Source organism: Caulobacter sp. GW821-FHT12A07 (assembly GCF_058807655.1).
The window spans coordinates 1-54,654 of the sequence record NZ_JBXAQX010000015.1; the positions used below are offsets into that span (position 1 = coordinate 1).

At 69.2% G+C, this 54,654-nt stretch carries 57 protein-coding genes and 1 other RNA gene (1 of these 58 only partly in view); 23 read left to right on the top strand and 35 right to left on the bottom strand.

The genetic code is table 11. The features are described from left to right. On the top strand, window positions 1-552 hold a 552-nt coding region (locus AC1RRS_RS22650), incomplete at its 5' end, for a carboxyl transferase domain-containing protein (protein WP_492857143.1). Between the two features lie 241 nt (window positions 553-793). Here AC1RRS_RS22650 and AC1RRS_RS22655 read toward each other — a convergent pair. The 3 genes from AC1RRS_RS22655 to amaB form a co-directional block, all read right to left on the bottom strand. Further along, window positions 794-2,425 (bottom strand): Na+/H+ antiporter, encoded by a 1,632-nt coding sequence (locus AC1RRS_RS22655; RefSeq protein WP_492857144.1) that lies wholly within the window; start codon window positions 2,423-2,425, stop codon window positions 794-796. 118 nt (window positions 2,426-2,543) lie between these two features. Then, on the bottom strand, window positions 2,544-3,470 hold the full coding sequence (locus tag AC1RRS_RS22660; protein ID WP_492857145.1) for a hypothetical protein: 927 nt from the start codon (window positions 3,468-3,470) through the stop codon (window positions 2,544-2,546). Between the two features lie 104 nt (window positions 3,471-3,574). Next, entirely contained in the window at window positions 3,575-5,098 is a 1,524-nt protein-coding gene (amaB, locus tag AC1RRS_RS22665; RefSeq protein ID WP_492857146.1) for an L-piperidine-6-carboxylate dehydrogenase, read from the bottom strand. 151 nt (window positions 5,099-5,249) lie between these two features. Between amaB and AC1RRS_RS22670 the strand changes: the two genes are divergently transcribed. The 5 genes from AC1RRS_RS22670 to AC1RRS_RS22690 all read left to right on the top strand — a co-directional run bounded on the left by AC1RRS_RS22670 (window position 5,250) and on the right by AC1RRS_RS22690 (window position 9,171). After that, entirely contained in the window at window positions 5,250-6,146 is an 897-nt protein-coding gene (locus tag AC1RRS_RS22670) for a polyprenyl synthetase family protein (RefSeq protein ID WP_492857147.1), read from the top strand. Next, window positions 6,143-7,081 (top strand): ABC transporter ATP-binding protein, encoded by a 939-nt coding sequence (locus AC1RRS_RS22675; RefSeq protein WP_492857149.1) that lies wholly within the window; start codon window positions 6,143-6,145, stop codon window positions 7,079-7,081. Before AC1RRS_RS22670 ends, AC1RRS_RS22675 begins: the two co-directional genes overlap by 4 nt. Next, window positions 7,078-8,280: an ABC transporter permease gene (locus AC1RRS_RS22680; RefSeq protein ID WP_492857150.1), complete on the top strand. Its 1,203-nt coding sequence runs from the start codon at window positions 7,078-7,080 to the stop codon at window positions 8,278-8,280. The genes AC1RRS_RS22675 and AC1RRS_RS22680 overlap by 4 nt, the downstream gene beginning before the upstream one ends. Before the next feature lie 73 nt (window positions 8,281-8,353). Then, the gene (locus AC1RRS_RS22685; protein WP_487289648.1) at window positions 8,354-8,830 is read left to right on the top strand and encodes a sterol desaturase family protein; all 477 of its coding nucleotides are present in this window, start codon (window positions 8,354-8,356) and stop codon (window positions 8,828-8,830) included. After that, complete coding sequence (locus tag AC1RRS_RS22690) at window positions 8,830-9,171, top strand: GlpM family protein (protein WP_487289650.1); 342 nt, start codon at window positions 8,830-8,832, stop codon at window positions 9,169-9,171. Before AC1RRS_RS22685 ends, AC1RRS_RS22690 begins: the two co-directional genes overlap by 1 nt. A gap of 63 nt (window positions 9,172-9,234) precedes the next feature. Here AC1RRS_RS22690 and AC1RRS_RS22695 read toward each other — a convergent pair whose 3' ends face one another. After that, window positions 9,235-10,665, bottom strand: coding sequence for an amidohydrolase (locus AC1RRS_RS22695; RefSeq protein ID WP_110122126.1), 1,431 nt, complete (start codon window positions 10,663-10,665; stop codon window positions 9,235-9,237). A gap of 534 nt (window positions 10,666-11,199) precedes the next feature. Here AC1RRS_RS22695 and AC1RRS_RS22700 point away from each other — a divergent pair. Next, window positions 11,200-13,998: a TonB-dependent receptor gene (locus AC1RRS_RS22700; RefSeq protein ID WP_492857151.1), complete on the top strand. Its 2,799-nt coding sequence runs from the start codon at window positions 11,200-11,202 to the stop codon at window positions 13,996-13,998. A gap of 100 nt (window positions 13,999-14,098) precedes the next feature. On the opposite strand, the gene AC1RRS_RS22705 is transcribed toward AC1RRS_RS22700, so the two are convergent. Further along, window positions 14,099-15,127 (bottom strand): FecR family protein, encoded by a 1,029-nt coding sequence (locus tag AC1RRS_RS22705; protein WP_492857152.1) that lies wholly within the window; start codon window positions 15,125-15,127, stop codon window positions 14,099-14,101. Further along, window positions 15,090-15,653, bottom strand: coding sequence for an RNA polymerase sigma factor (locus AC1RRS_RS22710; protein ID WP_487289654.1), 564 nt, complete (start codon window positions 15,651-15,653; stop codon window positions 15,090-15,092). The genes AC1RRS_RS22705 and AC1RRS_RS22710 overlap by 38 nt, the downstream gene beginning before the upstream one ends. Before the next feature lie 263 nt (window positions 15,654-15,916). Here AC1RRS_RS22710 and AC1RRS_RS22715 point away from each other — a divergent pair, with 263 nt between their 5' ends. The 5 genes from AC1RRS_RS22715 to AC1RRS_RS22735 all read left to right on the top strand — a co-directional run bounded on the left by AC1RRS_RS22715 (window position 15,917) and on the right by AC1RRS_RS22735 (window position 21,202). Next, entirely contained in the window at window positions 15,917-18,442 is a 2,526-nt protein-coding gene (locus tag AC1RRS_RS22715) for a TonB-dependent receptor (protein ID WP_492857153.1), read from the top strand. 86 nt (window positions 18,443-18,528) lie between these two features. Continuing rightward, entirely contained in the window at window positions 18,529-18,711 is a 183-nt protein-coding gene (locus AC1RRS_RS22720) for a hypothetical protein (protein ID WP_492857154.1), read from the top strand. A 105-nt stretch (window positions 18,712-18,816) separates the two neighbouring features. Beyond that, complete coding sequence (locus AC1RRS_RS22725; protein ID WP_492857155.1) at window positions 18,817-20,268, top strand: NCS1 family nucleobase:cation symporter-1; 1,452 nt, start codon at window positions 18,817-18,819, stop codon at window positions 20,266-20,268. A 53-nt stretch (window positions 20,269-20,321) separates the two neighbouring features. Beyond that, a complete protein-coding gene (locus AC1RRS_RS22730; RefSeq protein WP_492857156.1) occupies window positions 20,322-20,660 on the top strand; it encodes a GIY-YIG nuclease family protein in 339 nt (112 codons plus the stop codon). Further along, on the top strand, window positions 20,657-21,202 hold the full coding sequence (locus AC1RRS_RS22735; protein WP_492857157.1) for a DUF2239 family protein: 546 nt from the start codon (window positions 20,657-20,659) through the stop codon (window positions 21,200-21,202). Before AC1RRS_RS22730 ends, AC1RRS_RS22735 begins: the two co-directional genes overlap by 4 nt. Window positions 21,203-21,231: 29 nt before the next feature. On the opposite strand, the gene AC1RRS_RS22740 is transcribed toward AC1RRS_RS22735, so the two are convergent. The 3 genes from AC1RRS_RS22740 to AC1RRS_RS22750 form a co-directional block, all read right to left on the bottom strand. After that, window positions 21,232-21,624 (bottom strand): VOC family protein, encoded by a 393-nt coding sequence (locus tag AC1RRS_RS22740; RefSeq protein WP_492857159.1) that lies wholly within the window; start codon window positions 21,622-21,624, stop codon window positions 21,232-21,234. Window positions 21,625-21,711: 87 nt separating this feature from the next. After that, complete coding sequence (locus tag AC1RRS_RS22745) at window positions 21,712-22,542, bottom strand: flagellin (RefSeq protein ID WP_492857160.1); 831 nt, start codon at window positions 22,540-22,542, stop codon at window positions 21,712-21,714. A 1,243-nt stretch (window positions 22,543-23,785) separates the two neighbouring features. Beyond that, a complete protein-coding gene (locus tag AC1RRS_RS22750) occupies window positions 23,786-24,541 on the bottom strand; it encodes a tRNA1(Val) (adenine(37)-N6)-methyltransferase (RefSeq protein ID WP_492857162.1) in 756 nt (251 codons plus the stop codon). A gap of 104 nt (window positions 24,542-24,645) precedes the next feature. On the opposite strand from AC1RRS_RS22750, the gene AC1RRS_RS22755 reads away from it, so the two are divergent. The 3 genes from AC1RRS_RS22755 to AC1RRS_RS22765 all read left to right on the top strand — a co-directional run bounded on the left by AC1RRS_RS22755 (window position 24,646) and on the right by AC1RRS_RS22765 (window position 26,659). After that, window positions 24,646-25,656, top strand: coding sequence for a polyprenyl synthetase family protein (locus tag AC1RRS_RS22755; protein ID WP_199228555.1), 1,011 nt, complete (start codon window positions 24,646-24,648; stop codon window positions 25,654-25,656). Continuing rightward, complete coding sequence (locus AC1RRS_RS22760; RefSeq protein ID WP_492857164.1) at window positions 25,656-26,180, top strand: hypothetical protein; 525 nt, start codon at window positions 25,656-25,658, stop codon at window positions 26,178-26,180. Before AC1RRS_RS22755 ends, AC1RRS_RS22760 begins: the two co-directional genes overlap by 1 nt. An 80-nt stretch (window positions 26,181-26,260) precedes the next feature. Next, window positions 26,261-26,659: a YccF domain-containing protein gene (locus AC1RRS_RS22765; RefSeq protein ID WP_492857165.1), complete on the top strand. Its 399-nt coding sequence runs from the start codon at window positions 26,261-26,263 to the stop codon at window positions 26,657-26,659. Window positions 26,660-26,711: 52 nt separating this feature from the next. Here the strand turns inward: AC1RRS_RS22765 and AC1RRS_RS22770 are convergent, their stop codons facing one another. The 4 genes from AC1RRS_RS22770 to fumC form a co-directional block, all read right to left on the bottom strand. Then, a complete protein-coding gene (locus AC1RRS_RS22770; protein WP_492857167.1) occupies window positions 26,712-27,029 on the bottom strand; it encodes a CcdB family protein in 318 nt (105 codons plus the stop codon). Continuing rightward, window positions 27,023-27,274: a type II toxin-antitoxin system CcdA family antitoxin gene (locus tag AC1RRS_RS22775; RefSeq protein WP_492857168.1), complete on the bottom strand. Its 252-nt coding sequence runs from the start codon at window positions 27,272-27,274 to the stop codon at window positions 27,023-27,025. The genes AC1RRS_RS22770 and AC1RRS_RS22775 overlap by 7 nt, the downstream gene beginning before the upstream one ends. Window positions 27,275-27,286: 12 nt before the next feature. After that, window positions 27,287-28,027 (bottom strand): AAA family ATPase, encoded by a 741-nt coding sequence (locus AC1RRS_RS22780; protein WP_492857169.1) that lies wholly within the window; start codon window positions 28,025-28,027, stop codon window positions 27,287-27,289. Between the two features lie 107 nt (window positions 28,028-28,134). Next, the gene (fumC, locus tag AC1RRS_RS22785; protein WP_492857170.1) at window positions 28,135-29,526 is read right to left on the bottom strand and encodes a class II fumarate hydratase; all 1,392 of its coding nucleotides are present in this window, start codon (window positions 29,524-29,526) and stop codon (window positions 28,135-28,137) included. Window positions 29,527-29,639: 113 nt separating this feature from the next. Between fumC and AC1RRS_RS22790 the strand changes: the two genes are divergently transcribed. Beyond that, window positions 29,640-29,960 (top strand): YbjQ family protein, encoded by a 321-nt coding sequence (locus AC1RRS_RS22790; RefSeq protein ID WP_110132722.1) that lies wholly within the window; start codon window positions 29,640-29,642, stop codon window positions 29,958-29,960. Between the two features lie 2 nt (window positions 29,961-29,962). Beyond that, complete coding sequence (locus AC1RRS_RS22795) at window positions 29,963-30,361, top strand: RusA family crossover junction endodeoxyribonuclease (RefSeq protein WP_492857171.1); 399 nt, start codon at window positions 29,963-29,965, stop codon at window positions 30,359-30,361. Here the strand turns inward: AC1RRS_RS22795 and AC1RRS_RS22800 are convergent. The 16 genes from AC1RRS_RS22800 to miaA form a co-directional block, all read right to left on the bottom strand. After that, window positions 30,323-30,715 (bottom strand): hypothetical protein, encoded by a 393-nt coding sequence (locus tag AC1RRS_RS22800; RefSeq protein ID WP_487289681.1) that lies wholly within the window; start codon window positions 30,713-30,715, stop codon window positions 30,323-30,325. The two genes, AC1RRS_RS22795 and AC1RRS_RS22800, sit on opposite strands and share 39 nt — an antisense overlap. Before the next feature lie 55 nt (window positions 30,716-30,770). After that, window positions 30,771-32,873, bottom strand: coding sequence for a serine hydrolase domain-containing protein (locus AC1RRS_RS22805; RefSeq protein ID WP_492857172.1), 2,103 nt, complete (start codon window positions 32,871-32,873; stop codon window positions 30,771-30,773). Between the two features lie 108 nt (window positions 32,874-32,981). Beyond that, window positions 32,982-33,782 (bottom strand): C13 family peptidase, encoded by an 801-nt coding sequence (locus AC1RRS_RS22810; RefSeq protein ID WP_492857173.1) that lies wholly within the window; start codon window positions 33,780-33,782, stop codon window positions 32,982-32,984. Between the two features lie 13 nt (window positions 33,783-33,795). Next, window positions 33,796-34,266 (bottom strand): PaaI family thioesterase, encoded by a 471-nt coding sequence (locus AC1RRS_RS22815; protein WP_492857174.1) that lies wholly within the window; start codon window positions 34,264-34,266, stop codon window positions 33,796-33,798. Window positions 34,267-34,269: 3 nt separating this feature from the next. Further along, window positions 34,270-34,749, bottom strand: a complete 480-nt coding sequence (locus AC1RRS_RS22820) for an SspB family protein (RefSeq protein ID WP_110121058.1) — start codon at window positions 34,747-34,749, stop codon at window positions 34,270-34,272. 311 nt (window positions 34,750-35,060) lie between these two features. Next, window positions 35,061-35,426, bottom strand: a transfer-messenger RNA (tmRNA) gene (ssrA, locus tag AC1RRS_RS22825). A gap of 5 nt (window positions 35,427-35,431) precedes the next feature. After that, window positions 35,432-35,656, bottom strand: a complete 225-nt coding sequence (locus AC1RRS_RS22830) for an Atu4866 domain-containing protein (RefSeq protein ID WP_492857175.1) — start codon at window positions 35,654-35,656, stop codon at window positions 35,432-35,434. Beyond that, on the bottom strand, window positions 35,656-35,790 hold the full coding sequence (locus tag AC1RRS_RS22835) for a hypothetical protein (protein ID WP_492857176.1): 135 nt from the start codon (window positions 35,788-35,790) through the stop codon (window positions 35,656-35,658). Before AC1RRS_RS22835 ends, AC1RRS_RS22830 begins: the two co-directional genes overlap by 1 nt. A 133-nt stretch (window positions 35,791-35,923) precedes the next feature. Continuing rightward, window positions 35,924-36,787, bottom strand: coding sequence for a hypothetical protein (locus AC1RRS_RS22840; RefSeq protein ID WP_492857177.1), 864 nt, complete (start codon window positions 36,785-36,787; stop codon window positions 35,924-35,926). A gap of 45 nt (window positions 36,788-36,832) precedes the next feature. Continuing rightward, window positions 36,833-37,390, bottom strand: a complete 558-nt coding sequence (gene ilvN / locus AC1RRS_RS22845; RefSeq protein WP_492857178.1) for an acetolactate synthase small subunit — start codon at window positions 37,388-37,390, stop codon at window positions 36,833-36,835. Next, window positions 37,390-37,677: a BrnA antitoxin family protein gene (locus AC1RRS_RS22850; RefSeq protein ID WP_492857179.1), complete on the bottom strand. Its 288-nt coding sequence runs from the start codon at window positions 37,675-37,677 to the stop codon at window positions 37,390-37,392. The genes ilvN and AC1RRS_RS22850 overlap by 1 nt, the downstream gene beginning before the upstream one ends. Beyond that, on the bottom strand, window positions 37,658-37,948 hold the full coding sequence (locus AC1RRS_RS22855; RefSeq protein WP_110121061.1) for a BrnT family toxin: 291 nt from the start codon (window positions 37,946-37,948) through the stop codon (window positions 37,658-37,660). Before AC1RRS_RS22855 ends, AC1RRS_RS22850 begins: the two co-directional genes overlap by 20 nt. A 39-nt stretch (window positions 37,949-37,987) precedes the next feature. Next, window positions 37,988-39,793 (bottom strand): acetolactate synthase 3 large subunit, encoded by a 1,806-nt coding sequence (locus AC1RRS_RS22860; protein WP_492857180.1) that lies wholly within the window; start codon window positions 39,791-39,793, stop codon window positions 37,988-37,990. A gap of 111 nt (window positions 39,794-39,904) precedes the next feature. Continuing rightward, complete coding sequence (locus AC1RRS_RS22865) at window positions 39,905-39,952, bottom strand: hypothetical protein (RefSeq protein WP_370444040.1); 48 nt, start codon at window positions 39,950-39,952, stop codon at window positions 39,905-39,907. A 117-nt stretch (window positions 39,953-40,069) separates the two neighbouring features. After that, on the bottom strand, window positions 40,070-40,552 hold the full coding sequence (locus AC1RRS_RS22870) for a CinA family protein (RefSeq protein ID WP_492857181.1): 483 nt from the start codon (window positions 40,550-40,552) through the stop codon (window positions 40,070-40,072). A 32-nt stretch (window positions 40,553-40,584) separates the two neighbouring features. Next, window positions 40,585-41,475: a tRNA (adenosine(37)-N6)-dimethylallyltransferase MiaA gene (gene miaA / locus AC1RRS_RS22875; protein ID WP_492857275.1), complete on the bottom strand. Its 891-nt coding sequence runs from the start codon at window positions 41,473-41,475 to the stop codon at window positions 40,585-40,587. Window positions 41,476-41,551: 76 nt separating this feature from the next. Here miaA and AC1RRS_RS22880 point away from each other — a divergent pair, with 76 nt between their 5' ends. The 3 genes from AC1RRS_RS22880 to AC1RRS_RS22890 are packed head-to-tail and all read left to right on the top strand — an operon-like array spanning window position 41,552 to window position 43,577. After that, entirely contained in the window at window positions 41,552-42,007 is a 456-nt protein-coding gene (locus AC1RRS_RS22880) for a hypothetical protein (protein ID WP_492857182.1), read from the top strand. A gap of 59 nt (window positions 42,008-42,066) precedes the next feature. After that, window positions 42,067-42,915 (top strand): phosphoserine phosphatase SerB, encoded by an 849-nt coding sequence (gene serB / locus AC1RRS_RS22885; RefSeq protein WP_492857184.1) that lies wholly within the window; start codon window positions 42,067-42,069, stop codon window positions 42,913-42,915. Then, window positions 42,912-43,577, top strand: a complete 666-nt coding sequence (locus AC1RRS_RS22890; RefSeq protein ID WP_487289697.1) for an HAD family hydrolase — start codon at window positions 42,912-42,914, stop codon at window positions 43,575-43,577. Before serB ends, AC1RRS_RS22890 begins: the two co-directional genes overlap by 4 nt. Window positions 43,578-43,581: 4 nt before the next feature. On the opposite strand, the gene AC1RRS_RS22895 is transcribed toward AC1RRS_RS22890, so the two are convergent. Continuing rightward, window positions 43,582-45,924 (bottom strand): putative bifunctional diguanylate cyclase/phosphodiesterase, encoded by a 2,343-nt coding sequence (locus AC1RRS_RS22895; protein ID WP_492857185.1) that lies wholly within the window; start codon window positions 45,922-45,924, stop codon window positions 43,582-43,584. Window positions 45,925-45,933: 9 nt separating this feature from the next. Further along, window positions 45,934-46,578 (bottom strand): cupredoxin domain-containing protein, encoded by a 645-nt coding sequence (locus AC1RRS_RS22900; protein ID WP_492857187.1) that lies wholly within the window; start codon window positions 46,576-46,578, stop codon window positions 45,934-45,936. Between the two features lie 126 nt (window positions 46,579-46,704). On the opposite strand from AC1RRS_RS22900, the gene AC1RRS_RS22905 reads away from it, so the two are divergent. Then, a complete protein-coding gene (locus AC1RRS_RS22905) occupies window positions 46,705-47,601 on the top strand; it encodes a DUF3034 family protein (RefSeq protein WP_492857189.1) in 897 nt (298 codons plus the stop codon). A 12-nt stretch (window positions 47,602-47,613) separates the two neighbouring features. Then, on the top strand, window positions 47,614-48,132 hold the full coding sequence (locus AC1RRS_RS22910) for a group I truncated hemoglobin (RefSeq protein WP_492857190.1): 519 nt from the start codon (window positions 47,614-47,616) through the stop codon (window positions 48,130-48,132). An 852-nt stretch (window positions 48,133-48,984) separates the two neighbouring features. Here the strand turns inward: AC1RRS_RS22910 and hflC are convergent. Both hflC and hflK read right to left on the bottom strand, forming a co-directional pair. Further along, the gene (gene hflC / locus AC1RRS_RS22915; protein WP_492857191.1) at window positions 48,985-49,839 is read right to left on the bottom strand and encodes a protease modulator HflC; all 855 of its coding nucleotides are present in this window, start codon (window positions 49,837-49,839) and stop codon (window positions 48,985-48,987) included. Further along, entirely contained in the window at window positions 49,836-50,927 is a 1,092-nt protein-coding gene (gene hflK, locus AC1RRS_RS22920; protein WP_487289704.1) for an FtsH protease activity modulator HflK, read from the bottom strand. The genes hflC and hflK overlap by 4 nt, the downstream gene beginning before the upstream one ends. 177 nt (window positions 50,928-51,104) lie before the next feature. On the opposite strand from hflK, the gene AC1RRS_RS22925 reads away from it, so the two are divergent. After that, on the top strand, window positions 51,105-52,217 hold the full coding sequence (locus AC1RRS_RS22925) for an Mrp/NBP35 family ATP-binding protein (RefSeq protein WP_492857192.1): 1,113 nt from the start codon (window positions 51,105-51,107) through the stop codon (window positions 52,215-52,217). 174 nt (window positions 52,218-52,391) lie between these two features. Here the strand turns inward: AC1RRS_RS22925 and AC1RRS_RS22930 are convergent, their stop codons facing one another. Both AC1RRS_RS22930 and AC1RRS_RS22935 read right to left on the bottom strand, forming a co-directional pair. Continuing rightward, entirely contained in the window at window positions 52,392-53,693 is a 1,302-nt protein-coding gene (locus tag AC1RRS_RS22930) for an outer membrane protein transport protein (protein WP_110120618.1), read from the bottom strand. 337 nt (window positions 53,694-54,030) lie between these two features. Further along, on the bottom strand, window positions 54,031-54,654 hold the 3' portion of the coding sequence (locus tag AC1RRS_RS22935) for an SDR family NAD(P)-dependent oxidoreductase (protein WP_487289707.1). 285 nt of this gene lie beyond the right edge of the window; only the last 624 of its 909 coding nucleotides appear in the window; its start codon lies beyond the right edge, outside the window; the stop codon is at window positions 54,031-54,033.

The following is a 54,654-nucleotide window of genomic DNA, read 5'->3' on the forward strand; positions in this document are numbered from 1 at the left end:
GTGCTGGCCGGCGTGCTCGACATCGACAGCTCCCGCAAGGCCGCCCGCTTCGTGCGGTTCTGCGACGCCTTCGAGATCCCGATCGTCACCCTGGTCGACGTGCCGGGCTTCATGCCGGGCACCAAGCAGGAGTACGGCGGCCTGATCAAGCACGGCGCCAAGCTGCTCTTCGCCTACGCCGAGGCCACCGTGCCCAAGGTCACCCTGATCACCCGCAAGGCCTATGGCGGGGCCTATGACGTGATGAGCTCCAAGCACCTGCGCGGCGACGTCAACTACGCCTGGCCGACGGCCGAGATCGCGGTGATGGGGGCCAAGGGGGCGGTCGAGATCATCTTCCGCCAGGAGGCCAAGGATTCCGAGGCGCTGGCCGCCCGCGAGGCCGAATACAAGGACCGCTTCGCCAACCCGTTCGTGGCCGCCTCACGCGGCTATGTCGACGACGTCATCATGCCTCACGGCACCCGCAAGCGCATCGTCCGGGCGCTGCACTCGCTCAAGGGCAAGGTGCTGACTAATCCGGCCAAGAAGCACGACAACATTCCGCTGTAGCGCGGCGCGAGATGCTCCCCCTCTGGGGGAGCTGTCGCGGAGCGACTGAGGGGGAAGTGAGCCTGCCTTCCTCTCAAATCCGCAAAATCCCCGCGAAAGCGGGGACCCAGGTGTTTTATCGTCGAGCGCGGCGGGTTGCAGAAAAAGCCTGGGTCCCCGCTTTCGCGGGGATTTTACGGGAGGAGGGGACTTCCCCCTTCGGCCATCCGGGCTGCCTCCCCCTTCAGGGGGAGGATCCAGGTCAAACCCTCAGCCTCGCCTCCGCCAGATCGATCTCCCGCGTCAGCCGGGCCTGCGCTTCCCCATCCAGCGTGCGTTGTCGGATCAGTCCGTGCAGCGCCTGCCGCTCGGCCTGCAGGGCCACCAGCCGCACCTCCTTCTCGAAACCGCGTCCGCGACGAGCGGCGACGGCGGCCTCTCCGGTCTGGGCCAGGCCGTCCAGGCGGTCGCGATAGATGTCGACCACCCGGGCCGAGGCCGTCTGGAAGTCGGCGTCGGCGGCATGCGGCGAGGCGGCCTGCATCTGTTCCACGGCCTGGACGGCGGCGATGGCCAGGGCCTCGCGGGCGCGTTCGGCCTGCTCGTGGCTGGCGGTGTCGGGCGGCAGCTGCAGGTTCTTCATCAGCAGGGGCAGGGCGGTCGCCGAGATCAACAGCGACAGCACGATGACGCCGGCCGCCAGGAAGATGGCCAGGTCCCGAGCGGGGAAGGCCTCGCCCGAGGCGGTGACCAGCGGCAGGGTCAGCACGCCGGCCAGGGTGATGGCCCCGCGCGCCCCGGCGCAGGCGGTGGCGGCGATGATCTTCCAGTCCGGGCTGGACCGCTCGTCGCCGCGACGCTTGGCGCGCAGCAGGGTCAGCTTCAGCGAGCCCCACACCCAGGCGAAACGCAGGGCGCCAAGGCTCAGGGTGATGGCGACCACATAGACGGCCAGCCACCACGGCTCGTGGTGTCCCGTGGTCTGCACGGTCTCGACCGCCCCGGCCAGGATCGACGGCAGCTGCTCGCCCAGCAGCACGAAGATCACGCCGTTGGCGGTGAACTGCAGGGTGTCCCACACCATGTTGCGGCGGACGCGGGTGGCGGCCACCGTCTGGCGGGCGACTTCCGAGAAGCTCATCGCCACCCCGGCGGCGACGGCGGCCAGGATGCCCGAGGCGTGCACCCGCTCGGCCAGCAGATAGGCGGCGAACGGGATCAGCAGGCTGATCAGGGTCTGCGGGCCGGCGTCCTCGGCGCCCGAGCGGGTCAGCCAGGCGTTCAGGGTGGTCACGACCAGTGTGGTGGCCACGCCGACGACGACGCCGGCCAGGGCCACCCAGGCGAAGTTCAGCACCGCCTCGTGCAGCACGAAGCTGCCGGTCAGGGCCGCGGCGATGGCGAAGCGCAGGCAAACGAGGCCCGAGGCGTCGTTCAGCAGCGACTCGCCCTCCAGGATGTGCATCAGCCGCTTGGGGATCGGCACCCGCTGGGCGATGGCCGACACCGCGATCGGATCTGTCGGCGAGATCACCGCGGCCAGGGCGAAGGCCACGGCCAGCGGCATGGCCGGGATCATCCAGTGGATCAAGAACCCGGCCCCGACCACGGTCAGCACGACCAGGCCCAGGGCCAGCTCCAGGATCACCGGCAAGTCCTTGAAGAACTCGTCCTTGGGGATCCGCCAGCCGTCGAGGAACAGCAGCGGCGGCAGGAACAGCAGGAAGAAGAGATGCGGATCGAGCGAGACCGGCGTCTTGGTGACCAGGGCGATCAGCGCGCCCAGGCCGATCTGCACCAGGGGCGCGGGAACGGCGAGGGGCAGGAACCGGGCGGCGGCGCCGCTCAGGACGACGGCGGCCAGCAGGGCCAGAACGATCTCGACAGTCTCCACGCGTTACCTCGTCTCCGTTGGGGGCGAGGTTACCCTAGGGTGATGCGTCCGGCGGCGCGACCCACAAACCTCGCCTCCCGGGCGAACCCGAGAGGCGAGGGTCTTCAGGGCCTGGGCGTCAGGCGTCCACCGGCTCGCGCGCGGTCGCCGTCGCGCCGAGGCCGGCGGTGATCGCCTGGGCGTAGTCGGCCGGGGTCGGTTCACCGCCGCCGCCGGCTTCGGTCGACCAGATGCCGCCGCTGTTCCACAGGAAGCCGCCAGTGACGCCGGTTCCCGCCGACTGGGCGAAGGCCTGCTCGATATAGCTGGGATCGCCGCCGTCGGCGCCTTCCACCGCATAGCCCGGCACGATGAACGCGCCGGGGTTGGTCACGCCCGTGTTCGGCGTTGCCTGCACGGCCGCGATCCAGTCGCTCGGCGTGTTGCTGGCGCCGCCCGCATAGCACTGCAGGTTCATCCACTTGACGATCTGGGACTGGCCGTTCTGGACGTAGACCGCGCTGAGCGCGCCGGTCCAGAAGTCGGTCGCGGTGTAGGGGCAGTAGGTGGCGTAGAGGCCCAGCGACCCGACGTCGAGCGTCAGGGTGACGATCATGGTCTGCTCGTCGTTGGTGTAGCCGGTCTGGGACTCGTAATCGAAGTCGACGCCGCTGACCCCGAAGGCCGACTTCAGCGCCGCCAGGTTGGTCTTCACCGCGTCGCGCGAGCCCAGCCAGGCGGTGAAGTCGCTGGTGGTGCCCCAGGCCCCGACCGAGACGATCAGGTCGCGCACGCTGCCGCCGGTCATCAGCGCCTTGATCAGCTCGGGGAAGTCCGGATTGACCCCGCTCTTGCCGTCGGTGGCGTACTGGATCTTGCCGTCCTGCACGAACAGCGTGTCGTTCAGATAGAGGTCGCCGCCGTCGTGAATGTGGATCGACCACAGGATCACGGTGGTGATGCCCTGGTTCAGCTGCGCCGCCTGCTCGGCATAGGGCACGGGCGGGGTGGGATAGCCGTCCTGGAACAGGCCGTTGCCGTAGATGGCGATGGGATAGGCCGACATGACGTTGCCTCCGGCTCGGAATGAGCGGGCGCACGCTAGTTCGCGCAACAACCTGGGAGTGTGAATTTTCTCACCTTCTCCAAGAGTTGATATGGCCAAGCTCCCTACAGGTCGAACCGCACCCCCTGGGCCAGGGGCAGGGCGCCGGAATAGTTCACCGTGGCGGTCTGGCGGCGCATGTACTGCTTCCAGCTGTCGGAGCCGCTCTCGCGCCCGCCGCCGGTCTCCTTCTCACCGCCGAACGCCCCGCCGATCTCGGCGCCAGACGGGCCGATATTGACGTTGGCGATGCCGCAGTCGCTGCCCCAGGGGCTGAGGAACCCCTCGGCCTCGCGCACGTCGTTGGTCATCACGCAGGACGACAGGCCCTGGGGCGCGTCGTTCTGGATCGCCACCGCCTCGTCGAAGTCCGAATAGGGCACGATGTAGAGCAGCGGCGCGAAGGTCTCGCGGGCCATGCCGGCCGTCGGCGCGGGCAGGCGGGCCACGGCCGGGCGGACGTAGAAGGCTTCCGGCGCTTCGGCCTCGCGCAGCCGTTCGCCGCCGGCCACATCGGCGCCGTCGGCCCGGGCCTGGTCGAGGGCGTGGACGAAGGCCTCGTAGGCCCCCTTGTCGATCAACGGACCCAGCAGCACCCCGTCCTTGCGCGGATCGCCGGCCGGCAGGCGCTCGAAGGCGGCGGCGACGGCGTCGCTCACCTTGTCGACCAGGCTCTCGTGCACGATCAGCCGACGCAGGGACGTGCAGCGCTGGCCCGCCGTGCCGGCGGCCGAGAACACGATTGCGCGCAAAGCGAGGGAGAGGTCGGCGCTGGGCGTCACGATCATGGCGTTGTTGCCGCCCAGCTCCAGGATCGAGCGGCCGAAGCGCTCGGCCACCAGCGGGGCGACGGCCTTGCCCATGCGGGTCGAGCCGGTCGCCGAGACGAGAGGGATGCGCGGATCGCGAGCCAGGCGCTCGCCGGCGTCGCGGCCGCCCAGCACTACGCTCGACAGGCCCGCCGGCGCTTCGTCGCCGAAGCGGGCCAACGCCCGTTCCAGCAGGGCCTGGGTGGCCAGCGCCGTCAGCGGCGTCTTCTCCGACGGCTTCCAGACCACCGGATCGCCGCAGACCAGGGCCAGGCAGGCATTCCAGGCCCACACCGCGACCGGGAAGTTGAAGGCGCTGATCACCGCGACAGGACCCAGCGGGTGCCAGGTCTCGCGCATGGCGTGGCCGGGACGCTCCGAGGCGATGGTCAGGCCGTGCAGCTGTCGCGACAGGCCGACGGCGAAGTCGCAGATGTCGATCATCTCCTGCACCTCGCCGGCGCCTTCGGAGGCGATCTTGCCGGCCTCCAGCGTCACCAGAGCGGCGAGGTCGGCCTTGGCGGCCCGCAGCTCCTCGCCGAACAGCCGCACCAGTTCGCCCCGGCGCGGGGCCGGAACGCAGCGCCAGGTCCGGAAGGCCCGCGCCGCGCCGGCGACCTTGGCCTCGATGGCCTTGGCGTCGTCGAAGGCGACATGGGCCAGGACCTGGCCGTCGATCGGCGAGCGCACCGGGCTGCCGCCGTCGGCGGACAGGTCGACGCCCAGGCGGGCCAGGATCTCGCGGGCGTGGGCGGCGGGAGCGGGGAGGGGCTTGGACATGCCGCCATGGACGCGCCCCTCGGGCGTCGGGTCAAGACCCGCATACCGCAACCCGCTTGGGTTGACGCAGCGGCGGGGCGCCTTCAAATGAATCGCCCGCGACGGGGTGGCTACGTACGGCGCGACTCGCGAGATGGACGACCAGGGCACGTTGCAACAAATCCAACAGGGACTCCCGACGCGGGTCGAGGCCCTGCGCGCTCGCGTCGATCGTCGCCTGGCCGAGCTGGCGCCCGCGCCGGGCACCGCGCCCGACCGTCTGGTCGAGGCGGTGCGCTACTCGCTGCTGGCCCCGGGCAAGCGTTTCCGTCCGATGCTGGTGCTGCTGGCCGCCGAGGCCTTCGGCGCCAATGAAGGCGCCGCGCTGGACGCGGCCTGCGCCTTCGAGATGATCCACGCCGCTTCGCTGGTGCTCGACGACCTGCCGGCCATGGACGACGCGGGCCTGCGTCGCGGCCTGCCGACCATCCACCGTGCCTTCGACGAGGCCACCGCCATCCTCGCGGGCGTCGGTCTGCTGAACCAGGCCTATGCCGTCATCGCCGCTGACAAGGCGCTGCCTGGCGAGCTGCGGGCCGAGATCGTGGCGCGCGCCGCCGAGGCCGTCGGCTTCATGGGCCTGGTGGCCGGCCAGGCCCGCGACCTGCTCGACCGCGACCAGCTGCGCGACATGGCCGCCATCGACCGCCTGAACCACGAGAAGACCGGCGTGCTGATCATCGCCGCCGCCCAGGTCGGGGCCCTGATCGGCGGGGCCGACGCGGCCGCCGTCGAACAGGTCGGCGAGTTCGCCCGCCGGGTGGGCCTGGCCTTCCAGATCCGCGACGACATCATCGACGCCGAGGGCTCGGTCGAGGCCGCCGGCAAGGATGTCGGCAAGGACGCCGCCATGACCACGGCCGTCTCGCGTCTGGGCCTGGCCGGCGCCCGCGCGGCCATGGAAGAGCACCTCTCCGCGGCCGAGGCCGCCCTGGCGTGCGCCGGCGGCGGCGGGCTGCTGGGTCCCTACGCCGGCCGGCTGTTCGCCGCGCGCAAGGCGGCGGCGTGATCCCAGACCCCATTCTGGTCGCTGCAGGCGTGGTTCGGTCGTACGGTCAGCGCCGGGTGCTGAAGGGCGTCGATCTGACCCTGCATCCGGGCGAGATCTACGCCCTGCTGGGCCACAACGGCGCCGGCAAGACCACCCTGGTGCGCGCCATCTGTGGTCGTTTGAAGCCCGACGCCGGCAGCGTGCGCCTCAACGGCGCCGACCCGGCCCGCACCCCCGCCGCGCGCGCAGGGCTTGGCCTCGTGCCGCAGGAGATCGCCCTCTACGCCAACCTGTCGGTGCGCGAGAACATCGAGACCTTCGCCGTCCTGGCCGGCGTGCCGCGCGCCGCCATCCCCGCCGCCGTGCGCCGGGCCATGGAGCTGACCCGCACGCTGGAGCGGGCCGACGCCCCGGTCCGCACCCTGTCGGGCGGCTTCCAGCGCCGCGCCAACATCGCCGCCGCCATCGTCCACCAGCCCACCTTGCTGATCCTCGACGAGCCGACGGTCGGGGTCGACATCGACGCCCGCGAGGCCGTCGACGCAGTGATCCGCGACCTGCGCGACCTGGGCGTCGCCGTGTTGATCGTCACCCACGACCTGGACCAGGCCGGCGCCCTGGCCGACCGCGTCGGTTTCCTGCGCGACGGGAGCATGGTGCTGGAGGGCGAGCCGCGCGCCCTGGTCGCCGAGGCCTATGGCGACCAGATGGAGATCCTGGTCCATCTGTCGGAAGGCCTCGACACCGCCGGCGAGATCCGCCTGGCCGCCGAGGGGCTGGAGCCGACCCGCCGTCCGGGCGTCTGGACCCGCCTCGACGCCGGCGGCTACGCGGCGGCCGGGCGCCTGGACGCCCGTCTGCGCAAGCTCGGTTTGGCCCCGCGCGAGATCCGCGTGCGTGAGCCGTCCCTGGCCAACCTCTTCACCCTCGTCGCCGACCGGAAGGCCGCATGAAGACCCGGGCCTTGATGGCGCTGGCCATGATGCGGGTCATGGCGCTTGAGCTGTGGCGTGACCGCGCGGCCCTGGTCATGACCTTCCTGCTGCCGCCGCTGGTGTTCCTGATCTTCTCGTCGGTGTTCGCCGGAACCTCGGGCGACAATCTCCAGCCCAAGCTGGCCGTGACCGATCTCGCCAAGACCGACGCCTCTCGCCGGGTCGCCGCCGCCCTGCTCAAGAGCCCCGACGTCCGCGCCGAGACCGCGCCCGATCCCGCCGCCGTACGGGCCAGGGTCAAGTCCGGACAGGTCGATGTCGGCCTCGTCATCCGCGCCGACCCCGCCGCGCCGGGCAAGCCGTTCCTGATCGTCGCCGACCCGTCCCGTGCCGTGGCCGCGCCCCTGGCCCAGGCCCGCACCCAGCAGGCCCTGGCCGCCGCCGCCCCCGACGCGGCCCTGCGTCGCTCGGTCGAGGCCCTGACGCCGGCTCTGGGCGAGCTCTCGCCCGTCCAGTCCGCCCGCATCGCCGCCGCCGCCGCTCAGCTGCGCGCCAAGCCGCCGGCGCTGAAGGAAGACCTCTTCGACCGCGAGCAGATCGCCGGCGCCCGCAAGGGCGGGGCGGTGATCGCCTATTACGCCGGGGCGGTGATGATCCTGTTCGCCCTGTTCTCGGCCATGCAGGGGGCGCTGTCGCTGATGGAGGAGCGCCGCGCCGGCGTCGCCGACCGCCTGCTGGCGGGCGTGGCCGGCATGGGGCCGGTGGTCACCGGCAAGTTCCTGTTCCTGACCGCCCAGGCCATTGTGCAGGCGGTGATGATCTTCGTGGTCGCCCAAGCCGTCTACGGCGTCGAGGCGCTCCAGCACTTCGCCCTGTGGCTGCCCACCACCCTGGCGGCCGGCGTCTGCTCGGCGGGCCTGGCGCTCGGCCTCGTCTCGCTGTGCCGCACGCGCGACCAGGCCCAGATGCTGTCGACCTTCGTGATCCTGGTGCTGGCGGCGATCGGCGGCAGCATGGCGCCGCGCTTCCTCATGCCCGCCTGGCTGCAGAGCCTGGGCTGGCTGACGCCCCACGCCTGGGTCATCGACGCCTATCAGGCCGTGCTCTGGCGCGACGGCGGGATCGCGTCGGTGTATAAGGCCTGGATCGTGCTGGCCGCCGTCGGCGCGACGGGTCTCGGCGTCGCCCAGGCCCTGTCGCGCGATCCGCAGCGCTAGATTTGAGCCAGGGCAAGGATGAGTCCGCAAAAGCCTGATCCGATCAGGCGGCGGTCTCCAGAGTAGGAAAGCGATGGTCACCTTCGGACTTCAGGTCGCCCTGTTCCTGGCCGCCTTCGCCTTCATGGAAGGCTTCGCCTGGTTCACCCACAAGTACGTCATGCACGGCTTCCTGTGGGTCTGGCACCGCTCGCACCACGAGCCCCGCCACGGCGCCTTCGAGCTGAACGACCTGTTCGCGGTGGTCTTCGCCGCGCCCGCCATCGTCGCCATCTGGTTCGGGACCAACGGCGGCCTGCCGTGGCTGCTGCCTGTCGGCCTGGGGATCACCGCCTATGGCGCGGTCTATTTCATCTTCCACGACGGCATGGTGCACCAGCGCTTCAAGGTCCCGCTGGGCAAGTCGGCCTACTGGAAGCGCCTGATCCAGGCTCACCGCATCCACCACGCCGTCCACACCAAGGAGGGCGCGGTGTCGTTCGGCTTCCTGCTGGCCCGTCCGATCCGCGAACTGAAGGCCAAGCTGCGGGCGCGGGGCGTCCAGGCCTGATGCCGATTTTGCTGGAGGTTCTGTGGAAGGGGCTGCTTGGCGGTCTCGTCACCGCCCTGATCGTGCTGGCCTCGAAGAAGGGCAACGTCCTGCCCGGCATCCTGCCGCTGGCGCCGACCTTCGCCATCATCGCCCTGCTGGCGGTCGGTTCGAAGGGCGAGCCGGGCGGGTTCAGGACCGCGTGCCTGGCCGGCGCCAAGACCATCCCGGCCTATCTCGTCTTCCTCGGCGTCGCCTGGCTGCTGAGCGAGCGGGTCGACTACCGCCTGGCCATCCTCGGCGCCCTGGCCGCCTGGCTGGTCGCGGCCCTGGCGATCTTCCTGGGCCCGAAGCTGCTCTGAGCGGGCAAAGAGAAGGGCGGCAAGCAAGCCTGCCGCCCCATCGTCTTCACGCGGTCGAAGCGCTTATTCAGCCCCGCCGGCCTTGCGGTAGTCCAGCGGCGGCTTGCGGTCGCCAACCATGGCCTTGTACTGGAAGCCGTCGCCGCGGCGGCTGTTCAGCTCGGCCTTGGCGTCGGCGATCAGCTTGGGGTTCATGAACAGCTCGGCGCCGGTGATCGACAGGGTCTTGGCCGCCACGGCCGCGCCCTTGAGGCCGATCGAGTTGCCCGCCGCCGCCACGTTCTGCCAGCTGTGGCCGGCCGAACCGGGGACGAAGGTCGCCGTCGACAGGCCCACCGTCGGGGTCACCCACGAGATGTCCGAGACGTCGGTCGAGCCGCCCACGCCGCCCTTCATGTCGGCCGGGGCGTAGGGTTCGATCTTGCCGACCGAGGCCAGGTCGCCGCCGCCGTTGGTCAGGCTCTTGGCGAGCGTCTTGGCGAACGCGGTCTCTTCCGGCGTCCAGGTGATCCCGCCGACGCTGACCAGGCTGTCGTTCATCACTTTGCCCAGCACGTCGTTGGGCAGCAGGTTGTAGACGCCGCCGGTCTGCTCGAACTCCACCGTCGTCTCGGTGGCCATGGCCGCGCCCTCGGCCGCCTTCTTGACGCGGTCCATGACGCTGACCACGACCTTCGGGTCGCTGTTGCGGACGTAGTAGTAGACCTCGGCGAAGTCGGGCACGACGTTGGGGGCCTTGCCGCCGTTGGTGATCACGTAGTGGATCCGCGTGCCGTCGGGGATGTGCTCGCGCATGAAGTTGGCGGCGGTGTCGAGAATCTCCACGCCGTCCAGCGCCGAGCGCCCGGCCCACGGCGCGCCCGAGGCGTGCGAGGACTTGCCGCGGAAGCGGAACTTGCCGCTGATATTGGCCATCGAGGTGCCCTGGCGGGCCGAGTTCTCGTTACCCGGGTGCCAGTGCAGGGTCACGTCGACGTCGTCGAACAGACCCTCGCGCACCATGTAGACCTTGCCCGAACCGCCTTCCTCGGCCGGCGTGCCGTAGACGCGGATCTCGCCCTGCACCTTGTTCTGGATCATCCACTGCTTGAGGGCGACCGCGCCGGCCACCGAGGCCGCGCCGAACAGGTTGTGGCCGCAGCCGTGGCCGTTGTCGGTGCCTTCACGCGGGGTCTTGGTCGGCACGGCGGCCTGCGACAGGCCCGGCAGGGCGTCGAACTCGGCCAGCACCGCGATCACCGGACCCTTGCCCTGCTTGAAGCTGGCGACGAAGGCGGTCGGCTCGTCGGCCACGCCCGCCTTCACCTCGAAGCCTGCGGCCTTCAGCTGGTCCTGCAGCACGACCGTGCTCTTGGCCTCCAGGTAGCCGAGCTCGGCGTAATCCCAGATCTTCAGGGCCGCCTCGTTCATCTGCGGCGTATAGGCGTCGACGTTCGCCTTCAGCTGGGTCTTCTGGGCGGCGCTCAGCGGCGCGGCCATGGCGCTCGAGGCCATCAGCGCGCAAACCAAGCCTGCGGCGGCGGTCTTGAAGATCGAAGTCACGAAAAGCCTCCCTGAACGCGACGCGAACGGCGCCGCTGTCTACTTCCATGACGCAGGGGGGAGGCCGTTCCTCAACCGGGGAGGGGAGAAAGTGGGCGGGCGCGCTCCGTCTCCGGTCGTCGCCGCCCCGGAGCCGGGGACCTCCGCCCCCGTCGCGGCGCGTGCCGCAAGGTCAAGCGGAGCCCGGTGAAAACTCCATTTTGTCAGAGTATAGCTTGCTGCCGCTCGCCTTTGTCGAACCGACGCTCCGCATCGACATCTGAAACGAGCGCCCATCCGAAAAAGCCAAGCTTCCCTTCCTTGTATGGGGTTATGCGCGTCCGCATCCCTGAACACGATTTCGAAATCTGCTGAAATGTGAAATCCACATTTCAATTTTCGCATTGATCATATCAATTGGATTGACCGGAAATGATTGCTCTGCACATTTAGTCGGACAAATGAAGCGACGAGGAAAATACCTCGCGCTCGACATGGGAGGGATTGATGAAGCGTATTGCCTTCATGCTGTCGGTCGCGCCGATGGCGCTTTTGGGCATGCCCGCGGTCGCGCAAACGACGGCCGCGGCTACGGACACAGCCACCGATACGACGGAGACCTCGGCCGTGACCGAGGTCGTCGTGACCGGCCTTCGCCAGAGCATGCGCTCGGCGCAGACCATCAAGCGCACCTCGGACGCGATCCTCGACGCGGTCGTCGCCGAAGACATCGGCAAGCTTCCCGACAACACGGCCGCCGAGACCCTGGCGCGCATCTCCGGCGTGCAGGTCGAACGTTTCAGCGACGAGGCCAATCGCGTCCTGATCCGAGGCCTGCCCGACGTCGCCACCACCTACAACGGCCGCGAGATCTTCACCGCCGAACTGCGTCGCGTGCAGCTGCAGGACTTCCCGGCCCAGGCCCTGGCGGGGATCGAGATCTACAAGTCCGGCACCGCCGACATCGTCGAGCCGGGTCTGGCCGGCCTGATCAACGTCCGCACGCGTCGACCGCTCGATTTCAAGGGCCGGTTCATCGGCGGCGGCGTGCGCCTCACCTACAACGACCAGACCGAGAAGTTCGACCCGAACGGCAACATCCTGTTCTCGGACCGCTGGGACACGTCGATCGGCGAGATCGGCGTCCTGGCCAACGCCACCTACGCCCAGTCGCAGTACCGCAACGGCGTGCGGTACAACAATCAGTGGATTCGCCAGGTCAGCCCCGCCTCGAGCGTCTCGCCGGCCAGCGCCGGCAACAGCTTCTACTATCCCCACTCCGTGGGTCTCTATAACGACGGCGGCAAGCGCTACCGGCCTTCGGCGAACGTCGCCCTCCAGTGGAAGCCGAACGACAAGCTCGAGATCTATTTCGATGGGATCTACCAGGGCTACCGCGGCCGACAGGCGACCGACAACCTGGACGTCAATCTTCGCGACTGGGACTCCACGGTCCTGCAGGACCCCACCCTGACGAACGTCACGCTGGTTCCGGGGACCACCGACCAGGCCGCCGGCTTCACCAAGACCGGCGGCGTCGCGCCCCAGGCCTATCGCTCGACCGGCGCCGATCACACCAACACCTACCAGGGCGCGGTCGGCGCCGTCTGGCGCGGTGATCGCCTGACCCTGTCGACCGACCTCGCCTACGAGGACAGCGAGTACGAGGCCCGCAACTGGAGCCTGGACAGCGCCTTCACCACCGCGCCGACCGTGGTCGTCAAGTTCAACGAGAAGGACGGCGCGGCCTTCGACCTCACCGGTTTCGACGCCGCCAACCCGGCCAACTACTATTGGCGCGGCTATTACGAGCGCCACTACATCGCCAAGGGCAGCGGGGTCCAATGGCGCGGCGACGCGGTGTTCGACACCCGCCTGTCGTTCCTGCCCGAGATCAAGTTCGGGCTGCGCTACACCGATCGTGACGCCTCGTTGATCCAGGGCTCGCGCTACGCCTGGGTGCTGCCGTTGAAGATCGCGCTGTCCAGTCTGCCGGTGGGCCAACTGGAGATGATCGAGGATCCGTTCCGCGGCTCCTCGCAAGGCTTCACCCAGTATCTGATGCCGACCCGCGAGGGGATCGCGGCGAACGCCGCCGCCCTGCGGCAACGCTCGATCGAGGCCCTGCAGCAGCTGATCGCGCTCTATCCCAACGACCAGGGCTACAAGGACACCCTGACGGCCTTCAGCAGCCCGGACGTGCCCCTCGACCAGGGCGGCGCCTTCAGCGCCACCGAACAGAGCTACGCAGGGTACGTCCAGGCCAAGTACGCCTTCGACGTGGGTTCGATCGCGTTCGACGGCGTGGCCGGCGTCCGGGTGGTTCAGACGGTCGGCGAATACTCCGGCGTCTCGCGCGTCTCGGTCAACGGCGCCACGAGCCTGATCCCCAGGACGATCGAGCAGAACTACACGGACGTGCTGCCGAACATCAGCCTGCGGATCCGGCCGCTCGACAAGGTGCAACTGCGCCTGGGCTATACCGAGACCCGCACCCGCGTCGATTTCGGCGCGCTCAACCCGGCCCTCAACGTCACGCAGGTCGTTCGCGACCCCAACGAACCGGTCGATCCCAACGCGCCGGTGCAACCCAACGCCTACGGCTCGGGCGGAAATCCCGACCTCGTGCCGCTCACGTCCAAGAACTACGACATCAGCGCCGAGTACTATTTCTCCAGCACGGGCAGCATCACCGTCGCCGGCTTCTATCGCGACCTCTTCGGGTTCACGAGCAACTACACCAGCCGGGTCCAGGATCCGGTCTATGGCCTGATCGAAATCAGCCGTCCGGAAAACTCCGGGGCGGGCAAGATCAAGGGTTTCGAGGTCAACGCCCAGACCTTCCTGGACTTCCTGCCCGAGGCCTTCAAGGGCTTCGGCGTCCAGGGCAACGTCACCTACATCGACGGCAAGAACCAGTTCCCCCAGACGCTCGGCGCCGATGCGTCCTACGTCAAGATCACGGGCCTTTCCAAGTGGACCTACAACGCCGCGCTGTTCTACGAGCGCAACGGCGTGACGGGGCGCATCTCCTACAATCGACGCTCGCCCTGGGTCAGCTACTACCGTCAGGCGACCGACGGCTCGCAGTACACCGGCGTAGGGGTGCGGGCGACGTCCCGTCTCGACGCCTCCTTGAGCTACGACATTTCCAAGCAACTGACCGTCAGCCTCGACGTCAGCAACCTGCTGGCCAAGCCGTTCGAGAACTACAACAACTACTCGCCCGACCGGACCTATCCGGTCGATGTCCGTTACGAGGGCCGCTACTACGGCCTGGGCCTGCGCTTCCGCTTCGGCGAGTGACAACGGCGTGGGCCGGCGGCCGAGAGGCTGCTGGCCCGACGCGCCCTCGTCGGGTTGATCCGCGGCTGAAGAGTTCGATCCGAAGGGACGTGGATCGCCGCTACGGCGAAACCAGGACGATCTCGCCGCCTTCGCCCTGGCGCACCTTGGCCGCGCCGTAGGCCGACAGGGCGTCGACGAAGCCGCCGACGTCGCCGGTCTTGAAGCGGCCGCTCATCGGGGTGGCGGCGACGCGCGGCGAGGCGATGCGGATCTTGCGGTCCGAATAGCGGTTCAGCTCGCCGACGATTTCCGACAGCGGCTGGTTGTCGAAGGTCAGGCTGCCCTGGCGCCAGCTGGTCAGGGCCGAGACGTCGGCCGCGGCCACCGCCCAGGTCGCGCCGGCGCGCTGTTCCAGGCGCGAGCCGGGCAGCAGGTCGACGCTGTTGTGGGCGATCGGATCGGCGACGCGGATCTTGCCTTCCAGCAGGCTGACCGACCAGACGCCCGGATCGATGCGCACATTGAACGCCGTGCCCAGCGCCGTGACCGTGCGGCCCTGCGCCGTCACCACGAACGGGCGCTGCGGGTTCTTGGCCACCTGGAAGAAGGCCTCGCCGCGATCGAGCGTCAGGCCGCGGCGCTGGCCCCATTCGGTGACGCGCAGCACGGTGTCGGTCGACAGGGTGGCGACCGAGCCGTCGGCCAGGGTGATGCTCTTCTGCTCGCCCACATTGGTGCGATAGACGACCTGGGCCGTCTGGGCCGGGGCGAGCGCGGGGGCGGAATGATCGGAAGGGGCCGTGGCCAGCCACAGGGCCGTGCCGAAGCCGCCGGCCATGACCATGCCGGCGATCGCCGCGGCCCAGCGCATCTGCGGGCGGGCGCGGCGGCGGCGGACATCGGCCGCCAGTTCGGCCCTCAGCGAGGCGCGGGCGGCCAGAATCTCGGGTTCGTCCGACAGCGCGCCGATGCGCGACCAGGCGTCGGCGGCGGAGTCGAAAGCGTCCTTGTGGGTCGGATCGGCCTTCAGCCAGGAATCGAAGTCACGCCGCAAGCCCAGGTCGTTCGGCCGGTTGTGCAGGCGCGCGACCCATTCCGCGGCGTCCGGTTCACCGGAAGAAGCCAGGTTTGGGGCGGTGTGGCGCATCGTGTTCCTGCAGACGGCTCGTCAGGTGTTTGAGAGCCTTGGCGACGTGTTTCTCGACCGCGCTGACTGAGAGTCCCAGTTGAGCGGCCGCCGCCTTGTAACTCATGCCTTCAAAACGCACGAGCATGAATGCAGCGCGTGTCCTTAAAGGAAGATCACCAAGGGCCGCGGCGGCGACGGCGGCCGCCTGCTTGGCCTGAAGGATCCGATCGGGCGACAGCTCGTCGAGCGGGTGGTGGATCTCCTCCAGCTCGCAGTGGGCCTGGCGCTTGCGAACGGTGTCGCGGCGACGGCGGTCGAGCAGGACGTTGGTGGCGGTCTGGAAGATGAAGCTGCCGAGGTTCGACACTTCGCCGCCGTCTCGGCGGTTATGCAGTCGGAGAAGAACCTCCTGGACGAGGTCATCGACCTCGCCGCCTTCCACCCTGCGGCGGAAGAAAGCTCTCAGGGCCTGCTGGTAGGGCAGGGAAGCTTGGGCCAGGCCCTCGCTCCCTCGCGCTCCAGCGGCCAGATTCGCCAGCGCCATACGTCGTCCCCGACACAACGAGTCTTTTTTGTTGCGATCATTCGTCAGCAGCGTGACGAGCGGGTCAACCCACGTTCTCGCACTTGCCGTCGGGGCGCCCGGCCTGCCAGATTAACAGGCAGAGTCTCCGGAATGTCCGCCAGGCGGGGGTCCAGGTGGGGGCGAGGGGACGGGATCGCCGGCCAACGGCGACGAGGGGACTGGCCTTGGGAAACGCAGCGGTGAAGGAAGGGGCGCTGCCGAGTACTGGAGCCCCGGGGGTCTTGCACACACGTCATTGTCGATCCGCCCTGGCGGGCTGGCTCGCGCTCGCCGCCATGGCGACGCCGGCCGCCGCCGTCGCGGCCGCGCCGCGCCGGGTCGACATTCCGGCGGGCACGCCGATGGCGCGGGCCCTGACGTCCTTCTCCGCCCAGACCGACACCGAGATCCTGTTCAACCCGGCCCTGGTGGTGGGTCTGTCCTCGCCCCGCGTTCGCGGCCAGCTGGAGCCTGACGAGGCCCTGCGGCGGCTGCTGGCCGGTTCGGGCCTGGTCGCCCGCCGGCATGGCGGCCGGCTGTTGATCGAGCGGGCCGCGCCGCCGCGCGCCATCGCCGCCGCGTCGTCCGCCGCCGCGCCTCCCGCCACCGCCGAGGTCGATGCGGTGATGGTCACCGCCCTGCGCCGCTCCATGCCCGAGCAGAGCACGCCGCTGTCGATGCGCGTGATCGGCGGCGAGGCCCTGAACGCCACCGGTGCGGTGACCTTCGAGCGCGTCGCCCAGCGCCTGCCGGGCCTGACCCTGACCAGCACGGGCGTAGGCCGCATGCGCATGACCCTGCGCGGCGTCTACGGCTCGGGCGAGGCGACGACGGCCCTCTATTACAACGACGTGCCGGTCTCGGGACCCAGCGGCACCACCGCCGATCCCGGCGGCTCGTTCCCCGACCTGCTGCTGGTCGATGTCGACCGGCTGGAGGTGCTGCGCGGGCCCCAGGGCACGCTCTACGGCTCCAGCGCCATGGGCGGGGCGGTGAAGGTGGCCTTCAACCGCGCCGACCTGTCGCGCGACCAGGCGGGCCTGGAACTGGAAGGCGGCGTCGTCGGCGGCCGGGCCGGCGGGGCGGCGACCGCCGTGGCCAACAAGACCTTCGCCGACGACCGCGCCGCCGTGCGCCTGACGGCCTACCGCCGCGACGAGGCCGCCTTCGCCGACAACGCGCGCCTGGGCCTGACCGGCGTCAACGCCGGCCGCACCATCGGCGCGCGCCTGGCCGCCGCCTGGCGGCCTCGCGACGAGATGCGGATCGACCTGCTGCTGGCCGCCCAGGACTCCAAGCTGCGCGACACCGGGGCCGGCGCGCCGGGCGAGCCCTCGCACGTCTCGCGCAACTTCGTCCGCACTCCGTTCGACAGCCAGGTGTGGTTCGGCGCCCTGTCGTTCGAGAGCCGCCTGCCGGGCGTGCGCTTCTCGGCCTCCCTGGCCCGCTACGAATGGCGCAACATCCGCCAGATCGACTACACCGGCACCCTGCAGTCCGAGCGCGGCAGCGCCGCCGGCTGCGCCCGCTGGCTGGCGCTCGGCTCCAGCCTCGCCTGCGACGCGGGCCAGATGGGCGCCTACGCCTCCTACGTCGACAGCCGCACGCCGGGCCTGCTGTACCAGCCCATCGACCTCGTCGCCGACGTGCGCGAGGCGCGCCTGACCTCCGACTACGAGGGGGCGCTGCAATGGACTGTCGGCCTGTTCTCCGAGACCCGCCGCGACAGCATCGACAGCCAGGTCCGCGTCGCCGACCCGGTCACCGGCCTGCCGGTCGATGCCGCCGGCTACACCGGCCGCCGCATCGTCGACACCCGCCTCGACCAGGTCGCGGCCTATGGCGAGGCGACCCTGGCGGTGGACGACCGGACCGACGTCACCCTCGGCGCCCGCCGCTTCGCCTACGACAAGAAGACCGTCGGCCGGGTGCTGGTGGTCAACGTCATCTCCGACACATCGGGGGGGAATTTCCGCAACCGGGTCGAGGAGGACGGCTGGAGCATGAAGGCCGTGGCCTCGCGCCGCTTCACGCCCCGGCTGATGGGCTACGCTCAGATCTCGCAGGGCTTCCGCCCCGGCGGCGTCAACACCGCCCCTGGCCTGCCGGCCGAGCTTCAGGCCTACGGGTCCGACATGCTGTGGAACCGCGAGCTCGGCCTCAAGTCGCGCTGGGCCGGCGGGCGGCTGTCGGCGAACCTCGCGCTCTACAGCATCGACTGGCGCGACATGCAGTATTCGGCGACGAGCGCCAACGGCGCCTTCGCCTTCGTCACCAACCTGGGCCGCGCCCGCATCGACGGCGCGGAGTTCGACATGGTCTGGAGCCGCGGCGTCTCGAAGCTCGGCTTCAACCTCGCCGCCACCGAGGCCGTGCTGACCCAGGATCAGACCACCGGCGCCATGGCCGGGCTCGGCCACGAGGGCGACCACCTGCCGGCCGTGCCGCGCGAGGCCTTCACCGTCTGGGGCGAGACCCGCCGCGAGCTGCCGGGCGGGGCGGCCCTGATCCTCAACGGCTCGGCCGCCTATGTCGGCCAGTCGCGCTCGACCTTCGAGTCCGTCAGCCCTGGCTCGGGCCGCGACCTGGGCGGCGTCACCCTGCTGGACGGCCGGGTGGCCATCGAGCAGGGGCGGGGATCCGTCGGCCTGTTCGTCGAGAACCTGCTCGACTCCGACGCCCCGCTGTTCATCACCACGGGCCGCCTGCCGCAGTCGTTCTCGCCCCAGCCGCGCCGCGTGGGTCTGAGCCTGCGTTTCGCCTACTGATTGATGTTTTCGCCTGCTGAGCGAGTTCGTGTTAACCTTCCCGCACGCGCCCGTCAGAGGCGTGGCAATCGTTAGGGAGGTTCAACATGGCCCACGCCATGCGTGTTTCCGTGCGTCCCGTGTTCTTCAAGACCTGTGACGTCAACAAGCCGGAGTCGCCCGAGCTCCGGCACGCCGGCCCCTGCATCCAGTGGGACAGGGTCGGCATCATCGCCATGGTGCTGATGTTCGGCGCCGGCCTGGCGACCTGGGCCTACGCAGCGCTCTGATACTCGCCGCCGATCACCGATTTCCCAGGTGACGGCGGTGGTCTCGTCGCGCCATGCTCTCTCCTTTCGACGCTCGTTGTTCTGGGCGGGGGCTTGGGGGAGCGCATGGCGGACGAGACGAGCAATCTCTGGAACGACGACCTGGCGCCGACCACGGCCGCCCAGCGAACTTGGCGCGCCCGTCACTTCGCGGCCCTGTGGCTGGGCATGGTCATCGCCGTGCCCGCCTACATGCTGGCCGCAGGCCTGGTGGAGCAGGGGATGTCGGCGGTCCAGGCCGTCTGGGCGGTGCTGCTGGGCAACCTGATCGTCCTGGTCCCCATGCTGCTGATCGGCCACGCCGGCGCCAAGCACGGCGTGCCCTACGCGGTGCTGGCTCGGGCCTCGTTCGGCTGGAGGGGAGCCCGTTTGCCCGCGCTGGCCCGCGCCATCGTCGCCTGCGGCTGGTACGGCATCCAGACCTGGATCGGCGGCGGCGCGCTCCTGACCCTGCTCGGCGTCATGGTCGGGGCCAAGCTGGACGGTCCGATGATCCCGCTGCTGGGCATCGGCGTCGGCCAACTGCTGGCGTTCCTGGCCTTCTGGCTGATCCAGCTGGCCTTCGTCACCAAGGGCCTGGAGACCGTCCGCAAGCTCGAGACCTGGACCGCGCCGGTCAAGGTGATCGTCTGCGTCGCCCTGGTCTGGTGGGCGCTGTCGAAAGCCGGCGGTCTGGGACCCATCCTGCACGAGCCCTCGGCCTATGACGCCGGCGGCGCCAAGGCCGGCCGCTTCTGGGCCGACTTCGGCCCGGCCGTCACCGCCATGACCGGCTACTGGGCCACGCTCGCCCTCAACATCCCCGACTTCACCCGCTTCGCCCGCACCCAGAAGGACCAGATCGTCGGCCAGGCCCTGGGCCTTCCCGGTCCCATGGCCCTGCTGGCGGCGATGAGCGTCGTCGTCACCTCGGCCACGGTGCTGATCTTCGGCAAGGCGATCTGGGACCCGGTGGCCCTGTCGGGCGACATCGGCGGCATCGCGGTGCTGGTTGGCCTGGTGGTGATCAGCCTCGACACCGTCTCGTGCAACATCGCCGCCAACCTGGTCGGCCCGGCCTATGACTTCGCCGCCCTCTGGCCCAAGCGGATCACCTACCGCATCGGCGGCTACATCACCGCCGTCATCGGCGTGCTGATCATGCCCTGGAAGCTCCTGGAGAGCACGGCGGGCTACATCTTCGTCTGGCTCACCGGCTACGGCGCGCTGCTGGGCCCCATCGCCGGCATACTGATCGTCGACTACTGGCTGCTGCGCCGCACGGTGCTGGACGCGCCCGGCCTCTATGACCGCACCGGACCCTACACCTACCGCAACGGCTGGAATCCGGCGGCCCTGGTCGCCTTCGCCGTCGGTGTCGCGCCCAATCTGCCGGGCTTCCTGCACGCGGCCGCCCCGCACGCCTTCGCGGGCGTCGGCGCGCCTTGGACGACCCTCTACCAGTATGCCTGGTTCGTCGGGGCGGGCCTGGCCGGCGCGCTCTACTGGGGCCTGATGGCGAGAAAAACACCCGGGTAATATTGACTCCATAATTTGCCCGGGTAAAAAGCCGTCAACTCAAGGAGACGGCGATGAACTCGCGCAAGGCGCTGCTGCGCGCCTACAAGGAAGAAAAGCCCCGGCCCGGCGTCTACGCCGTGCGCTGCGGGCGCACCGGCCAGGCCTTTGTCGGCGGCACCGAGAACCTGGCGACCCGCCAGAACGGCGTCTGGTTCTCCTTGCGCCTGGGCTCGCATCCCAACGCCCGCCTGCAAGGCGCCTGGAATGCTCATGGCGAAACGGCTTTCGCCTTCGAAGTGCTGGAAACGATCGACGCCGAGGGCCTGGAGCCCAAGGGCAGGGCGCTGCGCCTGGCCGACCGCCGCAAGCACTGGTGCCAAGCCCTGAACGCGGTAGACCTCGTCCGATGACCTACGCCCTGTTCGAGACTGGCCGTCGCCTCGCCGCCGGCGACCAGCTGACCGTCGCCCTGGCCGCCCAGGCGGTGTTCGCAAGGCGTCCCGACGCCCCGCTGCTGATCTTCGATCCCGACGGCCGGCAGGTGGACTTCGACCTGCGCGGCGGCCCCGAGGATCTCGCCGCCCGCCTAGCGCCGGCCGAGGCCGAACCGGAAACGCCGCGCGGCCGCGGCCGGCCCAAGCTCGGCGTCGTCGCGCGTGAAGTGACGCTGTTGCCGCGCCACTGGGACTGGCTGGCCGCCCAGCCCGGCGGCGCCTCGGTGGCCCTACGCAAGCTGGTCGAGGCCGCCCGCCGCGAGGCCGAGGCCCCCGACCGCCAGCGCCGCGCCCGCGACGCCGCCTACCGCTTCGCCAGCGCCGCAGCCGGCGACGCCCCCGGCTTCGAGGCGGCCATGCGGGCGCTCTACGCCGGCGACCGGGAAGGGTTCGAGGCCGGCCTCGCGCAATGGCCCGCCGACGTTGCCGAGCACGCTAGGACGCTAGCCGACCTCTAGATCCTTCTCCCGCAATGGGAGAGGGGCTTCTACTTGCCGCGCGGCTGCAACAGGTCCCAGCGGTTGCCGTAGAGGTCCTCGAACACCGCCACGCTGCCATACGCCTCGTGCCGGGGCTCCTCGAGGAAGGTCACGCCTGCAGCGGAGAGCCGGGCGTGGTCGCCGTCGAAGTCGTCGGTGTGCAGGAAAAGCCAGACCCGGCCGCCGCCCTGGCCGCCGACCATCGCCGCTTGGCGCTCGTCGGCCGCCTTGGCCAGCAGGAACCGCGACCCACCCGGGCCGGGGGAGACGACGACCCAGCGCTTGCCCGCGCCCAGCTCGCTGTCCTCCACCAGGTCGAAGCCCATCTTGCCGACATAGAAGCCCAGGGCCTCGTCATAGTCGCGCACGAGCAGGGACAGGAGGGCGAGGTGCTGGGCCATGGCGACTCACGCGGGGGAAGGGGAGGGAGAGCGCGGACTTTGGGGCCAATTCCCCATCCGTAAAATCCCTGCTTTCGGTGGAGAGCCTCAGCCCCCGAACAGCTTCAAGAGATAGCTCGGCGCGGCGTTGGCGATCGACAGCGACTTGATCGCCAGCTGCTGCTTGATCTGGAGCGCCTGGAGACGCGTCGCCTCCTGGGCCATGTCGGCGTCGACCAGCCGGCCGACTGAGGCCTCCAGCGTGTCCTGCAGCTTGTCGATGAAGGTCAGGTGGGTGTCGAGCGCGTTGGCCTGGGTGCCCAGGGTCGACAGGGCGGCGGTGACCTTCTGCATCACGCCGTCCATGGCCTTGATCTCGACGTTTGTCGGCCGGGTCAGCAGGTCGGCGGGCATGCCCGACATCGTCGCGCCCGAGGTCGACAGGTCCACGTGGTCGACGTCGATGGTCGAGTCGGCCTTGGCGTTGGCCAGGGCCTTGATGGAGCCGTTCGAGCCCGACGAGATCAGGTTCACGCCGTTGAAGCTGGCGTTCTCGACCGCCCGGTCGATCTGCTTGCGCAGCGAGACGTAGTCGTCGCTCAGCGCCTTGCGGCTGGCGGTGGTCAGGCTGGCGTCGGAAGCCGCCAGCATCTTCTGCTTCATCTGGTCGAGCAGGTCGGTGACGGTGTCGCCGGCCGCCAGGGCGACGTCCGTCGTCGATTGGCCGCGTTGCAGCGAGGCGCGCACGGCGTCCAGCGATTTGGCCTCGGCCGACTGCATCTTGGCGGTCGCCCAGACGGCGGGATTGTCCTTGGGGCTCGAGATCTTCAGGCCGGTCGCGATGCGGCGCAGCGTGGTCGCCAGTTCGCCATTGATGGCGTTCAGCGACTGCAGGGCGATCATCGCCCCCACATTGGTGTTGATGCTGTTCAGCGGCATCGACCCGTTTCCCGGCGCGGCCATTCTGGCCAAGGACGCGTTTTGCATCCAAGGCGCAGTTCTGCACGCGTTGCGTTAGCGGATCGTTAGGATGCGCGGAAAAGTTATCGACCTCTATTCCCTCTCCCCTCGCGGGAGAGGGCAGCCCTGCGAAGCAGGGTCGGGTGAGGGGTCTCTCAGAACTCTCAGCGCCACTCCTCCCCCGCTTGCGGGGGAGGGGGACCGCGAAGCGGTGGAGGGGGACCGCGAAGCGGTGGAGGGGGCGAGACCGGGCGGGGCCTGTCCGCTCTCTCCCCCGTAAAATCCCCGCGAAAGCGGGGACCCAGGCTTTTTCTGCAATCCGCCGCGTTTGATCCCTCTCCCCTTGCGGGAGAGGGTGGCCCTGCGGAGCAGGGTCGGGTGAGGGGTCTCTCAAATCTCGAAGCCGTGTGCAGCGGTCAGGCCGGGCGGAAGCGTCTCCCATTTGAGAGACCCCTCATCCGACGGCCTTCGGCCGCCACCTTCTCCCGCAAGGGGAGAAGGATCGGGGGATACGCACGCTGCTCGCACGGCGTACTCGTAAAAGAGTTGAGCGAACTCAACGCCCTACAACTTTATAACCCGAACTTATCCCCACCTGCTCAACCCGCCCCATAATCATCCCCATCCCAGCCATGGGGAGGGCTCTTGGTACCGGCCCGAGTTAGCGGCTGAGATCGCATCGAGCGGGGCCGCTTGAAGCGTCATGGGAAGGGCGGGTTTGCAGGATCGCTCAGAAGGCGTGATTGGGCCGCCAAGCCGTTCCGTGACGAGACAAGCGGGTCGACAGGGCCGGGATCGTTTCAAACCGGCCTAACAGGATCAGCCGAGGCGCCGCCGGATCACCGCGGGGCTATTGGTCCTGCCCGTCCGAGGGGCAACCGGGTCCAGGGTTGAAAGAGGCCCGCGCCCCCGGTCCTTCGAGCCTACGATGCGGCGGAGCGGTCAGACGAAGCCGAAACGCTAAACCACATCACGGTCTCCGGGCTCCGCCCGGCCGCTCCGCGCCTCCCCGACCTAACGCGCCTTCGCGCGGGAGATCGCAAACCCGTGTCCCTCTCCCCCTGCGGGAGAGGGTGGCCTCCCGGAGGGAGGTCGGGTGAGGGGTCTCTCAGAACTGAAAGCGTGTGCAGCGGTCAGGCCGGGTGGAGGCGTCCCATGTCTGAGAAACCCCTCATCCGTCGGCTTCGCCGCCACCTTCTCCCGCAAGGGGAGAAGGATTTCCTCACCATCCCAGCGCCGCTTCCCCTCGCAGTATCGCTTCCGCCGCCGCCGAATGCTTGCCGCCCTCCCGGTCGTGCATGACCAGCGCCGGCAGCAGCACCAGCGGCGCCTTGCCGGTCTTCACCGCCCGCACCAGCACGCGCTTGGCCGGCGTATCCGAAAACGGCTGCACCGGGCGGATGCGGAACGAGCCGGCCTTGGGGGCCAGCAAGGCCAGCATGTCGGCCAGGCGGTCGGCGCGGTGGATCAGGGTGATGGTCCCGCCCTCGCGCACCGCCTTCAGGGCGAAGGCGGTCCAGGCCGAAAGGCCCGCGTCGGCCATCCAGGCGCCGGACTTTTCGGGGGAGGGCGCGCGTAGGGCCTTGGGGTCGTCGAAGAACGGCGGGTTGCTGATCATCGCGTCGAACACCGGCAAGCCCAGCGCCCGGAAGCCGGCGGCCACGTCGCCCTCGAATATTTCCACCCGATCGGCCAGCTGGTTGAGATCCGCGTTCTCTCGCGCCAGGGCGGCGGCGGCCGGATCGCGCTCCAGTCCGACGAATCGCGCGCCGGATCGACGGGTCGCGGCGGCCAGCAGGGCCCCGCCGACCCCGCAGCCGGCCTCGATCACGCGATCGCCGTCGCTCGCGTCGCAGGCGGCCGCCAGCAGGGCCGCGTCGAGCCCGGCCCGGTATCCCGCCGCCGATTGGCGAAGCTTGACGCGGCCGTCCAGCACGCGATCTTCGGTGACGGAGGGAACTGAGGAGGGGTCTGACAACGTTTCGGGCCTTGTGCTCGCCTTGACCCTGACCTATCCCGCCACCATTGTCGCTCGCAACGGTCCTGGCGCCGCGCGTGGCGTCGCCTGAGGAGTACATGGTCTTGGACGCAGCTGCAGCGACCCTCGCCCGACAACCGGGATCGGTGGATCGTCTCGTGCGCCTGGCCTCCGCCGACATGGCGGGCGTCGACAGCCTGATCACCGATCGCATGCAGAGCGACGTGCCGGTGATCCCGGCCCTGGCCGAGCACCTGATCGCCGCCGGCGGCAAGCGCCTGCGCCCGCTGCTGACCGTGGCCGCCGCGCGCCTGGCCGGTTCCGATAACGACCACTGCCTGAAGCTGGCCGCGGCCGTCGAGTTCATCCACACCGCCACCCTGCTGCATGACGACGTGGTCGACGGCAGCCAGCTGCGCCGCGGCAAGGTCGCCGCTCACCTTATCTGGGGCGCGGCCCAAAGCGTGCTGGTCGGCGACTTCCTGTTCGCCCGCGCCTTCGAGCTGATGGTCGAGACCGACTCGATGCGCGCCCTTCAGATCCTGGCCCAGGCCAGCCGCGTCATCGCCGAGGGCGAGGTGATGCAGCTGATGCGCAGCCACGACCTCAACCTGTCTCAGGCGCTCTATCTCGAGATCATCGCGGCCAAGACCGCCGAGCTGTTCGCCGCCGCCGCCGAGGCGGGTGCGGTGTCGGCCGGCGTCGACGCCGAAAAGTCCAAGGCCTTGCGCGACTACGGCATGAGCCTGGGTCTGGCCTTCCAGCTGGCCGACGACGCCCTCGACTACGGCGGCGCCACCGAGACCCTGGGCAAGAACGCCGGCGACGACTTCCGCGAAGGCAAGGCCACCCTGCCGCTGCTGCTGGCCATCGCCCGCTCCGGCCCGCGCGAGGCCGAGTTCTGGGAACGCGCCATCGGCCGTCGCGAACAGACCGAAGCCGACTTCCGCCGCGCCCGCGAGCTGATCATCGGCACCGGCGCCCTGGACGCCACCCTCGATCTGGCCGCCGAGCACGCCGACAAGGCCAAGGCGGCCCTGGCGGTCTTCCCGCAGAACGATTGGCGCGAGAGCCTCGAAAGCCTCGCCGACTTCGCGGTCAGCCGCCGGGCCTGATGGCGCAGGGCTACAACCCCTCCGGCGACCCCCACGGTCACGACCGTCACCACGGCGCCCACGCGGCCGGCGAGGCGGCGGGCAAGGTGATCGGCGGCGGCGTCGGGGTGCTGGTCGGCTTCGCCCTGATCCTGCTGTTCTTCGGCCCGCTGCTGTGGGCCCCGGTCTTCGCCGGTCTCGGCGCGGCGCGCTTCACGCCCGGCGCCTGGCAGCCCTGGCTGGCCGGGCTCGCGGCCGCCGGCGCGGCGCTGTTCGTCCAGTTCCTGCTGCTCGTCCAGAAGAGCCCCGTGCTGCGCTACCCCGTCGTTGCGCTGTTCTCGGTCGCCTGGGTCGGCGGCCTGTGGCTGGAGCTGACCGCCCCGCCGCACGACTGGCTGACCACGGCGCCGACCTGGCATGCGCCCGGCCCCTGGAGCTGGGTCCTGATCGGCCTGGGCGTCGTCGTCTATGCCGGCCTCTACCTCCTGGCCCTGTCGCGCTTCGGCAAGGGCCGGTGGGCCAAGCGCTGGCAACTGCTGCGGTGAATTCGCCGTAAGGTCGCGTCCGCAAGCTCGACAACGGCGCGACGACGTCCCAAATCTCGGGCGGAGACGAAAGGACCGCGATGATCCGCTTCATCCTCAACCTGCTCTGGTTCTTCCTCGGCGGCTGGCTGTCGGGCCTGCTGTGGCTGCTGGGCGGCCTGCTGCTGGCCATCACCATCGTCGGTCTGCCCTATGCGGGCGCGGCGTGGCGCATCGCCGGCTTCGCCTTCTGGCCGTTCGGCAAGGAGGTCGTCAGCCGCGACCTCGTCACGGGGCGCGGCGACCTGGGCACCGGCCCGCTGGGCTTCGTGCTGAACGTGATCTGGTTCGTGCTGGGCGGCTGGTACATCGCGCTGAGCCACCTGCTGATCGCCGTGGCCGAAGCCATCAGCATCATCGGCATCCCGTTCGCCATCAAGGACCTGCAACTGGCCTGGATCGCCCTGGCTCCGATCGGCCGCACGGTGGTCAAGCGCTAGAGCATTTTCCGACGAAGTGGATACCGGTTCGTCGTGAGAAAATGCGCCGAGCTCAGAAGCCGGTGAATAGCCGGTCGAGGGCGCGCCGGATGGCGTCTTCGTGGGCGGCGAGGGAGGCGACGCGCTGGCGGAGCAGTATAGTCGAAACGCCGACCAGTTCGGGAATGAAGGCTAGAAGCGTCTGGCCCTGGATCTCGACCTCGGCCGACAGTTCGCTGAGCGGCAGGGCGCTTTCCGGCAAATACAGCGGAGCCACGACGACCGTGGGAAGATCCCCGGCATGGTGCGACTGAAGCACGACGACATAGGGCGCGGCCGCACGGGTGCGGATCGAGGGGTTGGGAAAGACGTCGAACTGGCGGATCACCACCTGCGCAGGTCGTCCCCGAAAGCGCCGCCGGCTTCCACCCGTTCACGATAGCGCCGGATAGCCTCGGCGTTCTCTTCCGCCCACCGCCGCGCCCGTTCCTCGGCGCCGGCCGGATCCACCTTCTGCAAGTGCAGCCGCAGCTGCGTCTCGCTCATGCCGGCGACCGAAATCCCCAGCCGCTGCGCCTGCGCCAGCAGTTCCGGATCGACGCCCCCAGGCGTGATGTCGAGTTCGGGCTTGCCCATGGCCCAAGGCTATCACGCCTCGTCGTCGCTCGACAGCAGCACGTCCAGGAAGGTCTGGCGGCGGTTGAGGAAGTTGCGAGTCACCTGGAAGTGCTCGGTGTCCTCGTACTCCACCCTCTCAAGCCCGCGTTCGGAGGCCTGGTAGATCCAGGCGTCCGGATAGCCCAGCAGGATTGGCGAGTGGGTGGCGATGATGAACTGCGAGCGCGCCAGCACCAGTTCATGCAGCCGCGCCAGAAACGACAACTGCCGGGTGGGCGACAAGGCCGCTTCCGGTTCGTCGAGGATGTAGAGGCCGTCGCCGCGGAAGCGGTTGTCGAAGAGCGAGAAGAAGGCTTCGCCGTGCGACTGCTCGTGCAACGGAACCGCGCCGTAGCCCGACACGCCGACTTCCTCGATGTAGCTGGCGACGTTGAAGAAGCTTTCGGCGCGCAGGAAATAGCCGTCGATCGGCCGCAGATGTCCTCGGACGCGGCGAATGTGCTGGCTGAGTTGGGAGTGCGAGGCGCGGGTGGAGAAGTTGACGTTCGCCGAGCCGCCCTCGGCGTTGAAGCCCCAGGCCACGGCCAGGGCCTCGATCAGGGTCGACTTGCCCGAGCCGTTCTCACCGACCAGAAAGGTCACACGCGGGTGGAAGGCCAGGGTGTCGAGACCGCGCACGACCGGCAGGTTGAACGGATAGGCGGACGGGTTCCAGCCCTCGCGCCGTTCGAAACGGGCTTCGATCCAGTAGGGGCGGTCGAGAGCGGTCATGCGACCTTTCGCATAGCATCGCCGTGGCGCAACCGGGAGACGCCGTGGCCCATACGAAAGCGGGGCGGTCGCGAAATGCGCCGCCCCGTTGCGTCAGTCGATCAAGCTCAGCCCGGCGAGACCATGTTTTCCGGGCGGACGTACTGGTCGAACTCTTCGTTCGTCAGGTAGCCGCCGCCGACGGCTTCGTCGCGCAGGGTGGTGCCGTTCTTGTGGGCGGTCTTGGCGATCTTGGCGCAGATGTCGTAGCCCAGGCGGCCGTTCAGGGCCGTGACCAGCATCAGCGAGTTCTCGACGCCCTTCTGGATGTTGTCGATGCGCGGCTCGATGCCGACCACACAGTTGTCGGTGAAGCTGATCGCCGCGTCGGCCAGCAGGCGCACCGACTGCAGGAAGTTGTAGGCCATCACCGGGTTGAAGACGTTCAACTCGAAGTGGCCTTGGCTGCCGGCGAAGGTCAGGGCGGCGTGGTTGCCGAACACCTGCACGCAGACCTGGGTGAGGGCTTCACACTGGGTCGGGTTGACCTTGCCCGGCATGATCGACGAGCCCGGCTCGTTTTCCGGCAGGGCCAGTTCGCCCAGACCCGCGCGCGGGCCCGAGCCCAGGAAGCGGATGTCGTTGGCGATCTTGAACAGCGAGGCGGCGACCGTGTTGATGGCGCCGTGGCTGAACACCATGGCGTCGTGGGCGGCCAGGGCCTCGAACTTGTTCGGGGCGGTGGTGAAGGGCAGGCCGGTGATGGCGGCGATGGCTTCGGCCACGCCTTCGGCGAAGCCGATCGGGGCGTTCAGGCCGGTGCCGACGGCGGTGCCGCCCTGGGCCAGTTGCATCAGCTTGGGCAGGGTCTGCTCGATACGCTCGATGCCGTTCTCGACCTGCTGGGTGTAGCCGCCGAACTCCTGGCCCAGCGTCAGCGGGGTGGCGTCCTGGGTGTGGGTGCGGCCGATCTTGATGATCTGCGCCCAGGCTTCCGACTTGGCCTTCAGGGCCGCGTGCAGGTGCTTGAGGGCGGGCAGCAGGTCCGAGACGATCTGCTCGGCGCAGGCCACGTGCATCGCCGTCGGATAGGTGTCGTTCGACGACTGGCTCATGTTGACGTGGTCGTTCGGATGGACGGGCTTCTTCGTGCCCATCTCGCCGCCCAGGATCTCGATCGCGCGGTTCGAGATCACCTCGTTGGCGTTCATGTTCGACTGGGTGCCCGAGCCGGTCTGCCAGACGACCAGCGGGAAGTGGTCGTTCAGCTTGCCTTCGATGACCTCGTTGGCCGCCTGGACGATGGCGTCCTTGATGGCCGCGTCGAGCTTGCCGAGCTTGTGGTTGGTCTCGGCGGCGGCGCGCTTGACGATGCCCAGGGCCCGGACGACCGGAAGCGGCTGCTTCTCCCAGCCGATCTTGAAGTTGCCCAGGCTGCGCTGGGCTTGCGCGCCCCAGTAGCGGTCGGCGGCGACTTCGATGGGACCGAAGGTGTCGGTCTCGGTGCGCGTGGCGGTCATGCGGCGGATCCTCAAGCGATGATGCGGGCGGTCTACCCCCCGAGGGCCGCCTTCGCAACGCCATGGTGCGCCGCAACGACGTTAGTTATACCGGCGGACCTCAGGAGGATCCCATGCTCGTCGCCACCACCAACGATCTGCCCGGCTATCGCGTCGTCGAACATCTCGGCCTGGTGCGGGGCGTGACCGCCCGTTCGCGCAGCGTGATCGGCAATATCGGCGGCTCGATCCAGCAGATCTTCGGCGGCAACCTGTCGATCTACACCAAGCTGGCCGAGACGGCCCGGCAGGAGGCCTACGAGCTTCTGGTGCAGCACGCCCGCGAACTGGGGGCCGACGCCGTGATCGCCATGCGCTACGACGCCAATGAGATCATGGAAGGGGTCACCGAGGTTCTGGCCTACGGCACCGCCGTGAAGGTCGAAAAGCTCTGAGCGTGGCCGATCTCGACCGGGACGACTGGGTCCATCACGGCAAGGTCAGGGCGCGCGAGGCTGGCGGCGAGCTGACCATCGTCGTCGACGGCCTGACCACCCAGGCCAAGTACTACAAGCCGCTGATCTACGAGTTCTTCCGCAAGACCTGGCGCGGTTCGCGGCCGGCCTGGGGCGAATTCTCGGTCGAGATCGGCATGGAGTTCGTCGGCGAGCCGCCGTGGCTGGATCTCGACAACCTGGCCAAGGCGCTGCTCGACGCCATCAAGGGCTACGCCTTCCACGACGACGCCCAGGTCGCCCGGCTGCTGGTCGAGCGGCGTCCGGGCGAGCGCGAGCGGATCGTGATCGTGGTGCGGAAGCTAGAGTCGCGCTTTCTGCGGGGCACGCTCGAGGGCTGACGCGCCGATCGAGATGTAGAGCACGATCAGGAAGGCCAGGTAGCGGCCCAGGCTGGACGGCTCCGCGCCCGGCGCCAGGGGCACGAAGCCCAGCAGGATCAGGTTGGCGGCCGCCGCGCCCGGCAGGGCGAAGGCCATGGCCGGATAGAGTCGCCGGCTGCGGGGAATGCGCAGCAGCCGTGCGGTGGCCTGGAAGGCGAAGGTGACCAGCGCCGCCGCCAGGAAGGCGTTGGCCGCGTAGAACCAGAAGGCGCGCTCGATCAGTTCGGCCCCGAAGGCGCCGTAGAACAGCGTGACCGCCAGCCAGGCCCCAAGGCCCGTTCCGGCCAGGATGCAGACGTTCCGTTTCGACACGCGCGAACTCCCCCAGTATCGCTACTGGGGGAGAGCCTGCACGGGCCGTGCCGGATCAGGTGTTCCAGAATTCCAGGAAGCCCCAGGCCGCCAGCACGATGGAGAAGCTGGTGAAGATCAGGGCGGTGACGGTGAAGGCCAGCTTGCGCAGGTCGCTCCAGCTGTCGACGCGACGGCCGCCGCGCCAGATCACCGGCGCCATGATCAGGGTGAAGAGGCTCAGCACCGTGGCGATGAAGGCGCAGGCCGAGGCCGTCAGCAGCCAGCCGCTGGGCCAGCCGAAGACCACCGCGGCCACGTCTCCCGAGCCTGCCGCAAAGGCGGCCACGCAGGCGATGGCCACCAGCCACAGCACGGCTTGAGTGGTCTGCAGCAGGCTGGCGCGGGCCTGGCTGGTGGTCTGGCGGGTATCGCGACGGCTGCGGACGAAGACGCCGGCCAGGGTGGCGATCGAGGCCAGGGCCGCCAGGAGGGTCGCGCCGGCCAGTACGCCGGTGCGGAGAAGCGCACCGACCCGTTCGTAAGCGGCCGCGCCCGACGGCGCGAAGAAGCGCGCGGGCGCGCCGTCCTGGCGCTGGAACACCAGCAGGTCGGCGCCGTCGGCGGCCTTGAAGACGTCCTGGCGGTCGGTCGGTATCCAGAGGCGGGTGCGGCCGTCGCTGGTGATCGCCAGGCCGCCCTGGGCGCTGGCGCGGACCTTGGCGACGCCGATCAGGCGATCGACGAAGCCTTCCAGCCCGCCATAGGCGCGGCGGTCGGTCAGGTAGTCGCCTTCATAGGCCAGCGCCGCTTCCGGGTTCAGGGGCGTGAACGCGGGCACGGCGCGGGCCGGCGCGTAGAAGCGCTCGACGATCGAGGCGGGCAGGGTGGCGGGCAGGTCCTGGCCAGTGTCGGTGTTGACCGAGATGAAGACGCCGAGGCCAAGATCGGGGACCAGCACCATATTGGAATGGAACCACAGGGTCGCACCGGCGTGGCCGAAGCCGCGGCGGCCGCCGGGCAGGGGGATGTCCTGGAAGCCGGCGTTCCAGCCGGCGGCGCCGGCGGCCGGGCGATAGCCGGCCGTGCGGAAGGCCTGGGCGGCGCGCTGCGAGAAGACGGTGCGGCCGTCGATCGTCCCGCCGTTCAGCAGCAGGGTCATGTAGCGGGCCATGTCGGCCGCGGTGCTGGAGGCCGAGCCGGCCGGCGCGATCTGGCCGACGAACTCCACCGGCTGGGCCTCCAGGCCCAGCGGCGTCCAGCGGTAGCCTTCAGCCAGGTCGGCGGCCAGGGCCGGGGCCATGGGCGCGGGCAGGTCGTCGCGCCAGGCGCGCGGCTCGCGGAAGGTGGTGCGTTGCAGGCCGGCCGGCACGATCACCCGCTCGGCGATCAGGTCTTCGAACGGCTTGGCGCCGGTGTTGGCCAGGGCCGCGCCGACCAGGGCGACGCCGTAGTTGGAATAGGCCGGCAGCACGCCAGGCTCGCGCACCCGGTTGGGCCGCTCCTGGCGCAGATAGACGTCGAGCGGGCGCACGCGGCGCTCCTCGCGCTCGAACAACTGGCCCAGGACCCGGTCCTCGAACCCGGCGGTGTGGGTGTAGAGGTCGCGCACCCGGATCGGCGTCTTCTTGCCCTGGTCGCGCACCTGCAGCTTCTCGGGCAGGTAGACGTTGATCGGCGCGTCGGGACGGATGCGGCCGGCGTCGATCTCGTTCTGCAACGCGATCCAGGTGAAGGTCTTGGAGATCGAGCCGATGCGGAACAGCGTGCGGTCCGGATCGACTGGCCGGCCACGCGCCAGGCTGGCCGCGCCATAGCCCTTCTTCAGAACCACCTGGCCGTTCTGGACCACCGAGATGGTGACCCCGGCGATGTGATCCTCGGCCATGGCCCGGCGCACCGCGCCGTCGACGAAGGCTTCGAGCTCGGGGGCGGGCAGGGGCGTGACGCCTGGAACGGCGGCGGCCGGAGGCGGCGTGATCGGGGCGACAGGCGTCGCCGGCGCACGGCGGAAGGTCGGTCTGGGCGGCGTGGCGGCGGGAACCGAGGGAGCCGTGGGCGCGGGCGTCGCGGTCGCCGTCGGCGCGGCGTCCTGACTGGTGGCGGCGTTCGCCCCCATGAGCCAGAGGCCGACGATCGCCGCGCACCGCACGGCCTTGGACGACATACGCAACGTCACGAACCCCACCTCTTCGGCTAACGCGTCAGAAGGGTCTTCTTAGGCCAATTCGTCAGGCGAGGGACACCGGCGTCAGGAAGAAAATCACGCCAAGCAGTATGCAGCTGTTCAATTTTCCGCCGATGGCGGCGCGGCGTTCGGCGCGGGCGCCGGTTTGCGGGCCTTGGCGAAGGTGTAGAGGGGCAGCAGCGGCCGCAGTTCGGGGCCGATCCACAGCTGCGGCTCCGAGGGCGGGCTGGCGCCGGTGTCGATCTCCTTGCGGGCCACGCAGGCCTGAACCGCTCGTCCCAGGACGGCGAAGTCGCGCGCCTTGCCGATCTCGCCCAGGAAGCAGTCGTCGAAATAGGGGTAGCGGTCGCTCTCGCCGCAGCCGAACGAGGTGCGGTCGAGCCGGGCGGCGGTCAGGATCATCCGATCGTCGCGTTCGAGCGAGGGTACGAAGACGCCGGAGAAGCAGGCCGAGATCACCACGATCGACGGCCGGCCGGGGCAGGCGCCGTCGACCATCGCCGCCAGTTCCTGCGGGCGCAGCAGCTTCTTGCCCATGATCACGCCCTGAGGCGCGCCGTGCGAGGTGATGTAGACCAAGCAGCCGCCGGTCGAGGTCTTGGCCGCCGATCTCAGGCCGTCCTCGATCGCCTTGGCGTTCGAGACGTTCAGTGTCTGGTTGCGATAGCGCTTGGGGCGGACCGAGAACTGCGTCGGCGCCGGGAAGCCCAGGCCGACCAGGTTTTCAGCGACATCGCGGCGGGCGTTGTCGAAGGCCTCGGTCGAGCCGCCTCCGTGGGCGCGCCAGTCGCCGGCGATCACCACCGAGGCCCAGTGGTCGAACGGGCTCTCTGCCCGAGCTGGCGCGATCGCCAGACAGGCCAGGACCAGTCCGACCAGAAAGCCCGCCGCTCGCCCCATTTCCGCGTGATCCCTATTTCTTGAACTTGGCGAAGGGCGTCGGCAGGGCCGTGCCCGTGGAGGTCGCCAGCAGGCGGCCCTCGGCGTCATGGAGCTCGCCTTCCATGAAGCAGACCGTACGGCCCCACTTCACCACCCGGCCGACGCCGAGCAACGGGCCGGGCAGGGCCGGCCGCAGGAAGCTGGTCTTCATCTCGAGGGTAGGCACGACGTGGGTCATGCCCGAGGTGATCAGGCCGGCCACCGACATGCATTCGTCGAGCATGGCGCAGACGAAGCCGCCCTGGATCTGGCCCATCGGATTGGCCAGCAGGTCGGCGCGAGCGTCGAAGGCGATCTCGACGCGGCGCTCGGCCTGGCTGACGGCGATGAGCTTGAAGCCCAGCGTTAGGGCGCTGGGCGGCGCGTTCTTCGAGGCGTTGAAGCGCGCGAGGATCGCCTCGTCGGTGAGAGTGGATCGCTCCTCCGAGACGACGTCGTTCAAGGCCTACTTCTTCCGGAACTGGTCGAGGGAGATGATCTTCGGCGCTTCGTCGCCATCGGCCGGAGGCGGGGTCGGCTCGGGTTCCGGCTCGACCGGGGCCGGCTCGATCTCCGGGGCCTCGAACTGCAGGGCGAACTGCACCGACGGATCGTAGAAGCGGGTCACGGCCGAATAGGGGATCGACAGGCGCTTGGGCTGGCCGCCGAACTTCAGCGTCACCGAGAAGAAGGTCTCGCCGGGGGCGAGGTCCCAGTACTGGTGTTGCAGGATGATCGTCATCTCGTCGGGATACTTGCCGAGCAGATCCTGCGGGGCCGAGACGCCGGCCGCCTGGGTCTTGAAGGTGATGTAGAGGTGGTGCGGCTCGGGCAGGCCGCCGGGCGCGGCGGCCTTCTTCAGCGCAGCCTTCACGACGCCGCGCAGGGCGTCCTGGGCCATGGCCTCGTACTGCATCAGGTCTTCGGTCGGAGGAGTGCGGGCCATGGATCTTCGATTAAGCAAAAACGAAATTCGAAGGGCCAGCGTAACCCGTCGCGGGCCTCCGGCAAAGGCGCCCGCATGCGGTAGGCGCATACTATTTTAGAGAGTGTCGCATCTGGCCCGGCCGTCGAAGGTCCCGGCCGTCGGGAGCCTGGCCGCAATGCTCCTGCCTCGCGTGAGTTGAGCCCGACGCAAGACGCGCCGAACGAGCGGGTGATCAAATTTCAGGATGAGCAGGAAAGTGGAGGGATTCTGTTGCCAGGCTCCCCCATTCCTTCTCAAGAGAGAGGAGGGAGCCGTCTACATTCTAGGGAAGTGGAGGGATTCTGTTGCCAGGCTCCCTCCGGGCCCCGCCTAAGGATCTGAACCCCTAGGACTTAAGAGGCGAATTCACCTGCACCGCATTACGCAGCGACGGCGAACTCTTCAGCGAAGTTATCGTTCGCATTTAGTTTAATGGCCCGAAACGGTGGGCCAAGCCGAGAGAAAGCATACACCTTTACACGTCTGTCGATGCTGATCGGCCCCATGCAGTCCCGTGATAACTCGGGAGAGATTTGGTGGAGCCGCCGGGAATCGCACCCGGGTCCAGTCCGCTTATTACGTGCGCGTTTATCCCCATAGTTCGGCCGAAGCCGGACAATCCCAATATAGGGCTTCGCACCCCGGGAGGGAAGGGGATGCGTCAAACGCTCCCCAGGCTGAGGCGGCCTTCGGCCAGGCGTCCGGTGACGACCGCACCGTGGTCCTCGAATAGTTTCAACGTCTCGCCGACCAGGACGTAGGCGCCGGTGAAGACGCCGCTGGGCTCGGCGTGCACCTCGACGAAGCGGCCGTTGGGGCGAAGCTCCAGGCTGTAGCGGCCGTCGGGCGAGGACCAGACGCCGGAAACGGGGAGGTGGTCGATCATCATGGCAGGATCCTCCAGGCGGAAGCGGACGAGAACAGGGCGGGCAGGGCGGTCGCGACGGCGGCGGCCGCCAGCAGGGCGGCGGCGAACCAACGCGGAGCCGCCGTCGCGCGACGGGGCGTGTGGCGGGTCATGGCCTGGCTTTGATTTGGGGCTTTGGTTTTGGGGGAGCGCCGCAGGCGGCTGCGGCGGTACGAGGCCACTATGGCCCGGCCGGTCGTCCAATCGGTAGAGCGATGCTCCGCGTTGATTGCACGATCCTACGGATCAGCGCGGCGGGGCGACGGCTTCCGGAGGCGTGACGGGCGTATCGACGGGCGGTTCCGGCTCATCGTCATCGACCACCGGCACGGCCGGCGGCTGCGGACGGTTCGAGGTTCCGGCCTTCAGTTGGCCGCCCTGGGCGATCAGGTCGGCATAGGCCTTGGACTGGCGCGAGAAGTCGCCGCCGCGCGGCAACACCGCGTCGAACAGCGGATCGCGTCCGGCCGCCGCTCCGACGACCGCCGAGAGCACGCCGGCGATCGAACCGACCTCGGCGTCGTCGCAGGCGCGGCGCAGATGGCGGGCCTGGCCGGGGACCAGCAGGGTGACGTCCCAGGAGACGCCGTCGACGCACAGGGCTTCGATCGAGCCGCCGCCATAGTCGACGATCACGCTGCGGGGCTGGCTCCAGGCGCGGTCGCCGGCCAGGGCCTTGAAAGCGGCGATGCGTTCGCCGGGCAGTTCGGCGTTGATGTCGACCCGGCGGCCGATCTCGGGGGTGCAGCAGCCGAGACCGGCGCGGGCCTGGACGAAGGCGCGGCCGTCGCGGCGCACGGTGACGCGGATGACGGCCTGGCGTACGCCGCGGGCGGGGCGGGCCCAGGCCTCCAGCACCAGTTCGCCGCGGCGGACCAGCTGGATCTGCAGCGGTTGCAGGCCCCACAGGCGGTAGAGCAGGGGATCGACGCCGTTGTCGACGGGAACGGGCTGTTCCTTGCGTCCCAGCCGTCGGCCCGACAGCGGTTCGACCTCGGAGGCGGGGCGGGGGATCTCGTTCGACCACCAGACCACCGGATCCGGCGGCGGTGGGGCAGGGGCAGGGGCAGGGGCGACGGGCGCGACCGGCTGGGCCTGGACGGAAAGCATCAGGGCTCCCGCTAAGACGGCCGGTCCGATCACGCCCATGGCCCGTTACATCCCTTCGACGCCCCGCTCGATGGAAAGGACGCCGGTGCGGGAAAGTTCCACCAGGCCGAGCGGCCGCATCAGATCGAGGAACTTGTCGATCTTCGACGGCGCGCCCGAGATCTCGAACACGAAGCTCTCCAGCGTGGTGTCCACCGGCTTGGCGCGGAAGATCTCGGCGATGCGCAGGGCCTCGACGCGGTTGGGACCCGAGCCGCGCACCTTGACCAGGGCCAGTTCGCGCTCGACGCCGTTGGGGTCGCGGGTCACGTCGTGCACGCGGCGCACGTTGACCACCTTGTTCAGCTGGGCCTCGATCTGGTCGAGCACCTGGCGCGTGCCGCGGGTGACCACGGTGATGCGGCTGGTGTGGGCCTTGCGGTCGGTCTCGGCGACCGTGAGGCTTTCGATGTTGTAGCCGCGCGCGGCGAACAGGCCGACCACGCGATGCAGCACGCCCGGCTCGTTGTCGACCAGCAGGGCGAAGGTCGCCGTCTGCTCGGCCTGCTCGTTGGGGCTGAGGTCGTAGGCCGAGGCGGGGGCGGGTTGGACGTTGGCGGTCATCAGGCGCGCTTCTTTTCTGCTTTGGCCACGTACTGGCGGAGCACGCGGTTGATTTCGGTCTGATAGGGCTTGCCGCCCGCGTGTTCCTTGAACCAGCCCACGATGTCGGCGTCGAGCGCTACCGCGTCCGGGTGGGCCAGGGCCTGACCTTGCCCTGGACGCCGCGCCAGGCGGGCGTTTTCATGCGGCGCTTCGGGAATGTCCGTCGTGTCGATCAGGTCGTCGGGCAAAGCGTCCAACCTAGCCAGTCGTTCGCGTTGCTCTTCGCTAAGCGTTGTCTTGTTCATAGACCTTGCGCTCCCAGGGAGTCGCCTTTCGCGCGCTGATGATGCGAACGCGTTCCGCGCCAGCATCGCCGACATAGATGTGAACCACCAGCAGCACCGTCACAAGACCGACTACGCCCACGGCATGCCAGCGTTGTTCGTAGTCGACCACCCTATCCGGGTAGATCACGTGCAGCGGGTCCGTCCAGACCATGGTCGCGTCCTCGAAGGCCACGTCATGCTTGGAAAAGTTGGACTTCGCCTTTTCCGGATCCCACTCGAATATCGGCATGGGCGCATTTTCACTCAATGCGCCCATGAGTTGTCAAGCTTAGACCAGCCCTGCGCCGTCCTCGCCGATGACGTTACCGATGTCCTCGACCTCGCCCATGATCATCTCATTGTGGGCCTTGCCCGAGGGGATCATCGGCAGGCAGTTTTCGTGCTTCTCGACGCGGCAGTCGAAGATCACCGGCTTGTCGCTGTTGATCATCTCCAGGATCTTGGCGTCCAGCTCGGCCGGGTCCGAGCAGCGGATGCCGACGGCGCCGTAGGCCTCGGCCAGCTTCACGAAGTCGGGCAGGCTGTCGGAATAGGAGTGGCTGTAGCGCTCGCCGTGCAGCAGCTGCTGCCACTGGCGGACCATGCCCATCCATTCGTTGTTCAGGATGAAGATCTTGACCGGCAGATCGAACTGGATCGCCGTCGACAGTTCCTGGATGCACATCTGGATCGAGGCTTCGCCGGCGATGTCGACGACCAGGCTCTTGGGGTGGGCCAGCTGCACGCCCAGGGCGGCGGGCAGGCCGTAGCCCATGGTGCCCAGGCCCCCGGAGGTCATCCAGCGGTTCGGCTCCTCGAAGCGGAAGAACTGGGCGGCCCACATCTGGTGCTGGCCGACTTCCGTGGTGATGTAGACGTCCTTGTCCTTGGACAGTTCGTACAGGCGCTGGATGGCGTACTGCGGCTTGATGACCGTCTCGGAGCGCTTGTAGGACAGGCACTGGCGGGCGCGCCAGGCGTCGATCTGGGCCCACCAGTCGGTCAGGGCGCCCTTGTTGGGCTGGTGACCGGCGGCCTTCCAGGCTTCGATCAGGTCTTCCAGAACGCTGCCGGCGTCGCCGACGATCGGCAGATCGACGCGGACGTTCTTGTTGATCGACGAGGCGTCGATATCGATGTGGATCTTCTTACTGCCCGGCGAGAACGCGTCCAGGCGGCCGGTGACGCGGTCGTCGAACCGGGCGCCGACGCAGATCATGACGTCGCAATCGTGCATGGCGTTGTTGGCTTCGAACGTGCCGTGCATGCCCAGCATGCCCAGCCACGCCGGATCGGCGGCCGGGAAGGCGCCCAGGCCCATCAGGGTCGAGGTGACCGGCGCGCCGGTCAGGGCCTGGAATTCACGCAGCGCCTCGCTGGCCTTGGGGCCGGCGTTGATGACGCCGCCGCCGGTATAGAAGATCGGCCGGCGGGCCCCCGCGATGATCCGGGCGGCCTCGGCGATGCGGCTGGCGTCGCCCTTGATGCGCGGCGAATAGGCGTGGCTCGAGGCGACTTCAGTCGGGCCGTAGTATTCGCCCTTGGCGAACTGGACGTCTTTGGGGATGTCGATCAGCACCGGGCCCGGACGGCCGGTGGTGGCGATCTTGAAGGCCTCGTGGATGATCTGCGGCAGGTCGCGGACGTCTTTGACCAGGTAGTTGTGCTTGGTGCACGAGCGGGTCATGCCGACGGTGTCGGCTTCCTGGAAGGCGTCGGTGCCGATCAGGTGAGTAGGGACCTGGCCGGTGATGACGACCATCGGGATCGAGTCCATCAGGGCGTCCATGATGCCGGTGATGGCGTTGGTCGCGCCCGGACCCGAGGTGACCAGGACGACGCCAGGCTTGCCCGAGCTGCGCGCATAGCCCTCGGCGGCGTGGGTCGCGCCCTGTTCGTGGCGAACCAGGATGTGCTGCAGGCGCGGCTCGTGGAACAGCGCGTCATAGATCGGCAGGACCGCGCCGCCCGGATAGCCGAACAGGACTTCGACGCCCTGGTCCACGAGGCCGCGAACCACGATCTCGGCGCCGGTCATGGCGCGGTTGGCGGCATCGGCGGGAGCGTTGCTCTCGATGGTCTGATGGGCGGTCATGGCGGAAGTCCCGGATGGACGTGGAAAGCTGGGCTTTGGAGGCGGCGGAAAAGAAAAAAGGCCCCGAAGGACCTTTGTGCGCGCGACCGATCTATCAACGTGACTTCGAGGTCACGCCGTGAACGGCCGCTCCATAAGTACGATCATGGTGGTGCGCACGAGTGTTGCTCCAAATGGATGATCGGGGAATGCCATGCTCGCCTGGGGGCGTCAAGGCGCGGTTTGACGCAAGAAACGACCCGTGGCGGATAAGTCGCAACGGGTCTGGCGCGAATTTCAGCCCAAGGTCTCAAGAAGCAGGGCAAGAGCTTGCTCGGCGAAGCGCTGCATGTTCGCCTGCCGATCATCCATCCCGGTCTCGATGGTAAGACTGACCTCTCGCTCCTGGCCTACGACCGCGAAGCAGGCATGCCCCGCCGCGTCGCCGTAGCGATTGCCCTCCGGCCCGGCGGCGCCGGTCTCCGACAGGCCCCAGGTCGCCTTCAGGTTCTTGCCGGCCACGCGGGCCAGGAGCATGGCGTAGGGTTCGCTGGCCGAGCGCAGCCCGTCCATGGCCTTCTGCGGAATGTCGAGCAGGGTGAGGCGCGCCCGGGCCGTGTAGACGACCGCGCCGCCGGCGTAGAACTTCGAGGCCCCGGGCGTCGCCAGCAGCGCCGACGAGATCAACCCGCCGGCGGAGGACTCGGCGACGGCCACGGTCTCGCCGCGCTCGGTCAGACGAGCGGCGACGGCGGCGGCGAGGCGGGCGAGTTCGGTCATCGGAAAATCCTGTGGCGGGCTGGTCCAGGCCCTTACGCCAAGTCGCCCGGATCCTGCGAGCCTTTGTGCAGTGGGTCGAGCTTTTGCCAGTCCGGCGTCTGGTTCCTGAACCAGGTGAGTTGGCGCTTGGCGTAGCGGCGGGTTTCCTGGCGGGCGGCGTCGAGGGCCTGGTCCAGGCTGGTCTCGCCGCGCAGGTGGGCGGCCAGTTCGCGATAGCCGACGGCCTTGAGGGCGGGCAGGGCGGGATCCAGGCCCCGCGTCTCCATGGCCGCCACCTCTTCGAGCGCGCCGTTCTCGACCATCAGGGCCAGACGCGCATCGCAGCGGGCGTAGAGCTCGGCGCGGGGCGGGTCGAGGACCACGCCGCGCCATTCGCCGGCCTGCAGGACGGGCCGGGTGTCGGCCTGCCATTCCGACAGCGCCCGGCCGGTGGCCACGGCCACGGCGTGCGCGCGGACCAGCCGCTGGCGGTCGCCGCTTTCGATGCGAGCCTCGGCGGCGGGGTCCAGAGGGCGCAGCAGGTCGCGGAAACCCGCCTCGCCCTGGGCGGCGTAGAGCAGGCCCGAGATTTCCCGCTGGCTTTCTGGCACCGGCGGCACCTCGGCCAGGCCGTGGGTCAGGGCGCGGAAATAAAGGCCGGTGCCGCCGACGACGATGGCGGGACGGCCGCGAGCGGCGATGTCGTACAGGACCCTGACGGCGGCCGCCTGCCAGCGCCCGACCGACCAGCCGTCGGCCGCGTCGGCGACGCCGAACAGGTGATGCGGCGCGCGGGCTTCCTCCTCGGGCGAGGGGGCGGCGGTCAGCACCCGCAGGCCGGCGTAAATCTGCATGGAGTCGGCGTTGACGATCTCACCGCCCGTGCGTTCGGCCAGATCGAGGGCATAGGCCGACTTGCCGCTGGCCGTCGGTCCGGCGATCATCCAGACGCGCGAGTCGTCAGCGAAGGGCGTTGCGACGGTTGCGTATGGGGCGGCTTGGTCCATGAAGCGTACATACATGATTGCGGCCGCGATGGTCGCCTCCCTGACGGCCGGTCCGGCGTTGGCCGCGGTCACGCCCAACAAGCCCAAGGCTCCCTCGGCGGCCGCCGCCGCCATGGCGGCCACGCCGGCGCCCGACCTGACGCCTCAGGAGAAGGCTGGCTGCGGCGCGGTGCTGGTGATCCTGGGCAAGGTGGCGACCAGCTATCCGCAGGTCTTCGCCAGCAAGGGCGCCGACGGGCGCGGCATGCAGTTCGTGCTCGAAGCCTTCGGGGCCAAGGGGCGCACGATGATGGACGAGGCCTTCGAGGATGGCGCCGAGAAGGGCGTCAAAGCCAGCAAGGTCTACGAGGACGGGCTCGACTTCCTGTTCGAGAACGTCAAGCCGGCGCCGGGCGAATCCGCCGAGACGGCCGGCAAGCGCGCGGGCGTCGCCCTGCTGCAGCGCTGCACCGGGATCGAGGCGGGCTGAGCGGGTTCGCTCTGCAAGTTGCTTGACGGGGCGGGGCGACTGGCTTAGCCGCCCCGTTCATGCACGTCCTGACCCTCGTCGGCCCGGAGGCCGAAATCCTCGCCGCAGCTCTGTCGCTCGGCGAGGTCGTCGCGCTCGGCCCCGACGCGATCGACGTGACCTTCGACGTCGATCCGGCCCAGGTCCGCGAGCGCGTGATCGCCGCCATCGCCGACAAGCCCGTCGACTTCGCCATCCAGCCGGCCCTGAACCGCAGGAAGCGCCTGCTGATCGCCGACATGGACTCGACGATCATCAACGTTGAATGCCTGGACGAGCTGGCCGACTTCGCCGGCGTCAAGGACCAGGTCTCCGAGATCACCGAGCGCGCCATGCGCGGCGAACTGGCCTTCGAGGGCGCGCTGCGCGAGCGGGTCGGCATGCTGAAGGGCCTGGCGACCACGGCCCTGCAGACCTGTTTCGACGAGCGCGTGCGGCTCAACCCCGGCGCCGAGACGCTGGTCAAGACCATGGCCGCCCACGGCGCCCGCTGCGCCCTGGTCTCGGGCGGCTTCACCTTCTTCACGAGCCGGGTGGCGCAGGCCGCCGGCTTCCACCTGAACCGGGCCAATACGCTGATCGAGGCCGACGACGCCCTGACCGGCGAGGTCGGCGATCCGATCCTCGGCAAGGAGGCCAAGCTGGCCGCCCTCAACGAGGAGACCGCCGCCCTGGGCCTGACCCCGGCCGACGCCCTGGCAGTCGGCGACGGCGCCAACGACTTGGCGATGATCGAGGCCGCTGGCCTGGGCGTAGCCTATCGCGCCAAGCCGATCGTGGCGGCCCGGGCCCACGCGAAGGTCGATCATGCCGACCTGACCGCGCTGCTCTACTTCCAGGGCTATCGCGCCGAGGAGTTCGCCCAGTGAGCTTCCCACGCCGCGTCGAAGCGGTGGTCTTCGACATGGACGGCCTGCTGCTCGATACCGAGACCGTCTATCGCGCCGCGATGATCGACGCCGGCAAGGTGTTCGGCGCGCCGATCACGGCGGCGACCTACGCCTCGATGGTCGGCAAGACCAATCCCGAGTGCGCGGTGATGCTGCGCGAGCTCTATGGCGAGGACTTTCCGGTGAAGCCGTTCTTCGAGCGGCTGTGGACCGACGTCGAGCTGCTGCTCGAAGCCGAGATCCGGCTGAAGGACGGCGTCGAGGAGATCCTCGATCACCTGGACGACCTGGGTCTGCCACGCGCCATCGCCACCTCGAACGGCCTGCCGGCGGTGGAGCGGTATCTGGGCCGCTTCGACCTGCTGCCCCGTTTCCACGCGGTGGTCGCCCACCATGACGTGACGCGGCACAAGCCGTTCCCGGACCCGTACCTGCTGGCCGCCGAGCGGCTGGGCGTCGATCCGGCGCTGTGCCTGGCGCTGGAGGATTCCCATCCCGGCGTCCGCGCGGCGCACGGGGCGGGGATGATGACGATCATGGTCCCGGACATCCTCGATCCGACCGAGGAGATGCACGAGAAGTGCGTCCACATCGCCGACAGCCTGCACGTCGTGCTCGACCTGCTGAAGCGGCAGGCCTGAAGGTTCAGGCTTTCTTGGCTTGGGGATCGGCCGCCTCTTCTTCGGCGCCCCAGGCGGCCAGGAACTCGGTCAGGGCCGGCAAGCCCATCGGCCGGGCGATGTGATAGCCCTGGGCGATGTCGCAGCCCATGACCTGCAGCATGGCCAGGGCCTCGCGCGATTCCACGCCCTCGGCGACGACCTTGAGCCCCAGGCTGTGGGCCAGGTCGACGGTCGACTTGACCAGCAGGGCGTCCTTGGCCTCGCGGTCCATGCCCATGACGAAGGCCTTGTCGATCTTCAGCTCGTCGGCGCGGATCTGCTTGAGATAGGCCAGGGACGACAGGCCCGAGCCGTAGTCGTCGATCGACACGGCGACGCCGGCGGCGGCGAACTGCTCCAGCACCTGCAGCGCCACGGCGGCGTTGCCGACCACGGCCGTCTCGGTGATCTCGAAGCACATGCGCGCGCCGGCCTGGGTGACGCGCTCGATAGCCTGACGGGCGAAGCCGAGGTCGTCGATCAGTCGGCCGGAGATATTGACCGACATCAGCAGGTCGTGGCCGGCGGCGCGCAGCACCTGCTGGTCGGCGATGGCCTGGTCGATGACGTAGTCGGTGAGGGCGCGGATGTGACCGGTCTCCTCGGCCATGCCGACGAAGAGGTCGGGACCCAGGAAGCCGCGGGTGGGGTGGATCCAGCGCACCAGGGCCTCGGCCCCGGTGATCGCGCCGGTGCGCAGATCCAGCTTGGGCTGGTGGTTGAGGAAGAGGGCGCCGGTGCGCACGGCCTCCAGCATCTCGCTCATCAGGGAGAGGTTGCTGGCCGGATCGCCATAGGCCGTCTCGTCGAAGGCGGCGGCCTTTTTGCCGGCGTCGCGGGCCTGGTCCAGGGCGATCATCGCCTGCTCGATCAGGCGGTGTGGGTCGCTTTCGCCCTGGCGGCCGGCGGCCAGGCCGTTGCTGACGTGGATGTCCACGAGGTCGCCGCCCAGGCGCACGGGCGCTTCCAGGATCGGCGTTGCCGAGGTCACGACGGCGACCGCCTCGTCGAGATCGGTGAAGCTGGAGACGACGCAGAGGGTCGAGGTGGTCAGCCGCCCGACCATGACGTCGGGATTGTGCGACCGGACCCGCTCGCCGATCTCGACGATTAGTTCGGTGGCCAGGGCGTAGCCGATGGCCCCGCGCACGAAGGTGAAGCGGTCCAGGCCCAGGGCGCCGATGATCACCGGCTGGCTCGGATCGGCGGCCATGCGGGCGGCGATCTCGGTTTCCAGGGCGTGGCGGTTGGCCAGGCCCGTCTCGGCGTCGTGCATGGCCAGGTGGGTGATCCGCGCCTCGCGGTCGCGGATGCCGTCGGCCATGCGGTTGAAGCTTTCGGCCAGGCGGCCGATCTCGTCGCGGGTCTGGACGGCGACCTGGACCTCGCGGCCCTGTTCCAGCTCCCGGGCGGCGGCGTCGAGCTCGGCGATGGGGCGGGCGAGGCCCCGCGAGAGCATCCAGCTGGCGGCGATCACTAGGGCCGCGCCGACCAGGCCGGCCAGCGCCACGGCGGCCAGCAGCAGCCGATAGGGCGCCAGGGCGAGGGCGAGGGGATAGCGCAGCACCAGGGCCGAGGCGCCGCCGCCCAGCGCCTTCAGCGGCTTGGCCAGCACCAGTTCGTCGCCGGCCGGACCCTGGACGCGGCCGGGCACGCCATCGCCTTTCAAGGCCTGGGCGACGAAGGCGGTGAGGGCGGGGGTCTGGCGGTCGGCGTCCTGGGCGCGCCAAGGCTCGCCGTCGCGCCCGGTTTCGCGGCTGAAGACGTCGGCGTCGAGGCGGATCGCCGACAGTCGTTCCAGAGCCCGCATCTCACGGTCGTCGAGGCGGACGCCGAACACGACCCAGCCGGTGAGGGTGGGCGACAGGATCGGGGCCGAGATCAGCTGGTAGGGCTCGCCGCCGACCATGAAGACGCCGCCGGCCCCGTCCTCGGCGTCGAGGGCGGTCCACAGGCGTTCGGTGTCGAGTTTGGACGGATCGACGCCGGTCAGTTCGCCGTCGACGTTCATCATCACGGCCAGGTCCAGGCCCATGCGGCCGCGCAGATTGGCCAGGGCGGACGTGATGGTCGGGGCGTCGCGGGTGGCGACGGCGGCGCGAAAGCCGAAGTCGCGCGACAGCAGGTCGGCGCCGTCGCGCAGGCGCTGGGTGCGCAGCGCCCAGACGCGGTCGAAGACGCCACCGGTGGCGGCCAGCTCCTGGCGCACGGCCTGCTGGGCCGTGGCCGCGATCGTCAGGTAGACGGTGACCGCGATCGCCCCCAGCGCCAGGGCGAAGAGCCCGGCGTAGAGGACGGTCAGTCTGGTCTGCAGACGGTGAAACATCGGGCGGCCCTAGTGGTTCATCGCCGCCGGGGCGCGCAGCTCGACCGAGACGTCCTGCGAGACCGCGCCGCGCAGGGCGGCGAGCGGGACGGTCTTTTCGTTCTTGGGCGCGCGCAGATAGGGATGCCAGACCTTGACCACGACCGGGCCGTCCGGCGCGCCGCGGATCACGGCCTTGCCCGAGGCGTCGGTCTTGGCGGCGTACTGGGTGTCGACCACCTTGATGAAGCCGACCATCTGGTCGTGGATGTTGCAGCCGATGGCCGCCACGCCGACGGCGGGCATGCGCACGACCCGGTTCTCCTCGCGGCCGTAGAGCTTCAGCTCGAACCTGTTGCCGGCCGAGAACGAATAGACGTGGTGGCGCACCTTATCGAGGTTGGGGAACGAGACCTCGGCGCCGGCCGGGACGATCAGCACGAACGGGTTGAACTGGATGTTCTGCTGGGCGACGCGATAGGGCCAGTCGAACTTGATCGGGCCTTTGGTCGGCTGGCCGCCCGGGTAGACGGTGACGACGGCGTCGGCCACGGGCTTGCCGTCGCTCCCGCGCACCGAGAGCGTGAGGTCCGCCGCCATGGCGTGCGTCGAGAAAATCGCAACCGAAAATAGTATTGAGGCGATCTTCATCGAGCCGGCGACGATCTTGCGCATGATTTCCCCGAAGCTGATGGACAAATTGTCGCAGCGCTGAAGTCTAACCCTAGGTGAGATGTTCTAACGATTGCGTAAAGTCTTGCCCCTAGCGTCGCCTGCATGGATTTCGGGGATCGGGGCGGCATGGGCGGGACGAAGACGGCGGTGCTGGCGGGTGCGTATTGCGCCATGACGCTGGGGTGCGCGCTGTGGGGCGGATCGGCCCTGGCCGGCGAGATGGAGCCCGGCGGCAAGCTGCTGTTGACCGGCGGCGTCAGCGCCCTGGAAGGCGGCGCCGGCGGCGGCCTGTCGACCTGGGCGGTGATCGCCGGCAACGAGACCTCGCGCGGCGTCGGCGGCAAGGTCCACGCCACCTATGTCAACGTGCCCGACTACGAACTGCGCGCCTATGGCGGGGCGGTGGGGCTGTTCGACCGGGTCGAGCTGTCGCTCGCCCGCCAGGAATTCGACACCGGGGCGACGGGCGCCAAGCTGGGCCTCGGCAAGGGCTTCACCTTCAAGCAGGACGTCGTCGGCGTGAAGGTGCGGGTGTTGGGCGACCTGGTCTATGACCAGGACACCTGGGTTCCGCAGGTGGCCGTCGGCGCCCAGTGGAAGAAGAACGACCAGGGCGCGATCGTGCGGGCCGTGGGCGGCAAGGACGACAGCGGCGTCGACTACTACGCGGCCGCCACCAAGCTGCTGCTCGACAAGAGCCTGCTGCTCAACGGCACGGTGCGGCTGACCAAGGCCAACCAGACGGGCCTGCTGGGCTTCGGCGGCGACAGGAACGACAGCTACCGGGCTCAGTTCGAGGGCTCGGCAGGCTGGCTGGTCAGCAAGCGTCTGGCGCTGGGGGCCGAGTACCGCACCAAGCCCGACAACCTCGGCTTCGCCAAGGAGAGCGACTGGGTCGACGTCTTCGCCGCCTACGCCGTCAACAAGACCGTCTCGGTGACCGTGGCCTATGTCGACCTGGGCGACATCGCCACCTTCAAGGACCAGCGCGGGCTCTATGTCTCGCTGCAGGCCGGCTTCTAGGAGATCGTTCGCATGATCCGTCATAACGCCCTCCGCGCGGCCCTGGCCGCTGGTTTCGCTCTCGGCTTCTCGGGTCTGGCCCAGGCCCAGGACGCCGCCGTTCCGCCCGGCGAGCAGCCGGTCGACCCCTATGTCCAGTCCAACGCCAACGCCGGGGCGGCGCCGATGAGCGACAGGGCGGTGTTCGAGGCTTTCCATGGTCGCGAAGGCCTGGCCCGGATCACCAGCGATCTCGTCGACCGCAACCTCGCCGACCCCCGCATCAAGGACATCTTCGCCACCGCCGACGTCGTGCGCCTGAAGCGAACCCTGACCGAGCAGTTCTGCTACGTGCTGGGCGGCGGCTGCGACTACACCGGCAAGGACATGACGCAGGCCCACAAGGACCAGGGGATCACGCCCCGCGACTTCAACGCCCTGGTCGAGAACCTGCAGTGGGCGATGGACAAGGAAGGCGTGCCCTTCGCCGCCCAGAACAAGCTGCTCGCCAAGCTGGCCCCGATGGCGCGCCAGACGGTGGAGCGGCGGTAGGACCCTTCTCCCCTTGCGGGAGAAGGTGGCGGCCGCTCGCGAGGAACCTCCCCCACAGGGGGAGGTTCCTTGAGCGCATGGCTTCTCGATCTCACGCGGAGAACCGCTGAGCTGATGAAGGAGAGCGGAGCGCCCGGGCGACGCCCGGAGGTGTGTAGACAGATACCGTTTCGACGAAGCCCGTGCGCTCCGCGCGGTCGTTGGACTGCCGGCTTCCCGGGCGGCGGCGCTCTTAACGCCTTACCAGGACCGCCTTCGAGGTTTCCCTGTCGGACGGCGACGAGGAGAGGGGTGCTCTGTAGTCCTCGCCCAAGCCGACGGCGGGCGGGCCTGGCCAGCGCCAGGTCCCGGACGCGACGGATCTTCCCAATCCGCCCCAGTCCCGCTCGATCGCATCCCGCCGCCGCATGGTCGCTGGCCGCGCGCCCCTTCGGTGCGGCGAGACGGGGTTATTATGCGGCGGTTCTGAGCGCGTCTGATCTAGAGCGGTGAGAAAGTTGCAAGGGGTTGGATTGGTTGGGTTTTGGTCCGCGCTCAACGGGGATTGGCAGCGCTCTATCCCCGTCCGCGATCCTTCTCCCCTTGCGGGAGAAGGTGGCGGCCGAAGGCCGACGGATGAGGGGTCTCTCAGACATGAGACGCCTCGCCCGGCAGAACCGCTGCACGCGGTGTTGAGGTCTGAGAGACCCCTCACCCGACCTCCCTCCGGGAGGCCACCCTCTCCCGCAAGGGGAGAGGGATCAGTTGTTCCGCTTTCGCGGGGATTTTACGGAGGAGGGCGGTCGGCGGGTCGGAAGCTGAAAACGGCCCCCCTCCGTCGCTCCGCGACACCTCCCCCAGAGGGGGAGGATCTTACCCCGCCGGGCCTTTGTCGAAGTACTTGAAGAAGGCGCTGTCGGGGGACAGCACCAGCGTCGTGTCGCCCTGGCCCAGCGATTGCTCGTAGGCCTGCATCGAGCGGTAGAAGGCGGCGAAGGAGGGGTCGCGGCCGAAGCTGGAGGCGAACAGCTGGGCGCGCTGGGCGTCGGCTTCGCCTCGGATCTTCTCGGCTTCCTCGTAGGCGGTGGCGACGATCTCGCGGCGCTGCTGGTCGCCGATGGCGCGCAGTTCGGCGGCCTCCTGCTTGCGGGCCGTCTGCATGCGCTCGAACACCGCCTGCTGGTTGGGTTCGGGCAGGTCGGCGCGCTTGATGCGCACGTCGATGATCTCGAGCCCCAGCTGCGAGCCGGCGACCTGACGGGCGACCTCGGTGCGGATGTCGGCCATGATCTCGGCGCGCTTGCCGGCGATCACGTCCTCGGAGTTCCGCCGGCCGATCTGCTCGCGCAGGGCGGCGTTGACGATGCGGTCGAGGCGATCGCGGGCCACGCTCTCGCGGCCGAGCTTGCGGTAGAACTGGCGCGGATCGGAGATGCGGTAGCGGACGAAGGCGTCGACGACGAGCTTCTCCTGGTCGGCGGCCGTGACCTCTTCCTGGTTGGCGGCGATGTCGATGTTGCGCTTGTCGAAGCGCAGCACCTTGTCGATCGGGGCCTTCAGGTGGAGACCCGGATCGAGCACCACGCGCACGGGGTCGCCGAAGCGCACCACCAGGGCCTGCTGGCGCTGGTCGACCTGGTAGACGGTGGTCGACAGCAGGATCAGGGCGGCGAAGGCCGTGGCGCCGGCCGCGATCAGCGGGGTGTTGGGATTGCGGATGCGGCTCATCGGGCGGCTCCATCGACGGGCGCGGGAGCGACGCGCGGACGGAAGGTGTCGGACGGCAGGATCACCGGGGCGTTGGCGCCCTTGCTGTCGATGATGACCTTGTTGGACTTGGCCAGCACGCGCTGCATGGTCTCGATGTAGAGGCGCTCGCGGGTGACGCCGGGGGCCAGCTTGTACTGCTCGTAGACCTGGTTGAAGCGGGCCGCGTCGCCGGCGGCCTCGCGCACCACCTGCTCGCGGTAGCCCTTGGCCTGCTGGATGACGGTGGCCGCCTCGCCGCGGGCGATGTTGGCCGCCGACTGGGCGTTCTGGGCCGCGCGCTGCACGTCGCGGAAGGCGTCGAGCACGGGAGCGGGGGTGGTGGCGACCTGGATGCGGACGCCTTCGATGCGCACGCCGATGTTGTAGCGGTCCAGCGTCTGCTGCATCAGCGCGCGGGTCTGGCTTTCGACCTGGCCGCGGCCGTTGGTGAGGATTGGGGTCAGGGCGGTCTTGCCGACCACCTCGCGCATGGCGCTTTCGGCCACGTCCTTGATCACGGCGTCGGGGGCGCGGACGTTGAACACGAACTTGCCGGCGTCCGACACGCTCCACTGGATGGTGAAGGACAGGTCGACGATGTTCTCGTCGCCGGTCAGCATCAGGCGCTCGGCGGGCACTTCCGCGCCGGGCACGCCGCCGACGTCGAGGGTCTGGATCGAGGTGACGGGCACGCGCTCGACGTCCTCGATGGGCCAGGGCAGGCGGTAGCGCAGGCCAGGATCGCTGGTGCGGCTGTAGGCGCCGAAGGTGGTGACCACGCCCTGCTGGTTGGGCTGGACGACATAGACGCCCGACACCAGCCACAGGCCGACCACGGCGGCGGCGCCCAGGGCGATGGCCTTGCCGCGACCGGGGCCGCCGAAGGTCTCGCGCAGGCGGCCGGTCAGGCGGTCGACCAGTTCGGCGACGTCGATGGGCGGCGGCGGAACGCCGGGCGGGCCGGGGGGGCGGCGTGTCGGGTCGGACTTGCGCCCGCCGTCGTTCTTGTCGTCGCCCGGCGGGGGCGAGCCCCAGGGGCCGGGTCCGGCGTTGTCGTTCCAGGGCATGGGCGGCGCTGTCTTCCCGTCGCTCGTTCTTGTTGGCGGAGGTTGCGGGCAACCTCCTTGGGTTTGTTGGTGCGGAGGCCGCGGGGCGACCTCCTCAGGCTTGTTGGCTGGCGGGGTTGTAAAACAAACCCCGCACGCGGATATGAGGACCCCCACGCGACAAGGCAAGACACTGACGTGACCGCAAGCTCTTCTGCAACTCCCGATGACGCCCGCGAGGCCCTCGATCGCATCGAGGATCCGGCCACGGGGCTGGGCCTGGTGAAGGCCGGCCTGGTGCAGGGGCTGGTGGTGCGCGAGGGCAAGGCCGGCTTCGTGCTGGAGGTGCCGGCCTCACGCGTGGGCGGCTACGCGCCGGTGCGCGAGGCGGCCGAGAAGGCGCTGGCGGCGCTGCCGGGGATCACCCGGGCCCAGGTGGTGCTCACCGCCCAGGCCCCGGCCGAGACGACCCGCGTGCGCAAGGGCGCGCGGGTGGCCGACGATCCGCAGGCTCAGGTCGCCCCGCCGCCGGCCTCGGAAAAGCCCGCCCACGTGCGCCACGTGATCGCCGTGGCCTCGGGCAAGGGCGGGGTCGGCAAGTCCACGGTCTCGACCAACCTGGCCTGCGCCCTGGCGGGGCTGGGGCTGAAGGTCGGGCTGCTGGACGCCGACATCTACGGCCCCTCGGCGCCGCGAATGATGGGCGTCGACGGCGAGCCGACCTTCGAGGACAAGAAGCTGCTGCCGCTCGAGGCCCACGGCGTGAAGCTGATGTCGATCGGCTTCATGGTCGACGAAGGCAGGGCGATGATCTGGCGCGGGCCGATGGCCTCGTCGGCGGTGCGCCAGCTGATCCACGACGTGGCCTGGGGCAGCGAAGCCGAGCCGCTGGACGTGATGGTCGTCGATCTGCCGCCGGGCACCGGCGACATCCACCTGACCCTGGTGCAGAAGCTGCGCATCGACGGGGTGGTGCTGGTCACCACCCCGCAGGAGATCGCCCTGATCGACGCTCGCCGCGCGGCGGCGATGTTCGCCAAGACCGCGACGCCGATCCTGGGCCTGATCGAGAACATGGCCTTCTTCGCCGACCCGGCGACCGGCGCGCCGATCCCGATCTTCGGCTCGGGCGGCGGGGTGGCGGAAGCCGAGGCGCTGGGCGTGCCGGTGCTGGCCCAGGTGCCGATCGAGATGGCCGTGCGCAAAGCCGGCGACGCCGGGCGGCCGGTGGTGCTGGCCGCGCCGGACAGCGCGGCGGCCAAGGCGTTCGTGCAGGCGGCCAAGGCGGTTTGGGCGACGGTCGGGGGCTAAAACCCCCTCAGTCGCTTCGCGACAGCTCCCCCAGAGGGGGAGCATCTGCGCCGCGTAATCCTCCCCCTCTGGGGGAGGTGGCCCAGAGGGCCGGAGGGGGTCTCCCCCGGACAAACAAAAAGGCCGCCCGGAGCGATCCGGGCGGCCTTTCCGTTTTCGCGAGGCTGGAAAGCCTTAGAAGGTCCAGCGGACGCCGGTCGAGAGCACGGCGCCCGAACCGGTGGCTTCGCCCTTCAGGACGGTCGTCGTGGCCGCGGCGGTGCCGGCGTACGAGACGTCGGTGCGGGTGATCACGGCCTTGTCGAAGTCGATGTAGCTGGCGCCGACGTCGAGCATCAGGTTCGGCTTGGCGGCCCAGGTGGCGCCGACGGCGTAGAGCATGCGGTCGCCGTCCGGCACGCGGGCGGTGCGGCCGTTTTCCGGCGTCGGGGTCGGGTCCTTCTGGACGCCGCCGCGCAGGGTCAGGCGCGGGGTCAGCTGGTGATCGACGCCGATGGCGATGGTCGTGATGTCCTTGTAGTCCTGGTCGATCACGGTGGTGCCGGCGGCGCGGGTGACGCGGATGGCGTCGAACTCGCTCCAGCCGATACGGCTGACCGAGGCGTTCAGCGTGGTCTTCGGGGTCACGGCCCAGCGGGCGCCCAGGGTGGCCATCCACGGGGTGGTGATGGTGGCTTCACCGTCGAACGAACCGTTGCTGGCGGCCAGGACGCTGCTCAGGCCCGCGATCGTCACCTGGCCCTTCAGGGTGTGTTCGATCTTCGAGCGGTAGCTGGCGCCGACGGTCAGGGTCGAGGTCGGGCGGAACTGGCCGCCGACGGTCCAGCCGTAGTCCCAGCCGTCGCCGGTCAGCGACTGGCGGCCGGTGTCGGCCAGCAGCGGCGAGACCTGCGGCAGGGCGTTGGTCAGGTTCGCGTCGGCGTATTCGGCGCTGACGCCGACGCCCAGGTCGATCTGGTCGGTCAGGCGGTAGGCCACCGTGCCCTGGATGTCGATCGAGGTCAGGCGCGACTTCAGGGCGTCGTAGCGGGCGAAGTTGCCTTCACCGTACTTGGTGGTGAAGTTGTACGGAGCGGCGGTCGACAGGCCGACGACGATCTTGTCGTTCAGGCGCCAGGCGCCGGCGAAGTTCGGCAGCAGACCGTTCAGGATCGGGTTGCTCTCGCGGGTTTCGCCGCTGATGGCGGTGGTCGCCTGGCCCGGACGGGTGATGGTCGAACCGGTGTTCTTGACGTCCGAGTTGACCAGGATGGCGTGGAGGCCGCCATAGACTTCGGCGTGCTCGACGCTGGCGATGGCGGCCGGGTTCCACCACAGGCTGGCGGCGCCGGTGTCGGCGACTTCGCCCGAATAGGCGCGGCCCGAACCGCGGACCGATTGTTCCTGCAGGTAGAAGCCCGAGGCCGAGGCTTGCGAGGCGGCGGCGAGGGCGACGACGGCCGCGCCGGCGGCCAGGAGCTTACGCGAGAGAGACATGACTGACGCACCTTCTAAGGGAGCTTGGGGAGGCTGTTCGGTCCGCCAAACGCCTTGCAGCGCTGGAGGTTGCTGTCGCCTCTAACTGATCTTTTCAAAAAACGTTGCTATTTATTCGCTTCGCGGTGAATTTTGTTCATCGCGTCAAAGAAATGGCGGCTTTTAGGCCTCACTCTATTCGTCGTTACGTCAGAAACGCTGGCTTCCCTTAGGTAAAGCCATGTATTCGCCTAAATCGCGAATGGCGCTCTTTTGACAATTTTGTCAGCTTTGAAAAGCGACGGGCGCGAGACCTGGATCCCGCGCCCGCGCCGTAATGCTTTACCTAGGGGAAGCTTCAGCCGCCGGCGAGCTTTCTGAAGAACTTCTGGCCCTGCTCGCCGCCGTTGAAATAGGCCTGCTGGCCCGGCTCGGCGGTGATCTGCTCCCAGCTGTCGCGGACTTCCTCGGCCGACAGCCCGCCTTCGCCCAGATAGACGCCTTCGGTCTCGAAGATGCGCGAGAGGGCGAAGGCGCCGGCGCCGGCGGTCAGGATCGCGCCGGTCGGGGCGTCTTCCGACACCAGGTAGACGACGCCGGGGGTCACGTATTCCGGCTTCAGCTTCTCCAGCACTTCCGGCGGCATCAGGCCCTCGGTCATGCGGGTGGCGGCCACGGGGCTGATGGCGTTGATCTTGACGTTGTTCTTGGCGCCTTCGAGCTTCAGCGTGTTCATCAGGCCCAGCACCGCCATCTTGGCCGCGCCGTAGTTGGACTGGCCGAAGTTGCCGTACATGCCCGAGGACGAGGTGGTGACGACGATGCGGCCGTAGTTCTGGGCCTTCATGATGTCCCAGACGGCCTTGATCGGCTTGAAGGTGCCGAAGACGTGGACCTGGATCACGGCCTCGAAGTCGGCCAGCTCCATCTTGGTCAGGGTCTTGTCGCGCAGGATGCCGGCGTTGGCGACCAGGATGTCGAT

What these genes read in the sequence shown, in the direction of transcription:
- AC1RRS_RS22700 (WP_492857151.1), top strand. Translation starts at nt 11,200, where the DNA reads ATGAAGCGTATTGCCTTCATGCTGTCGGTCGCGCCGATGGCGCTTTTG.
- fumC (WP_492857170.1), bottom strand. Translation starts at nt 29,526, where the DNA reads ATGACCGCCACGCGCACCGAGACCGACACCTTCGGTCCCATCGAAGTC.
- miaA (WP_492857275.1), bottom strand. Translation starts at nt 41,475, where the DNA reads ATGATCGCCGGACCGACGGCCAGCGGCAAGTCGGCCTATGCCCTCGAT.
- AC1RRS_RS22690 (WP_487289650.1), top strand. Translation starts at nt 8,830, where the DNA reads ATGCCGATTTTGCTGGAGGTTCTGTGGAAGGGGCTGCTTGGCGGTCTC.
- AC1RRS_RS22780 (WP_492857169.1), bottom strand. Translation starts at nt 28,027, where the DNA reads ATGACCGCTCTCGACCGCCCCTACTGGATCGAAGCCCGTTTCGAACGG.
- AC1RRS_RS22775 (WP_492857168.1), bottom strand. Translation starts at nt 27,274, where the DNA reads ATGGGCAAGCCCGAACTCGACATCACGCCTGGGGGCGTCGATCCGGAA.
- AC1RRS_RS22735 (WP_492857157.1), top strand. Translation starts at nt 20,657, where the DNA reads ATGACCTACGCCCTGTTCGAGACTGGCCGTCGCCTCGCCGCCGGCGAC.
- serB (WP_492857184.1), top strand. Translation starts at nt 42,067, where the DNA reads ATGCACGTCCTGACCCTCGTCGGCCCGGAGGCCGAAATCCTCGCCGCA.
- AC1RRS_RS22765 (WP_492857165.1), top strand. Translation starts at nt 26,261, where the DNA reads ATGATCCGCTTCATCCTCAACCTGCTCTGGTTCTTCCTCGGCGGCTGG.
- AC1RRS_RS22680 (WP_492857150.1), top strand. Translation starts at nt 7,078, where the DNA reads ATGAAGACCCGGGCCTTGATGGCGCTGGCCATGATGCGGGTCATGGCG.
- AC1RRS_RS22790 (WP_110132722.1), top strand. Translation starts at nt 29,640, where the DNA reads ATGCTCGTCGCCACCACCAACGATCTGCCCGGCTATCGCGTCGTCGAA.
- hflK (WP_487289704.1), bottom strand. Translation starts at nt 50,927, where the DNA reads ATGCCCTGGAACGACAACGCCGGACCCGGCCCCTGGGGCTCGCCCCCG.
- ilvN (WP_492857178.1), bottom strand. Translation starts at nt 37,390, where the DNA reads ATGACCGCCAACGTCCAACCCGCCCCCGCCTCGGCCTACGACCTCAGC.
- AC1RRS_RS22685 (WP_487289648.1), top strand. Translation starts at nt 8,354, where the DNA reads ATGGTCACCTTCGGACTTCAGGTCGCCCTGTTCCTGGCCGCCTTCGCC.
- AC1RRS_RS22850 (WP_492857179.1), bottom strand. Translation starts at nt 37,677, where the DNA reads ATGAACAAGACAACGCTTAGCGAAGAGCAACGCGAACGACTGGCTAGG.
- hflC (WP_492857191.1), bottom strand. Translation starts at nt 49,839, where the DNA reads ATGAGCCGCATCCGCAATCCCAACACCCCGCTGATCGCGGCCGGCGCC.
- AC1RRS_RS22870 (WP_492857181.1), bottom strand. Translation starts at nt 40,552, where the DNA reads ATGACCGAACTCGCCCGCCTCGCCGCCGCCGTCGCCGCTCGTCTGACC.
- AC1RRS_RS22745 (WP_492857160.1), bottom strand. Translation starts at nt 22,542, where the DNA reads ATGCCGCTGAACAGCATCAACACCAATGTGGGGGCGATGATCGCCCTG.
- AC1RRS_RS22740 (WP_492857159.1), bottom strand. Translation starts at nt 21,624, where the DNA reads ATGGCCCAGCACCTCGCCCTCCTGTCCCTGCTCGTGCGCGACTATGAC.
- AC1RRS_RS22660 (WP_492857145.1), bottom strand. Translation starts at nt 3,470, where the DNA reads ATGTCGGCCTATCCCATCGCCATCTACGGCAACGGCCTGTTCCAGGAC.
- AC1RRS_RS22810 (WP_492857173.1), bottom strand. Translation starts at nt 33,782, where the DNA reads ATGGGGCGAGCGGCGGGCTTTCTGGTCGGACTGGTCCTGGCCTGTCTG.
- AC1RRS_RS22835 (WP_492857176.1), bottom strand. Translation starts at nt 35,790, where the DNA reads ATGACCCGCCACACGCCCCGTCGCGCGACGGCGGCTCCGCGTTGGTTC.
- AC1RRS_RS22855 (WP_110121061.1), bottom strand. Translation starts at nt 37,948, where the DNA reads ATGCCGATATTCGAGTGGGATCCGGAAAAGGCGAAGTCCAACTTTTCC.
- AC1RRS_RS22695 (WP_110122126.1), bottom strand. Translation starts at nt 10,665, where the DNA reads ATGGCCTCGAGCGCCATGGCCGCGCCGCTGAGCGCCGCCCAGAAGACC.
- AC1RRS_RS22725 (WP_492857155.1), top strand. Translation starts at nt 18,817, where the DNA reads ATGGCGGACGAGACGAGCAATCTCTGGAACGACGACCTGGCGCCGACC.
- AC1RRS_RS22820 (WP_110121058.1), bottom strand. Translation starts at nt 34,749, where the DNA reads ATGGCCCGCACTCCTCCGACCGAAGACCTGATGCAGTACGAGGCCATG.
- AC1RRS_RS22830 (WP_492857175.1), bottom strand. Translation starts at nt 35,656, where the DNA reads ATGATCGACCACCTCCCCGTTTCCGGCGTCTGGTCCTCGCCCGACGGC.
- AC1RRS_RS22900 (WP_492857187.1), bottom strand. Translation starts at nt 46,578, where the DNA reads ATGCGCAAGATCGTCGCCGGCTCGATGAAGATCGCCTCAATACTATTT.
- AC1RRS_RS22910 (WP_492857190.1), top strand. Translation starts at nt 47,614, where the DNA reads ATGATCCGTCATAACGCCCTCCGCGCGGCCCTGGCCGCTGGTTTCGCT.
- AC1RRS_RS22730 (WP_492857156.1), top strand. Translation starts at nt 20,322, where the DNA reads ATGAACTCGCGCAAGGCGCTGCTGCGCGCCTACAAGGAAGAAAAGCCC.
- AC1RRS_RS22720 (WP_492857154.1), top strand. Translation starts at nt 18,529, where the DNA reads ATGGCCCACGCCATGCGTGTTTCCGTGCGTCCCGTGTTCTTCAAGACC.
- AC1RRS_RS22895 (WP_492857185.1), bottom strand. Translation starts at nt 45,924, where the DNA reads ATGTTTCACCGTCTGCAGACCAGACTGACCGTCCTCTACGCCGGGCTC.
- AC1RRS_RS22905 (WP_492857189.1), top strand. Translation starts at nt 46,705, where the DNA reads ATGGGCGGGACGAAGACGGCGGTGCTGGCGGGTGCGTATTGCGCCATG.
- amaB (WP_492857146.1), bottom strand. Translation starts at nt 5,098, where the DNA reads ATGTCCAAGCCCCTCCCCGCTCCCGCCGCCCACGCCCGCGAGATCCTG.
- AC1RRS_RS22840 (WP_492857177.1), bottom strand. Translation starts at nt 36,787, where the DNA reads ATGCTTTCCGTCCAGGCCCAGCCGGTCGCGCCCGTCGCCCCTGCCCCT.
- AC1RRS_RS22930 (WP_110120618.1), bottom strand. Translation starts at nt 53,693, where the DNA reads ATGTCTCTCTCGCGTAAGCTCCTGGCCGCCGGCGCGGCCGTCGTCGCC.
- AC1RRS_RS22860 (WP_492857180.1), bottom strand. Translation starts at nt 39,793, where the DNA reads ATGACCGCCCATCAGACCATCGAGAGCAACGCTCCCGCCGATGCCGCC.
- AC1RRS_RS22760 (WP_492857164.1), top strand. Translation starts at nt 25,656, where the DNA reads ATGGCGCAGGGCTACAACCCCTCCGGCGACCCCCACGGTCACGACCGT.
- AC1RRS_RS22705 (WP_492857152.1), bottom strand. Translation starts at nt 15,127, where the DNA reads ATGCGCCACACCGCCCCAAACCTGGCTTCTTCCGGTGAACCGGACGCC.
- AC1RRS_RS22710 (WP_487289654.1), bottom strand. Translation starts at nt 15,653, where the DNA reads ATGGCGCTGGCGAATCTGGCCGCTGGAGCGCGAGGGAGCGAGGGCCTG.
- AC1RRS_RS22880 (WP_492857182.1), top strand. Translation starts at nt 41,552, where the DNA reads ATGATTGCGGCCGCGATGGTCGCCTCCCTGACGGCCGGTCCGGCGTTG.